The following is a 55,968-nucleotide window of genomic DNA, read 5'->3' on the forward strand; positions in this document are numbered from 1 at the left end:
TGATGACGAGTCGTCGCGGTAGCCATATGCCCAGGCTCTCAGGCGAAACCGCCTCACATATGGGAGACACGCCCTAGTGCGGACCGGGCTCTTCGTACCGCTCGGGTCGAGCCACCTAGAGGCCGAACTCGATTGGCACGACGACGATGCGGTGCCCGCTGTCGGCGGCGCGGGGCGGTTCGATGACGACGCCATGAGGCCTCTACAACTAGGCGAGGGGGACTGTGGGCCTACGACAGCTGGTGGTGGAGCGACCCCCTCAGGAGCTCGGGCGGGGCGCGCTCCTGTTAGGGGGATTGATCAGCCCGATGGTGTTAAAGAGCGAAACGCGGAACCCCCAGGTTCAAGTTGACCAAATTGTCGGTGCGCGAGGGGCGGCAAGTTCGGCAGGCTTAGCTGCAAGAGGTGTCACGACTGATCTCGCGCTCGTGGGACGCGCCAGACGGAGTCGCTCTTCGTGCAGACGTCTCCCTCGAAGGGATCCCCCCGTCGTGAAGCCGCCCTCATGAGTGGCTAGGATGCCGCCTGTCGGACACTTTTCGATGGACCGCTTCACAGAAACGAGAACACTTTGCGGCTTGTTCGAGCAATTCGCTCCGCCCCCGTCTACTGGCTCCTCAAGCTGGCCGTCGTCATCTATTTCTTCATGTGGTTCTCGGAAATGAACGACATCGAGCCTTCACCGCATACAGCTCAGAACGTCGCAGTAGCAGCGGTCGCGGTGATCGCGTGGGGTCGTCTCCGCAACCTCTTGATCCGGATCTACCCGCTCCGCGGTGAATCCATTGCCGAGGATAAGTGGATCCTTCAGCTCTACCCCCGCGCTCTCGCGTGCGGCATCATCTGGATCGCAATGTCGGCGCAGAGCGTCGAGTTGGACAGCTCGTTCCTGATCGCGCTCTTCGCGACGTTCGTCCTGCTCCTGGTGCGGCCGGTCCCGCTGATCAACATGCCTCTGGGGCTGATTGCCGCCGCGCTCGGGCTGATCCTGATGTTCGTCGGGGAGAGCTACATCCACCCGACCGACACCGATCTCGTCATCACGGGCCTGCTCCTGACCCTCCTGGGTCTCGAGGCGGCTTTCGACAGTCTGGTCCACGTCACCGGCAGGGATCGAAGAATCGAGAGCAGGGAGACGAAGGCACTGAAGGGCGAGAAGGTGCGAGAGGCCCGCCGGAAGCGCTGGGAGGGCAAGACCCCGGCGGCGGTCATGGATGAGCAGATCTACATGGATTGGGAGGCCTACCAGATGGATGTGGAGAGGAACGATCCCGATGCCCACTCGAAGAATCTGCTGCGTGAACTGCAAACCCATCTCGGAGCCAGGCGTCTGAGCGAAGCAGCCAAGGCGAGCGGCGTCTATCCCGGAGACGACTTCCCGATCGACGCGATCCCGCTTTCTGATCAGCGCACGCTGCACAAGAGCATGATGGCGCGGCGCAATCACTCCGATCCCGTCGCCCCAAGACTCGTCACGAACGCAGACGGCGGCATCGTTGGGGGGTCCGGCGGTGTCACCTGGATCGGCTACGGCCACTGGTCCCTGGACGAACTCGAGGACTGGAAGCGCAGCTGGCTCGAGCAGGAGGCCGCTCAGGGCTGAACACCCGCACTCGGAGGAAGCCCTCGTCACCTGCTGCGGCAGGTGACGGGGGTTCTTCATGTCCTGGTGGAGGTGGGGATCTCGACGGTGTCGGGATCCGGGAGCGGATCTGGACACGCGACGCCGTGAACAGGTCCGCTGGAAGCCGGGAGTGGCGCTGAGGCCGACATCAGACGAGCTGAACGGGTAGCGGATCTAGTCCTCGGGCTGACCGTACGTGTCAATGCTCGGCGCTGGAGTGGCGGATGGGAACTGTACGCACTCGGCATCGCGGACCTCGTGACGCAGGCCGAGCACCTCGACGACCCACCGGCGATGGTTCGGCACCCGCTGTAGACGGAGTTCCCCGGTTCGGACTTCACCAAGGTCATTTTCGACGTCCGGATCATCGACTGAAATGTCGCGTCCTGGGACGGCCGCGGGTCGCCCACTTTCTCGGGTACAGGAGCGTCCCGAGGAGGCAGGCGATGAGCGGCATCATGCGCAAGAAGGACACCGGCGAGGCAGGCAACGCGGGGGAGTTCGGCTCTGTGCCGCGCCGAGAGGCGAATGTCGAGGTGGCGACCAGCGTCGATGAGAGCGTTCGCGCCGGCGCGGCTCTCATCGAGCGGTTCGGATTCGACGTGCGAAACGCGGACCCGGTCGAGTTCGATGAACGCGCCGCAGAGGCCGGCAAGGCCCTTGCCACCACCCAGTCCCGTCTGCGCAGCCGTTTCGACGAGCTGCACCGTGCCGTCGGGGATCGGCGCAGCCCACGTGATGGCTGGGGTAAGACTGATGAGCAGGTGCTCATGGCGGCCGGCGACTGGGTGATCCTCGCCGATGGCGGTGCCGCATCTGAGGCGACCGGGTCGCAGATCCGGGGGCCGCTGCATGACGTTCAGGTTGCCCAGGCGGAGGTTGATCGGGCCCGGGAGCAGGTTGACGGGCTCGAGGAGGCGTTCCGGATCCGTGGCGGCTGGAACCGCGCATTCCTTGTCGCGAACGGCAACGGCCACGTGCATTCGAGCATGGGCTGTTCGACGTGCCGGCCGACGACGCAGTACGCCTGGCTGACTGACTACTCCGGCGCCGATGAGGACGCGATCGTCACGGCTGCTGGCCACCGCGCGTGCACGAGCTGTTACCCATCGGCGCCCGTGGGTGATGCGACGTCTTTGCCGACGAAAATGCACACGCCGGACGAGCTTGATGCCCAGCGGGAGCGGGAGCGACGGGACGCATGGGCGAAGCTGACGCCGGCCGAGAAGCGGACACAGAAGCGTGCAGAGAAGCTCGCCGCAGCAGTGTCGAAGGACGGCAAGCCGCTGCGCTTCGAGGAAGACCTCGGGGATGCCGGGAAGGTACGGGAAGTGATCTCCACCGAGCGGGACGCAGAGCTGGTCTGGAAGCGCGGGTTGGGCGATGCGATCAACCTCGAACGGACCGCGGGGGAGACGCTGCCGGAGTTTGCCGAGTCCCGCCGGAACCAGGAGCTGCGGACGGCGTGGCGGGCCCGGATGCGCCCGGTGATCGCCAGGGCCCTGGCGGAGAAGCACGGCACCACAGCGCTCGAGGAGAAGAACCGGCTCGATGCCGTGACCAGGGCCTACTACGTCGAGAAGCACCCCAAGCTCGCTGAGCAGTTCGAGTCTGATGCGGATGAGGACTACCTGAACCAGTGAGGTCGCGTCCCGCGAGGCGCAGCTGTCGCCCACTGGGCGGACATGAGCAGTAGGAACCCTCAGTCCCGCTTCTCGCGCGCCCGCACAGTATTGATCGGCCTGCTCGCGATCAGCCTCGTTGCGCTGTACGGGTACCACCACCGCACCGAGCTCGGACAGATTCTCAATGAGCTTCGGGCCGCGATCCCGTTCACCGCCCGTGTCGAGGCCGATCGGCCCGGCACGGGGCTCGAGTCCGACAGTCCCTGAACCCCGGCACGAAGAACTCTGCCCGGGCGACGGGTTGACGGCGAGGAGGAACCCCATGATGGCTACGAAGGCCCAGACGGCTAGCAGCTTCGACTCGAAGGTGCGGAAGCGAGATACCGGTGAGCAGGGAAACCGGGGCGAGTTCGCTGCCGTGTCCCGCGGCGAGGCGGACATCCCGATCCCGGCACCACACGCCAAGGCCCGCCCGATCATCGGGGAAGATGCCCAGATCGCGGCCAGCGCCCAGTTCGGAGAGGGTGTGCGTATCGGTGAAGGCTCTCGTATCGGGGAAGACGTCACGATCGGCACCGGCGTAAGCATCGGAGAGGGAGTCGTGATCCGTGACGGGGCCCAGATCGGCGCCAACACGAGCATCGAAGATGATGCCTCGATCGCAGAGGGCGCCAGCGTGGGGGAGAAGGTCACCATCCGTCAGGGCGTGATCCTGCAGGCCGGGTCCGTGGTCGGCGACGGGGTCGTGCTCGACGAGGAGGTTTCGGTCGGTGCGAGTGCGCGGCTCGGTCGGGATGTGCAGGTTGAGCAGTCCACGTGCATCGGTGCCCAGGTGACGATCGATGAAGGTGTTGTGGTTGGGGAGGACTGCGTGCTCGAGGACCGGGCGCTCATCCGGCATACGTGCCGGGTCGGTGACTCGGTCACGATCGGGAAGAGCACGGAGATCCACGCCAGTTCGAGCGTGGGTAACGGCTCGCGGATCGGCAGCCGCAACCGACTCGAAGGAACGTTCGGCGACGAGCTCGAGGTCGGGACCCGCTCAAGGCTGCTCGGCGGCAGCACCTGGGGAGAAAACGTCCAGGTCGGCGACGGAGTGAAAGTGGATGGCGGGGCCAGCTCCAGGTTCGCGCATGACACGCAACTTGGGGACAAGACCACCCTCACCGATGCCGTGGTCAACGGAGTGCTGTCCACCGGGGAAGGAGTCACGATCAAGGGCCGGGGCGGAGCCAGTGAGCTGCACGGCACGATCACGATCGGTGCCGGCTCGACTCTCGACGGGACGTTCACTCTCCAGGATGGGACGGAGATCGGGGAGTCCGTTCAGATCCACGGTCCCAGCGGCGCCTACCCGGACGAGGTCGTCACCCAGATCGACCGGGACTGCGAGGTGCTGGACCGTGCCACCATCCGCTCGGGCGTGAGGCTCGGGGAGCGCACCCTGGTCGGCTCATCGGCGGAAGTCGGACTCGCTGTGATCACGGGAGCAGACACGGACATCTGCGATCGGGCGAGAGTCGGTGACTTCTCCGTTCTCAACGGTTCGGTGATCGGTGAGGACGCGACGGTCGGGCACGGCGCCCAGACGGGATACGGCGCGGAAGTGGGGGAGCGGTCAGTCATCGAGGACAACACGGTGATCGAGCCGTACGCCCGCGTCGACGACGATGGCTACGTCCCCCGCGGGGCCGTCGTGACAGAGACTCGCCGCTGATCGTCCCGTGACGGCAGGACAGCGCCCACTGGGCGGGCATGACCACCACGACGCACCGTGCACTCAAGGCAACCCCGCTGTCGGTCCCGCCCCGGCGTGCAGACACCCTGTTCGGGCAGACACCGACCGTCGCCTCCGAGTGGACCTCGTGTGACCGCTGCCCAGCCGCGCTGGCCAAGGTGAAGGTGCTCTACGTGACCGGTCCAATCTACCTGTGCGGGCATCACGCCCGTCAGTCGTGGCGCGTCCTGGATCGCACCGCCCTGCGGATCCGCGCAGACGTCCCGAACGGCTCGTACTACCTGCCCATGCCACCCCGCTGATCCACCCCACAACGAAAGAGAAACCGCCATGGTGACGCCGACCCTTGCTCCGTTCGAGCAGCTGCACGAGGACATCGAGCTACTGGACGCCGCAGGCTGGCCGATGGAGCGGGTACGCGCCGAGCTCTCCCACGAGCAGATCGAAGAGATGATCGACGCCTACCTCGCACGCAGCGATGATGCCGTGGCGGGAGCACTGAGCTCGGTCATCGACGACGCCCTCTGAGCAACGGCGCCTCGAAGCTCGGAATCCGTCAGTCGGGCTTGTCGAGTCGGGGCGTCAGCCAGGCCGAAACTGTGGAGCGCCAGCGTCCCGGGTCGGAGTTCCAGGTCATCGTGTGGTCGGCCTCGAACAGCTCGAGCGTGACATGCGGGTTCACCGCTGCGACCTGCTCGGCAAGGCGCCACGGCGTGGAGCGGTCATAGCGCCCCTGCAGGATAAGGGTGGGAATCCGGATACGGTCTCGAGCGCTCCAGTCCAACAGATCCAGATCGATCTCGCTGGCCAGGCCAAGGCGACGTGCGAGCTGGGGAAGGGTCAGCCAAGGGTAGGCGAGGTGCGCAGTCCAGGACGGGAGACCGGCGCCGCTGAGGTTGGCGGACACAGTCGCCCGCCAGTCCAAGACGGGGGATTCGGCGACGACGGCGACGACCCGATCGCTCCATCGGGAATGGTGGGCGAGGCGAAGCGCGATGTTGGCCCCCATCGACCAGCCGAACAGGACGATCTGCTCGGCACCGTGTTCGACCGCGTAGTCCAGGGCTCGCTCGACGTCGTGGAACTCCTCGAGACCGAGTGTTGTTCTCCTCGACCCGACCTGCGGGCCGTCGACCGCATTCCGATACGTGGTCACGAGCGAAGTGAGTCCACGCTCGGACGCGATCTGGACGCCGCGAAGGGTGCCGGCCCGAGAGCTGCCAAGACCGTGAATGTGCACGGCCCACGTCGCACGCGAGCCACTGTCGATCACCCAGGCGGGAAGCGGACCATGTTCTGACTCGATGGTCAGGTCGACGGCATGGAGCTTCGCATCGTTCGGTGTCGGGAACTCGATACCGGTCCATGAGATGCGTTCGACGCCATCCAGTGAGTCGGCGGCATCAGAGGTCACTCCGCGGACGACACCGGTCTCTGAAGTGTCGACGTCGGTGCTGAATCGGATGTGGCGGCCATCTGGGAGGAATGCCCCGTACCTGCCCGGCTGTCGGGTCTGCACGGTGTCGTCCAGTGTGACCGTCGACTGGTGCCCGCGGCTTGAGATGCCGAGAATTCGGGTGGTGTGCCTCCGGCCGCTGTACGGCGCCGTGAGGGTGCGGCCGATGGCGTATCCGACTGCCCCCGCCAGACCAAGGGCGAGGATTGCGCCGCCGCCAACCATCAGCGGCACGGCCCACTTACGCATCGGCACGCACCGAAGAATGCTCACCCATGAGGTGGCGCTCTGCCTCATCGAGAGCGGCGGCCTCATCGGTCGTCAAGATGAAGTCGTGCCCCTTGGTGGCTTGGACGTCACGCACTTCCACGACGAGTCGGTACAGAGCTGAACCGTTGTCATCGGACTTCTCGACCCGTGCGCCGAGCGATTCGAGATCCTGTGCGCGTTCCCAAGCCGGCGTGATCGTCCCGAGCAGGTGGGCGGAGCGCTTGTCATCCTGGCGATTGTCGAGGAGCCGTGCAACGGGGAGCAGCACAAACCCGGCCGTGATGAGCAGGAAGCTGATCGCGTTGACGTAGTCGTAGACGCCCTGGGCCGCAGTGAGGATCCCGTCGCTGCCGGCGACGTGGGAAGCATCCATCACGAGGACGTCGAGGCACGAGATCGTCTGGATTGCGCCGCCGAGCATGAGGATTATTGTTGCGAGGCGTTTCGCGCCGCGGATCCGTCTGGCTTCGCGTGCGCAGATGATGGCGAGGGAGGCAGTGACGGCGCCGAAGTACACGTGCTGCACGCCCGAGTAGAGGGCGGCGGCCGGTTGGTCGCCGTAGTCGATCATGAAGCGGGCGGAGGTTCCTTGCATCTCGATCTGCGAGAACGCGAGTGTCGAGATGGCGGCGACGGTGATCGCGACGGTGAGCCAGGTCCGGCGGGGGCCCAGCACGAGCTTGCTGAGCCACATCTGCTCGTTCGATGCGCGGGATACGCCGCGGGCCAGGGCCGACATTCCGAAGATGATGGCGATGTTGGCGATGAGGTCTGTGAGGTTGTGTCCACCGAGCCAGGCGTCAACCGTCATGTACAGCGGTGAGATGTTGAGGGACAATCCCACTCCGACCGATGCTGTCGCGTTGACGGTGGAGCGGTCCGCGGCTCCGTGGCCTCTGAGGATGACGAGCCCGATGACGGCGAGCCAGAGGGCTGTGGCGATGAGGACCTGGGTCATCCGAACACCTTTGCGAAGGAAGACTGCTGGGCGTTGCGGCGCAGTAGGTACGCGAGCCGGTCGGCTAGGGATTCGGCGTCGCGTTCGAGCTGGCTGTCGTCGTGGCCGCGTGCGAGGGTGCGAATGACCGCGTTCTCCGGGAGGTCGGGGAACAGTTTCGAGGCGCTGCTGTGTCCCACTGCTAGGTCATGGCCGAGGATCATGTGCGCCAGTTCGTGCAGGATGATCTGTTGGCGATGGAGTTCGGAGGGGGCGGGGGCGTGGAGTACGTAGTCCCCGAATTTGGTGTTGAGCCAGATTCCGAAGAGTCCGTCTTCGGGCTTGATCTCGGGAAATTCGATGATCTTGATCGTGGTGTCGCGGCGTTGTTCGATGGCGGAGACGATGTCGTCCAAGGTGAATGACTCGGGGAGCGTGATTCCGAGTGACGGGTTGGCTTCCGTCATTCGGCGACCTTTGTTCGCCATGGATTACCTTCCTTCGGACTGCCCTGCAGCTTCCTCGTCCAGGAACCGGGTGATGGCGTCGAGAGTTCGTGGGGACACGTCCCCCAGGGTGCGAGCGGCGAACGAGCGGACCCGGGAGATACGCATGGCTCGGATGAGCTCGAGCTGTGATTGGACGCGTTCTGGGAGCGGTCCGTCGCTGAGCAGGAATTCCGGTTGCACGCCGAAGAACTCGGCGAGGGACGCGAGGAGGTGGCGGTCGGTCACTTCGCGGTGCCCGTTGAGCATGTAGCTCCAGCGAGATCGGCTCAGGCTGATTCCGTGCGCTTCTAGGTGCGTGGAGATCTCGGAGTAGGTGGGTTCGGCTCCGTGCTCGACGGCGTAGAGGTCCACGAGGAGGCGGAGGCGCTGCGGCGTGTCCAGTGCGTCCTGGTCGCCGGTGCCGTCATCTCGGTTATCCACAATCCTTCCCTCCCCTTAGACATGTCTAACCCTACCTGCTAGACATGTCTTACGTAGGTTGGACATGCCCAACGAGGGGAGTTGGTGATGCCTGGCCCGTCCTGTCGCCGTAGAGGAATTCACGCATGAACAGCACACTTACCCGCTCCGCTGCACCCATGAGGTCTTTCCGGAAGTCGCTGTGCATGAGGCCCCAGCCTGCGAGCTGCACTGGCGATCGATGCAGGCCACCACGCAGGCATCGGTGGTGACGACGTGAGGGACCGTGCCGCCGTTACCGCCATCACTTCCCTGCACCACGCGGGGTGCGAATGCGTACGAGACACCCTCGATGCGCCCTGGAAGGCCGAACTCTGCACTGTCCTCCATGCGTGCGAAGAGGCTGAGCTGCGCTGGCGGCTGGATGCGTTCCTCGAAGGTCACCTGCTCGAAATTCGGCGCGTCCTCGCACGGGTCAAGCGGGTTGCACGACTGCAGTGGGATGACGACGATCTCGCGCTGTCGTACTTCGGAGAGGCCCTGCTGCGGATGCTGAATCAGCGCTGGCGAGCCAAGGACGGGTCCGGCACCAGCCCGGTCTTCAACCACACAGCGAACCTCCCGATGATCCTCGAGGCCGAGACCCGCTCCTGCCTCCGTGATGATCGACGCCAGGGTCTGCTCGATGGCACCGCACATGTCCCCGGCGGCAGCGCGCAGGACCGCAAGTCCACCCATGTGGGCAAATCCCGTCAACTGTTCGAGGTCGAGCACGGCAGCCAGCCGACGGATGACGAGCTCGTAACCTTTCACAACGACCGGATGCGCGCCACCCGCAAGGACGCAGCACGCCAGGCAGTCCTCATCACACGGGACGACCTGCGCGCCGCATGGGCAGTGCCGCTCGAGGACGCGTCGATCGAGATCGACGACCGCCTTCAAGCTAGCTCGCCGGCGGATTCGGGCCCGCTGAACTGGTCAGATCGGATCCGAGCGGTCATCTCCCGATGCGAACGGCTCGATCGGGAGCGCGAGCTGTCGCGCACTCGACGCCTGAAGCGTGAGCCAATTTTGTCGGCTGACGTGGCACGCGTGTACTTCGCCCACCATGCGATTGGAGAGTTCCCCACCCGGCGCGAGATCATCGAAAGGCTTGGGGTGATCGAGCCGGCAGCACGGCGCGAATTGAGCGCGCGTCTCCAGGAAGTATTAGACGTGGCTCGGAACCTCTTTGCCGACTACTGCCGCACCACCTGACGCTCTCGCAAACTCTCTTTACGATGATGGGGATGGGGTGCGACGGCTCAGATCAGCAACGCCTTCGGCCCGAACCGTAAGTTGGGTTGGGCGAGTCCTGATAATTAGGAGCGATTTGCACGCTGGGTCTACTTGGCGCTTTCGTTAATTTCGTAGGTCGAGGCGTCTCTACAGCCCGCGGGCCCTGCCAGTTCGTTCTAGGGTTCGCCAGCTGGCAATGACAGCGTCGGCAAGCTTCATGCCTTCCTCGCGGGTTACCTCGAATGCATGAAAGTCTTCTTCACTGCTACCACGGACTGGTACGACCTGCTTGGACGGATTCACTTCGCTCGGAAAGCTGTTGCCCGTGAGCCACAGGGAGAGCTCGTCGCAGGATTCACGGAAGCGGGCAAAACTGGTATTTACAAGGCTGTCGTCAAATCGAGTTTCTTGCTCGATGTCGGCAAATTCGACGACCTGCCTCGATGTTTCAGAGCTCCAACTCCGCCCGTTAAATGAAGACTTGAGCCAGTACAGGGTCCCCCGATTTGGCGGCCAGCCATTACAAAGTCGACCGAAGAGTTCCTTGTCTCGATCAGTCACGATTGGCCGCTGCAGCGAGCGAATTTGCGCGCGCGCTGAAGCGAGGTCTGCCTCGACAACAGCCTTCTCTGCGCGCTCGGAGGCAAGGGTGTTCTCGTGTGCCGCGATGGTAGATTGGAGTGCCGATATATTGGCGCTATCCTCTCTGAGGGATTCGTCTCGGCTGGCAATATCAGCTTCAGAGTGCTGGAGAGATCGGTCCTGAGTGTGCCAAACTAAAATGCACGCGATCATGAGACATACCGTCGCAGCCCATCCGTATAGCCAACCCGACTCCAGAAGTGCACGAAAATTCGGAAGGACTGCGAACAGGAACCCTAGTATCGTAGCGAGCCCGCCGACGAGGCCCCAAACGAACTTTGCATGTTCGCGTATCACATTCTGCATGCGAGAAGCGTAGCGGATCCGTGCACGTCATAGTCCGAGAAGTTTGGGAGCAAAGCTAAGCCGGAGAGCTCGTTCATAGCAGCAGCGACATGGACTCCAGTGCCCGGTGACGGAACAACGGGTTGGGTCGATCGAGACTGGCAACGGCGCTGGTTCCGATTGCACCGAGAACCTGGGTGAGCGAGCCGAACGAGACCCCGCCCGCCAGCTCGATCTCTGTCTCGGCGGCCGAGAGATTCGTGGGCACGATGTATCCGTGGACGTCGGCGGTCCGGCCGTAGCGCCCGCGGAGTACCTGCACCTCATCGCGGACGACCTTGCGATGCACTTGGCCGTCCGCGATGATCTCGGATCCGGAGATCTCCAGGCCGTCGGCGCCGAGCGGAGGGATCGCGATCAGGTGCACGGACCGGCCGACGACGACGGCGACCTGCGACCGGACTGGGGAGGTGCTGGGTCGCGGGGTCACCCGGTCGGGCAGCAGGATCACGCGCACCCCGTCACGGTGGCCGAATGCTCCCTTGAGGGCGCCGAGCAGCCGCTCGATGTCCGGGTTTCGGGAACCAAGTGAGGTGGCGCCGACCTGCGTGATGAATGAGGAGTCGACGATCCCGTCTTCCCGGGAGCTTCGGGACAGGACGACCCCGAAAGATAGGTAGGTCGTGAGCGTGCTTGCGATCAGGCACAGTGGGCTGCCGAGCATGGGCAGAGGCGTGCCGGCATCGAGGAAGATGCAAGCGGCGCCGGCCGCCGTGACGAGTAGGGCTGCGATGAGGCCCCACCGTCGGAGGATGCTGCGCGTGATCACCAGTGCGGACCAGACCAGATGAGCTCCGACGCCGCACAGCAGCGCGACCGGTGTCGAGACCGCTCCAATGCGAGCCAGCGGCAGTCCGAGCGTCGCAGCGGCGGCCGCCCCGGCACCGGCCCACGCTACGAACGCGACCACGAGCAGGGCGGTGCGAACGTGCTTGCGGCGCGGTGCCTTCACGCCCGCGTGGGCAGTGTTCACGCCGGCGGGGAAGTACCAGTCCCACTGGGAGGGATCAACGTCCAGCATCGCGTCGGCTCGGACCCCGTCCTCGGGATGGAAAATGCGGCGGCGTGCACCTGCCGGTGGAGATGTGGAAGCGGCGCCAGTGGTGCCGGGGGCCAGGGTGCGGTCGTAGGTGGCCCGCCGGGAGGCATTGGACAGGACGTTGTACGCGGAGCTGACGTGCTTGGCGAGCTCGTCGTCCCCGCCGGCATCGCCGTGCAGGGCCCGCATCTGGGTGCGGAAGGCAGCGGTGATCTCAGCTCTCGATGCGTCTCGGGCCACGCCGAGGGTTTCGTAGTGCGTCAGCGACACGTCGCCTCCTCCCTCCGGCCGCTCTGTGCTCCGCGCCAGTGGGCGAAGCCCGCTCTTCGCGGGACGTTCACGCTATCGCGGCCAGTGCACGGCCAGGGCATGCACTCCGCGCTGATCCGCGAGTGGCACGGAGGATCAGCCCAGCACGAGCGGCGCGATGAGGCTCGGGTCCTTCCGGTCGAGTGTGCGGACGTTGTTCACGGCCCGGTCGACCGGGTGGGTCACCAGCGACCCCGCGATCTTCTCGGACAGGTCGCCCAGCATCCCGTGCAGGTTCTCCCGCTCGTCCTTCTCGAGCTTCCCCGGTGCCAGCCACTCACTCATGAGCTCCTCGTCCAGGAACGCTGGCATCCGGTCATGGACATCACCAGCAGCGTCTCGAGCCTCGCGGGTAATGATCGTGAAGCTCACGTCCCAGTCGCCGTCGCCGTTCTGCTCGGCCGTAGTCAGACCCGCAGCGTGGAGGAGACGCTCATCGGTGGCGTGAACGTAGTAGGGCTGCTTGCCGTTGTCCATCTCGACCCACTCGAAGTAGCCCGACATCGGCACCACGGCGCGAGAGCTCGCAAACCCAGCCCGGAACATGCCGTTCGTGTGCACGGTCTCGAAGCGGGCGTTGATGGGCCGTGGCCCTTTCTCCTTGGCCCATGCGGGCTTGTAGCCCCAGCGCGCGAACTCCAGCGTTCGTTGAACCTCCCCGGCATCCTTGTCGTAGTGCTCGCGGACCACCGGGGCCGTCGTCCGGGGTGCGACGCTGAAGACCGGCTCCCAGTCGAAGTCTCGTGCCGGGTGCGCGGCATATGAGTGCAGCAGCCCCTGGGCATCGACCTCGAGCACGTAGCGACCACACACGGCCGGCCTCCTTCGGCGTAGGTGGCCACGATGGTACTGCTCGCTTCGACGGCGAACGGGGCGGCATCGTGATTCCCGAACCGATCCACGCGCTGTGGCGACCGCATCTCATGCCACGGCCGCTCGGCCGATGGGGCTGGTGACAGAGGACCCCGAGGAGTTTGGTCCTCGGGGTCTCGCCTATGCCGTGATGGCCTTGCTCATGGCCGATGATCTCCAGGCGGTCGGCTGATCAGCCCGGAGTGCGGTTACGCGACCGACAGCGGCGTCATGCCGAGTCGCTGAGCGACAGTCTCCGCAGTCGCCTTCGGTGCCGACGGGTGAGCGGCCAGGTAGCGCAGGGTCTCCGGGGCCGCGTTCGGTGCGGAGGAGGCGTGGAAGATCGCGTTGCGGTCGGTCAGCCGACGGGCGATCCGGTCGATGAACTCGGGGGAGAGGTCATGGCGACGCGTGACGGGGTAGGTCAGCCACCGCTGGTCGAGGTCGATCAGGTGTTCCAGAGTGTCCGTTGAGGTTGCGGGGTTGTGTGCGATCTTCCGCAGCACCTCGCCGGGTACGTCGGTGCGGGCCAGGTCATCCAGCACTGCGGGGTCGACGCTGAGCTCGGCGGTCTGAAGCAGAGTCTGTACGGCGTGCGGGTCCTCGAAGGGATGGGGTGCGGCGTGCTGGGCAATGGCGGTCATGGCGGCTCCTGCTCCTCGTGGCCCGGCCCCTCCGGGTACTGGAGAAGTGGGCGCGAGCACCCCGTGACAGGACAGGAGCTTGACGAAGCATCGGGCGCAGGTGAGAGATCTCAGAAATGCGGATCGTGGCGTGCGCCGGCCTCGGCACGGCAGTATGCCCTGGGTGTCAGGACTGTAGGGGAAGCACCGCGCCACCGGTGCCGACACGGGCTCGACGGCCGAGCCACCGGGCATCCTCGATCGGCTTCGAGGGGCGGGAGCTGAGGTTGTTCAAGCGGTGGTCGATGCTGACCGAGATGGTCCGTCCAGTGATCTCGCGACCTCGTCGATCGGTGCGCAGCGGGATCGGATCGCCGAGGCTGTCGAGGTGACCGGTGGCGATCACGAACGACCGCACGCACAGCATCACGGCGCGACTGGCCGAGGATTCGGGGAGTCGATGGGGGCCCTCCACATTGCGGGATAGCTCGTCGTCGCTCATGTCGACGATCCGCTGTACGGCGGGGTCGACATCCATGCGGATCACGAGATGGCCGGGTGCATCCGTGGTCTTTGCGGCCACCTCGCCACTGCCGGCCAACGCCCGAACGGCGTCGAGATCGAGACGAGGTATCAGCCCGTGATCGACCAGATGCGCGAGGGAGGAACGGTCGATGCCGGCGATGCGCGCGGCGAGGGCCACGGGGATCTGCTCGTCGGGATTCGGCTTCGTGCTGCGGACGGTGGGCATCAACAAAGCATTCCATACCCGAATCGCCATTTCGAGTGGCACGCAGATTGTGCACGATGCTCGGGAAGTGAGCGCTACTCGGAATGTGGCCGCTGCATCATTGGTGGTGGATGCAAGGAACTGTGGACTGCACAGATACTGCTACCCCGGAATCGTTCAATGTCCGGTAACAGTCATTATCGGACGTTGAGTTCACGCGTCATACAAAATTCATCAACAGAGGGCCGGACACCTCTTCAGCAATCAGCTGGAGGAGCCTGGCGCATAGAACTTGAGCACTCCGCAGATGGTGCCCGGACGGCCAAATATGCGTTTCGGTGCAGCGGGATGGCTTCCCGCCGCGACGAGGGTCCAGCTCACCCTGACGGGTAGCCGCGGTGCAGGGGCACTTCGAGGCGTACGTGGGAGGTGACCCAGTGGATGCCCCGTGAGGGCGCAGCGCTATCGATGCCCCGGCAGCCAAGAGTGGCCGCGCCGACACTGCCGCAGTTCTTCCCCACGTGGGAGCTCCGACGGGAAGGGCCGCTTTGCGACGGGCGAGACGGCCTGCCTGGTCCTGAATCGCGGCGACGAGAGAACATGGGGGAGACTCTGGCCCTGGCCACCAGCCGGACCCGTTCTATGCTCGCCCCGCGTGCCCCTGGTCCGGGTGCGGCACTCGAAGGTCGATCGCCGTCGTGATGGTGACCCCGAGGCTCGTGCGGTCTCCAGCCGGCGCGACTCTAGCGGTCACTCTAGCGGTCACATCGCCGCTAAAAAAGACAACGCCCTGGTGAGAAACTTGTTCTCACCAGGGCATTTGTCGGGCTGACAGGATTTGAACCTGCGACCCCCTGACCCCCAGTCAGGTGCGCTACCAAGCTGCGCCACAGCCCGCGATATTGCGGAGCCCTCCGCGACCGGAGGACCGAGGAATACAGTACCCCCACTTCCTCCCGAAGAGCGAATCGGGCAGTGCGTGACCTGCGGCACCTATGCCCCACTCGCCTGCCGCCCGGACGCCCGGCAGGCGTGCGGCGACGGCATGCTGGGCCCGGCCCCCGCGGGTCTGCCGGATCCGTGCAGGCCCCGCTCCTACACTGCAGGCATGCGTGACCCCGAGCGCGAGACTCCTCACGGCGAGACCCCGTACTCGCCGACCTCGCTGCTGCGCGCCCTGACCGCGAACCCGTACAGCGTGGCCCCGCTGCGTCCCCAGGAGCACCCGGCCGCCGAGGCCGCGCCGCCGGACAACCGGTACACCCGCACCGTCACCCTGCTGCTGGCCCTGGTGCTCGGCTTCGCGGTCGCCGTCTCCGTGCTGGACCTGCGCCATGAGGCCGCCGCGGAGGACAGCCCGCGCGCCCTGCTCGAGGCGGAGGTGCGCCAGACCCGCTCCGAGGCAGGGGAGCTCGAGGACCGCCGCACGCAGCTCGAGGAGGAGATCGCGGGCGCGCAGGCGGCAGTGCTGGAAGTGGGCGATGCGGGTGCCGCGGAGCGGCTGGGGGCCTTCGAGAGGGCGGGCACCGGAGTGGCCCTGGCCGGGCCCGGCATCGTGCTCGAGATCGAGGATTCCGCCCCGCTGCCCGCGAGCCCGGGCGTCAGCACCGGCACGGTCAACCGGGTCACCGATGGGGACCTGCAGCTCGCTGTCAACGGGCTGTGGGCCGCCGGCGCCGAGGCGATCGCCGTGAACGGGCAGCGGATCGGTCCCACCACGGCGATCCGCACCGCCGGTTCCGCAGTGCTGGTCGACTTCCACCCCCTGTCCCCGCCCTACCGGATCACCGCGCTCGGTGACTCCGGGCAGCTGCGCACGAGGTTCGAGGGCTCGGCGGCGGGGGAGCACCTCCAGGAGATCTCCTCCCGTTACGGCATCCGCAGGTCCTGGGAGGAGACGGAGGAGCTCTCCGTCCCGGCCCGCCCCATCGGCACCCTGCGGGAGGCCGCCGTCATCGACGAGGGCGGGGAAGTCGCCGCCGAGACCGTGCCGACCGCGCCATCGACCGCCGCCGCGCGCGGCACCGAGGAGGATTCCCCGTGATCGCCATCATCGGACTGGTGCTGGGCATCGTGCTGGGCGTGGTCGTCCAGCCGGATGTGCCCGTCCTTCTCCAGCCGTACCTGCCCATCGCCGTGGTCGCGGCGCTGGACACCCTCGCCGGCGGTCTGCGGGCCAGCCTCGACGGCGCCTTCGACGCCCATGTCTTCATCACCTCGTTCCTGTTCAACGTGCTGATCGCGGCATTCCTCGTCTTCCTCGGCGATCAGCTCGGGGTGGGCTCGCAGCTCTCCACCGCGGTCATCGTGGTGCTCGGGATCCGCATCTTCTCCAATGCCGCCGCGATCCGGCGCCTCCTGTTCCGCTCATGAGCGACGGCACCCGCACGCCCTCGTCCCCGCGCCAGCAGAGGCTGGTCTGGCAGCGACTGGGCGACACCCTGCGCCCGCAGGCCACCCTGGCGCAGGTGATCGTGGGCCTGCTGTGCGTGCTGCTGGGCCTGTCCATCGCCGCTCAGGTGCGCGAGAGCGAGGACTCCCTCGAGGGCGCCAGCCAGCAGGAGCTGGTGCGGCTGCTGGACGAGTCCGGTCGGCACACCTCCGATCTCGAGGTCGAGAACGCCGAGCTGGAGCGCACGCTGGAGACGCTGCGCTCCGGCCAGGAGGACGACGTCGCGGCCCAGAACGCCGCCGAGGACCGGCTGGCGGACCTCGAGATCCTCGCCGGGACCGTGCCGGCCCAGGGCCGCGGGATCGTCCTCTCGATCGCCGACCCGGAACAGCGCGTACGCGCCTCGACCCTGCTCGGCGTGGTCCAGGAGCTGCGCAATGCCGGGGCGGAGGTCATCCAGATCGGCGACGTGCGGGTGGTCGCCTCGAGCGCCATCACCACCGGTGCCGACGGGCGGCTGCGGGTGGACGGGACCGTGCTCGACGCCCCCTATGTGGTGCGCGCGATCGGCGACCCCTCGGTGATGGAGCCTGCGCTGCAGATTCCGGGCGGCGCCGCGGACTCGGTCGCCGGGGACGGCGGGAGCCTCGCCGCGAACGCGGATGACGACGTGCGGATCGAGGCCACGGTGGAACTCCGTGAGCCGGAGCATTCACGAGTGGTCAAATGATCGTCAATTCTTGTCCCCACGTGGCCCGGAAGTTCCCGTCGGGCGCCCCCGGCATGCGAAGATGAGGGGGCCGAATCCTCTGCGCTCATCGCACAGGATCCGCAGCAGGCCAGGAAGGGGTGCGCGGTGTCAGGGAACACCGAGTGGAACGACGAGAATCTCGACCACACATCGAAGTTGAGCGCGATCTCGCCCAACGACCCCGTGGACGATGCCGAGCCCGGTCTCTCGTCCCAGGATCGACGGGCGATCGACAAGCTGCCTCCGCGCAGTGCGCTGCTGATCGTGCGGAAGGGCCCGAATCTCGGTGCCCGGTTCCTGCTGGACTCCGAGACCACCGTCGCGGGACGTCACCCCAAGTGCGAGATCTTCCTCGACGACGTGACCGTCTCGCGCAAGCACGCCGCCTTCATGCGGGACGGGGACGGCTTCCTGGTGCGGGACCTGGGATCGCTCAACGGCACCTATGTCGGCAAGGAGCGGGTCGATGAGGCCCGGCTGCAGTCCGGGCAGGATGTGCAGATCGGGAAGTACCGCTTGACCTACTACGGCTTCGACGGGACGGACTGACCCGATGCCGGCCTCAGCCTCGCGCAGGCCGAGCTCGTCCGCGGCCTCCCGGCTCAGCATCGGCCAGGTGCTCGAGATCCTGCGCGACGAGTTCCCGGAGCTCGCGCACTCCAAGCTGCACTACCTCGAGTCCGAGGGCCTCATCACGCCCGAGCGCACCCCGGCCGGCTATCGCAAGTACTGCCGGGAGGACGTGGATCGGCTCCGCTTCGTGCTCCGCGCCCAGCGCGATCGCTTCTGGCCGCTGAAGGTGATCAAGGAGCATCTGCTCGAGCACGGCGTGGACTCCGAGGTCACCTCGATCGCCTCCCGCCCCGGCCCCACCGCGACCCTGCAGGCGGTCCGCTTGGACCGGCGAGGCCTGGCCCGCGAGGCCGGTGTCGAGGAGGAGTTCCTCGTCGAGCTGGAGCAGTTCGGGATGCTGGCCGAGGGGCCGCTCTTCTACGGCGCCACCGAGCTGGAGATCGTCACCTCCGCACGGGATCTCGCCGACGAGGGGCTGCATCCCCGGCACCTGGTGATGCTCCGCACCGCTGCCGAGCGGGAGGCGCACATGATCCGTTCCGTGGCGCGCCCGCGCTCGCGTCCAAGCGATTCCGCGGCGCGCGGCGAGGCCGAGGATTTCGCTCGTGACCTGGGCGAATCGATGATCACTCTGCATGGTGCAGTGCTGAGGACCAAGCTCCGGGAGGGCTGAGGCTGGCCGGGCCGTCATCCGTCCGTGACCTTCGGGCGGCGCGTTGCTGTCGGCCGACGGCGTCTTCGCGCTACCCTGGGCAGGTGCTCTCATCCTTCCCCCTCGGAGAGCCGGAACCCGGAGGTAGCCGTGAACGCCACGCCAGGCGATGATCGCACTGAACAGACCACTGTCCCCGCCGAACCCGCCCAGGGCGTGCTCTTCGACGACGTGGTGGACACCCCGGGGGAGCTCGGCTACCGAGGGCCGGCCGCCTGCAAGGCCGCCGGGATCACGTACCGCCAGCTGGACTACTGGGCCCGCACCGGCCTGGTCGAGCCCGGGGTCCGGGCCGCCCACGGCTCGGGCAGCCAGCGCCTCTACGGCTTCCGCGACATCCTGGTGCTGAAGGTCGTCAAGCGTCTGCTCGACACCGGGGTCTCCCTCCAGCAGATCCGGGTGGCCGTCAGCGCCCTGCGCGAGCGCGGCATCGACGACCTCGCCGGCATCACCCTGATGAGCGATGGCGCCTCGGTGTACGAGTGCACCTCCGCCGAGGACGTCTTCGACCTGGTCCAGGGTGGCCAGGGCGTGTTCGGCATCGCCGTGGGACGGGTCTGGCGCGAGGTCGAGAACGACCTGCTGAGCCTGCCGGGCGTCAATCCGGCAGATGACGCCGCCCTCGCCCTGCAGGACGAGCTGGCTGCCCGCCGTCGCTCCCGCCAGGCCGGCTGAGCGCCACCCACCACCGCGTCACAGAACGGCGAGCCCTGGGAAGGGGCTCGCCGTTCTCTCATGCGGGGCCGGCTCAGGAGTTCTGGCGGGAGTCCATCACGGTGCGCAGCAGGGCATCGAAGTCCTCGGTGAGCCGCTTGCCGGAGGCTCCCTCGTACTTGTGCAGCGGCACGGCGCCGCCCTGCGCCTGCTGCAGTCCCACCCGCTCCTCGATGATGGGCTCGAGCACTGCCTCGCCGAACAGCTCTCGCAGCTCCGCCAGGCGGTACTGGTGCTCGACCGATCGCGGCCGGTAGCGGTTCACCGCCAGTCCCAGGGGCTGCAGGCGCGGTGCGATGCCGTCCGAATGCATCTCGGCGGCGAGCTTGAGCGCACGATCCGCCGCGGTGACGGCGAAGAAGCCCGGCTCGGCGACGACCAGTGCACGGTCCGAGGCGGCGAGTGCCATCTGCGTGAGGCCGTTGAGCGAGGGCGGGCAGTCGATGAGCACCAGGTCGTACTGGTGGGTGCGCTTCTCCAGCGCCTGGTGGAGGCGCCGCACATCTTTCGGACCCTGGGTGGGGGAGTCCATGATCGCGGAGCGGCTGGACCCCGGGATGATGTCCAGGTGCGAGGCGGCCTCGGCGGCCCACGGGGTCGGGATGATGGCCCGGTCGATCGTCTCGGTGCGGGGGGAACTGATCACCTCCGCGATGTCCAGGCTGCTGGCCGGTTCGCCGAGCAGCCCGAGGGTGGAGTCGCCCTGCGGATCGAAATCGATCACGAGCGTGTTCACCCCCTGGTGGAGGGCCGCGGACGCCAGGCCGAGGGTCACGGACGTCTTGCCGACGCCGCCCTTGAGGGAACACACACTCACGATGAACACGTCCGCCAGTCTACCGACCCGAGACTGCACACCGGCACTACGACGGGCGGTAGCCTGCGTGAATCGTTCGGAAACAGGCTGACAGGGGAGAGCGGATGTCGCAGATCACGCACGATCTGGTGCTCGAGGTGCTCGACGGCTGCGGGGCGAGCGCGCTGCAGGAGGCGCGAGAGCTCGGTGCGGTCCGTCAGATCGGTCCCACCGAGCTGGCCCTGCGCACCGCGGACCTCGATGCGGTGCGCTCGCTGCGCCGCGTGGTCGCGGCCTCGACGAGCCTCACCGTTCCCGCCCGGCGGCCCCGGGAGCTGCTCGAGACCTCTGTCCAGCAGCGCCTCGCGGAGCTGCTCGAGCAGATCCGTCGCCAGCGCCCTCGCCAGACGTTCCACGCCCTGCGGCTCGAGGCCGCCGGCGCCGGCACCCCGGACATGCGCCGGCTCGCGAGCTCGCTGGCCGAGCTGGCGGAGCTGCCGGTGGACGGGGAGGGTGACCTGGTGGTGCGGGTGCGCAAGGGCGCGACCCCCGTGACCTGGCAGGTGCTGCTGCGCACCACCCCACGGCCGCTGGCGACCCGTGCCTGGCGCACCGTGAACTACCCCGGAGCGGTCAACGCCACCATCGCCGCCACCGTGCTGGACCTCCTGGATGTCCGCGCGGAGGATTCGCTGCTGGACATGACCTGCGGCTCCGGCACCTTCCTGGTGGAGCAGCTGCACGTGACGGCCCCGGCCCGGGCGGTGGGTGTGGACCTGGACCCGGCCGCGATCGACGCCGCCCGGGCCCATCAGCGGGCGGCACGTCGCAAGGGTCGTATCGACTGGATCCACGGGGACGTGCGCACGGCGCAGCTCGAGCCCGGTTTCAGCCGGTTGGTGACGAACCCGCCCTGGGGCACCCTGCACGGCGAGCACGAGAGCAACGAGGAGCTGCTGGCCGAGCTGCTCGCGCGTGCCGCCGAGCTGGCCGCACCGGTGGCGCGGCTGGGTGTGCTCACCCACGAGATCACCCGCATGCAGCGGGTGCTGGAGACCGCTCCGGCCGGGTGGCGATCGGTCGGCGAGCACCGCTTCTTCCAGAAGGGGCATCATCCGCGGCTGTTCCTGCTCGAACGTGGCTGAGCCTGGCCCAAAGGCTCACCGGTCCGACGGGATCACATCCCGCGTCGACCCTCCTGCAGCGCCTGCAGCGCGGCCCGGTCGCCGTGGATCCGGACCCCGGCGACCTCATCGCGGCCGCTCACCCACAGCAGCAGCTCGAGCGGATCCCCGTGGACCCGCAAGCTCCCTACCGCGTGGCGGGAGCGCAGCCGCCGGCCGCCCAGCGGTGAGACCAGTGTGACCTCCGCCCGCACCCGCATCGCCAGCGGCGCCATCAGGCCGACGGCCCGCCAGGCATCCGCCGCCGCCTCGGCGGGGAGCCGTCGCGGCTCCCAGCCGGGCTGCGCGCGGCGGAGGTCCTCGTGATGGATCAGCAGCTCGCCCTGGCCGCTCAGCGCATCGATCCGGCCGATGGGGGAGAGGCGCCCCGGGCCCTTCTGGAACCGTGCCACCCGGTCCTGCCAGGATTTCGCGCGCAGCGCGTCGAGCGCTCGCTGCGCACGGGCACCGAGCGGGCCCGGCAGGCGCGACCCCGCGCGCAGGTGGGGTGCGCCCTCGCGCAGCAGCAGATGCTCGAGCAGATCTGCCGCGTCCCACCCCGGCAGGATCGTCGGGGCCTCCGGGCCGTGGAGGAGGAACGTCCGGGCGAAGGCCTCGCGCTCGTCGTGATGGATGGCGTCGGTGGGCATCGACTTCTCAGTTCTGGTTGCTGACGGCGGTGACGTCGAGCGGGTCGGCGGTGACGTCTGGGTGATCACCCTATGTCCGCCCTCACCCGGCGGCAATCTCTCCCTCGCTCGCCGGCGGTGGGGGCGATGCGGGACACTGGAGGGATGGAACGACATGCGCACGCGTGGATGAGGGCCGAGGTCGCCGCCGGGACCGACGTCGCCCTGCTGGTGGCGGCCTCCTCGGCGCCGCTCACCGAGGAATCGTTGTCGGTGACGGCGGACGGGGTCGAGCATCCGGTCTCCGAGGCGCGCGACCGCTTCGGCAGCCGACTGCACCTGGTGCAGGGACTGCCCGAGGGCACCGTCGAGATCACCTACGAGGCACGCGGCGCGGCCCCCGCGGCGGTACCGACCGTCCAGGAGGCGGATGGGGTGCTGCACCTGCGCCCCTCGCGCTACTGCGAGGTCGACGAGTTCGAGAAGATCGCCGCCGAGGTGATCGCCGGGCGCGAGGGGACCGACGCGCTCGACGCCGTGGTGGACTGGGTGCACGACCACCTGGACTACGTGCCCGGCTCGAGCACGATCACCGATTCCGCGCGATCCACCTATGTCTCGCGCCAAGGGGTGTGCCGGGACTACGCCCATCTCACCGCGACGCTGCTGCGCGCCGGGGGGCTCCCGGCACGCTGCTCCTCGGTGTACGCCCCGGGGCTCAGCCCGATGGACTTCCACCTGGTGGTCGAAGCGCTGATCGAGGGGGAGTGGCTGGCGGTCGATGCGACCCATCTGGCGCCGCGCGCCTCGATGATGCGGATCGCGACCGGGCAGGACGCGGCCGACACCGCCTTCATGACCACCCTCGCGGGCAACGTCACCCTCACCGGCATCCAGGTCACCGCCGTGGTGGACCCGGCGCTGCCGCCCGAGGTGCACCGCGAACGGATCGCGCTGCGCTGAGGACGCCGCCCCACCGGACCTCAGCCGAGGGTCGGCGCTGGACCGTCGGGGTCCGGGCCTTCGGCGTCACCGTCCGGGGTGCCGGCGTCCTTGTCCCGGTCCTCCTGCTCGAAGCTCGCGAGGTAGTCCTCGACCTCGGCCGCGATCGCCTCGGCGGTGGGGACCTCCGCGCCCGCGCCGGAGGTGATCATCCGGTCGAAGCGGGCCTCGAGGCCGCTGACCATCTCCTGCAGCTGCGGCTGGGCGTCGATCTGGGCGGCCACCGCCTCGCGCACCGGGCCGGCCTGGGACTCCAGCGACTCCATCGGCAGCTGCGGTCCATGCTCCTCGGTGATCGCTCCGAGCAGCGCGAGCGCGGCATCGGGATAGGTCATCTCGTGCAGGTACTGGGGGACGTGCACCGTCAGCCCCACCACCTCGTGACCGCGCTCCGCCAGCCGCATCGTCAGCAATGCGGTGAAGGGGGCGCGCAGCCGGAACGTGCCCGGCATCGTGCGGCGCACGCTGATCGAGTCCGGATCGCCGGCGAAGCGGGTCACCGGCAGCTCCCGGGTGTGGGGGACCGGTGCCGGGAACCCCTGCAGCAGCAGGGTCCGCTCAATGCCGAGCTGTTCGACCACGATCTGCAGCGCGCTGGCCACCCGCTCCCATTGGAACGACGGCTCCGGCCCGGTGAGCAGGAAGAACGTCTCACCGTCGGCCGCCGAGACCTCGTGCAACAGGATCTCCGGCTTCTCGTAGTCGGCGAAATGGTCCAGCTGGAGGGTCACCTCCGGGCGACGCCCGGCATAGTCGTAGACCTGGTCCATGTCCAGGCGGCCGATGACACGGCTGGACAGCGTGTTCAGCAGCTGGTCATCGACCAGCCGCTGGGCATCGCCCGCATCGCTGTACGCCCCGAGCGTGACGAGCAGGGTCCGCCCGTGCAGGGAGCGCGAGTCGACGTGGCGCTCGTAGCTGAACAGGGTCGTCGGATCCATCATGACCTCCAGGGCGACGGGCCGCGGTACGCGGCGAACGGTGGCACCCAGTGCAACGAGGGTGCCGAGGGGCCTATTCCCGGTCGGATGCCGATCTCACGTGAGCAGCGCCACGGAATCGATCGCCAGGCGCAGCGCGAGCGCTCCGGTGACGACCAGGAACACCCCGCGGACGAATCCGGAGCCGAGCCTCAGCGCGAGCCGGGCCCCCAGGTAGCCGCCGAGCACGTTCGCGACCGCCATCACCGCTCCCAGGAGCCACCACACCTCGCCCTGCGTCCCGAAGACCAGCAGCGCACCGATGTTGGTGGTGAGGTTCGCGAGCTTCGCATGCACGCTCGCCTCGAGGAATCCGTACCCCAGCACAGCGACCATCGCGATGAGGAAGAAGCTGCCGGTGCCGGGGCCGAGGAGGCCGTCGTACACCCCGATGACGCCACCGATCCCACCGGAGCGCAGCAGGTGCGCACGGCCGCTGTGGCGGGGTGCGTGCTCCAATCCCATCGCGGGGCGCAGCAGCGTGTACGCGCCGACGGCCAGCAGGGCGAGCAGCACGATCGGGGAGAGCCACGGCTTGGGGATGAGGCCCGCCAGGCCCGCCCCGAGCGCGCTGCCGAGGAGCGCGCACACCACCAGCGGCACCACCGTTGCGGCGACCGGCATGATCCGGCGAACGTATGTCCAGGAGGAGACGGCCGTCCCCGCGGCGGAGGCGAGCTTGTTCGTGCCCAGCACCGCGCCGGTGGAGGTCTCGTCCGGCAGCGCGGTCAGCAGCGCCGGCAGCTGGATCAGGCCCCCGCCGCCCACCACCGCATCCACCCAGCCGGCGAGGAAGGCGGCCCCGATCAGGAGCACGAGCGTCAGTACGGAGAGCTCCAGGAGCTGATCGATCGGGGGCACGGGCCCAGTGAACACCGGCCTCGACGGCTGTGACGAATCCTTGGCCCACCTGTCAGAATGGCGGACATGCAGGCACTGATCTGGGACCTCGGCGGCACCTTGGTGGACACCTATCCGGATGTGGACCGGGCCCTGGCCTCCGCCATCGACCCCCGTCCCGGCAGCGAGCTGCTGCACGAGGTGGCGCTGCTGACGCGCGTCTCCAGCTCCCACGCGATCAGCACGCTGGCCGCGCGGCACGACGTCTCCGAGCACCGTCTGCGCACGGCCTACGAGGCCACGAAACAGCACTGGCAGGAGCATCCTCCGCCGGTGACGGCGGGTGCCCGCGACCTGCTGACCGCGGTGCGGGAGCGGGGCGGGATGAACCTGGTCTGCACCCACCGTGACCGCGCGAGCGCCCTGGCCCTGATCGAGGCGCTCGACCTCCGGATCGATGACCTGGTCTGCGCGCCCGACGGGTACCCCCGCAAGCCCGACCCGGCCATGGTGCTCGCCCTCTTGGAACACCATGATCTGCCGCCCGAGGACTGCCTCGCCGTCGGCGACCGCCCCGCTGACGTCGCTGCCGCCGCGGCGGCCGAGGTGCGCGGCGTGCTGCTGGAGACGCCGGGGGTCCCGCTCGAGGCCGGCGGGGCGGCCCGGGTCGGTGCGCTCCATGAGGTGCTCAGCCTGCTCAGCGACTGAGGCGCGGAGCCGGGAGCGGGCGACTACCGTGGGGGGATGGCGATCATCTACCAGGCTGAGCTCCGTCCGTCCAAGCCCGAGATCCTGCGCGACTTCCTGTCCAGCCGCTCCTGGTGCGAGAGCGGCGAGATCCAGCTGCTCGGCGCCTACCGCTTCGACGATCCCGACGGCGAGGTCGGCGCGGAGTGCCATCTGGTGCGGGTGGGAGAGACGACCTACCATCTGCCGCTGTCATACCGTCCCGCACCGGTCGAGGGCGCCGAGGAGCACCTGCTGGCCACGATGCAGCACTCGGTGCTGGGGGAGCGCTACGTCTACGACGGCCTCGGCGACGAGCTAGTGCTGGACTGCTTCCGCCGGGCGCTCTGCGGGGAGCAGGCGCAGGCCGAGCTCGGGATCTACTCGGACGAGGGCCAGCTGATCGAGATTCAGCCGCAGACCGTCACGCTGAGCCTCGAGGTCGACGAGGGCGAGGAGCTGCCCACCGGGGACGAGCTGTTGGAGGGCGCACCGTTCACCATCGCGCGCACACTCGGCGATCTCGACGGCATCGTCCGGCTGCGCGCCCGCTGGTCCGGCGGCGAGGGAGTGGTCGCCGCGTACTGAGCGCCCCACTGCCTCCACTTTACATAACGTGCATTATCGGCGGTGTCTCGAGGTGCTGAGGATGCACGAGACCTGCCAGCCGTACGCCTGGCGCGTCACCTCTCTTGTGCGCCCTTCAGGGTCCTGCCGGAGACAGTTCTGCTGGAGTCGCCGGAGGCAATGCCATCCGAGGTGAATCCCGTGCACGCCGGTAGTTCCCGCGCACGACGAGCTCACCGCGTGACTCCGCCCACCAGTTGGCCGGAGCGAACCTCGAGGGCCCATGAACAGCCCTCAGGCATAGAGACTCGGATTACGTATCAAGAACGCTGTGCACGTATGGGTGCGGAGGTATTGTCCGACGCCGAGCTCCGATGGCGCACTCGGGCCACCTCTCCCCTGACTCCCCCGAACATCCCTCTGACCTGCGAATCCACCCCGAACGTGCAGGTCATGGTGCCGCAAGAGCAATTCGGTGCGAGTCGTTCGACCTTCGGCCCTATGACACAGAGCCATCAGGGACACAGAGCCATCAGGGCGACGGGGACTCCCCCCGGCTCACACCGAGAAGACCGATCAGCAGATCGCGTCGCGTCGCCTCTGATCCTCGAGCACCAGCTCCCGGATCTCGGCGGGCAGTCGGTCCCGCTGCCAGTCCCGTTCGGCACGCAGGGTGTCATCTCCGCGCGCTTCACGCACCGCCTGCAGCGCATAGGCGGCCGCTCCCAGGTCGTGCTCGGCGCAGTCGGCCGCCCAGAGGGCCAGCAGCTGGTGGTGCTCGTCCCGCAGCGTCCCGCCGCGACGGATCGTCACCATCCGCGGATCGCGCACCTCGGGCAGGATCATGCTGCTCCCGCATGCGGGTTCGGAGTGCCGCTCCCCCGTCCGGCCAGCACGAAGAACGTCGCCGAGATCAGGCAGCCCACGACCATCGCGATCGCCATCGGCAGCGAGGAGTGGGTGCCGGCGATGCCCACCAGCGGCGCGGCGAGCGAGGCCGAGAAGGAGAAGCCCAGCCCCAGCATCGCTGAGCCGGTGCCCGCGAACTCTCTCGCCTGGCTGGAGGCGAGCGCCCCGCCGTTGCCGAAGATCATGCCCTGGGGTGCGACGGTGAAGAAGAACGCCGGCAGCACGATCCACGCCGGGGTGTCCAGGAACAGGCTCCCGATCAGCAGCGCGAAGCTCGCCAGCGACACCACGATCAGCCCCATCCGGATGAGCGTCCGCGGATGGATGGTGCGGGTCAGTCGCGCCGAGAGCAGCGACATCGTCATCATCCCCAACGAGTTGATCGCGAAGCTCACCGAGTACTCGCTCGAGGTGAAGCCGAGCATCTCCTGGACCACGAAGGAGGAGGCCGAGACATAGGCCATCAGCGCGAACGCCGAGAACGCATTGACCAGCATGTATGCTACGAAGATCCGGCGACGCAGCAACGCGCGCACATTCCGCAGGAAGGTGCGGAAGCCGCCGGAGTGGCGACGGGAGACGGGCAGCGACTCCGGGATCAGCAGCAGCACCCCGAGCAGCGAGATCAGCGACATGGCGGCGATCACCAGGAAGATCTCGCGCCACTGGCCGAACACCAGGATGATGCCGCCCAGCAGCGGGGCGACGATCGGGGCGACGCCGCCCACGCCCTGCATGATGTTCATGATCCGGAACAGCTCCGGGCCGTCGGTCATGTCGATCAGCACCGCGCGGCCCAGCACCATCCCGAAGCCGCCGCCGATCCCCTGCAGCACGCGCAGCACCAGCAGGATCTCGACGCTCGGGGCGAGGGCGCAGCCGATCGAGGCCAGCAGGCACAGGACGATACCGATCAGCAGCGGTGCGCGGCGTCCCATCCGGTCCGAGAGTGGGCCGGCGACGACCTGACCGCTCGCGGTGCCGAGGAAGAAGGCGGTGATGGTCAGCTGCATCCGCGAGGCGCTGGTCGACAGCTCGCCCGCGACCTCGGGGAAGGCCGGGATGTACATGTCGGTGGCCAGCGGGCCGATCGCGCTGAGGGTGGTGAGCACGACGATCACCATCGCGGTCACCTTGCCGCGGGTGCGGCTGAGCTCCTCCTCGTCGGGCAGCTGGGCGAGCTCGCGATCCGCCGGGTCCTCGAGCACGGGGAGCGCGCCGGTGATGGTGGGGATCGCGCCGGTGATGGTCGGGACGGAGCCGGTGGAGGTGGTCGGCTCCTCGCGAGAGTCCTCGCGCGGGGTGTCGTCGGCGGCGGAGGCCACGGGGGTCCTTTCGAGACGGGCAGACGTCGAGCCGGGGGATCACTGGGATCCCGCCCGGCTCGATCGCACCATCCTATGCAGGCGTCGGCGCCCGCTGCAGATCGGGTCAGGCGGCGGACCGCCGGTCCGCGGCGAGCCGTTCCTGGTAGCTCCTGTCCGTGCGCTTCAGCCAGCGGATCACCGCGGAGGTCACCGGGATCATCGCGTACTGGACGATGACCTTGTAGAGGAAGCCGAGGAGCGTGTACTCGGCCCACTGCTCGAGGGTGGTGATGCCGATCGCGACCGAGGCGATCGAGCAGAAGATGAGGGTGTCCACCAGCTCGCCGAGCCCCGAGGAGGTGAACAGCCGCGCGATCAGGCCCCGCTCCCCCATCCGGCGCTTCATGCGGGTCACCACGAAGGAGTTCAGGCTCTGGCCGGCGAGGAAGCCGGCGAGCCCGGCGAGGACGATGATCCAGACCGGCCCCAGCGCGAGCTCGAGGGCCTCCTGCTTCGCCTGGCCGTACTCGCCCGGGAACGGGGGCAGGGCGATGATCACCTGGTAGCTGACCGAGGCCAGGATGCTCACGGCGAAGGAGGTGAGGATCGCGCGGCGGGCGCTGCGCGCCCCGTAGAGCTCGGTGATGATGTCGCCCAGCACGTACGCGAGGGGGAAGAGGAAGAAGCCGCCGTCGGTGAGGATGTCGAATCCGGTGCCCGGGATGGTCCCGAAGCTGACGCCCTTGGCGGCGCCGATCCCCGAGAGCACGACCACGGTGACCATGGCGGCCAGGAGGATGTCGAAGTGAGAGCTGCCCCGGTCGGCGTAGACGGCGCCGGCCGGGCGTCCAGAGTGCTGGCGGGTGGGGGGAGTGTTCTGCTCGGTGATCACCGGGGAAGGGTACACAGCACAGCGGGCCGCGACCATGGGGTCGCGACCCGCCCGGAGCTCAGATGCGCGGGTTCAGATTCCGGCGGCGCCGTAGTCGTATTCGCCCACGAAGCGCGCGAACTGCTCCTCGCCTCCGAACCAGAGGTTGGAGTCGCCGGCGAAGGGACCGGTGGTCGAGTACTGCCACATCTCCCAGCCCCACCAGCGCCCCGGCAGGGCGGTGGGGCGGTCCGCGCGGTACGCGGCGAGGAACAGCGGGGAGTTCACCGGGGTCCAGTCCCCCACCACGTCGTTCCACCAGTGCAGGTTCGTGTAGAGCGCGGGTCGGCGCCCGGTCTGCTCCCGGTAGCGGTTCGAGAAGCCCATGATCCAGTCGCGCATCTCCTGCTGGGAGAGCCCGTAGTCGCGCGGGAGCCCGGAGTAGCCCTCGAGGTCGAGCATGCCCGGCAGCGTGATGCCGTCCTCGGACCAGCCGCCGCCGTTGTTGAGGAAGAAGTCCACCTGTTCCTCGGGGCCGCCGGAGTCGGGGCGGGCGAAGTGGTAACCGCCGCGCACGAGCCCCGCATTGCCGGCGCCGAGGTACTGATGGTCGAAGGCAGGGCTGCGGTACGAACGGCCCTCGGTGGCCTTGACGTAGGCGAAGCGGGAGCCGAGGTCGGCCTGGGCGGCCCAGTCGACCTCTCCCTGCCAGCCGGAGACGTCCTGCCCGAAGATGCCGGCGGCCTGGGCGGCTGGTGCGGTCAGCGCCGCGGTGCCGGCACCGAGGGCGGCCGCACCGAGTGCGCCGCCGCGCAGCAGCGAGCGACGGGAGGGGCCGACCTGCTCGGGTGCGGCGGGAGGAGGGGTGAGATGGCGGGGCCGGTAGGACGACATGGCGTCTCCTGGGGGAAGCAGGGGAACGGGGCGGGAAGACAGGAAAGCGCGGCGCGACGGTCGTCACACCGGGTGCACCGTACGTGCTCCGGTATCTCAGGGCATCCGCGCGGCCCCAACTCGGCGTGTCCCGGCGAATCGGGCGGAACGGGTGGAGCTGGAGCGCTACGGGGTGACGATCAGTCCGTGGGCGGCGAGGAGGCCGCGATGAAGGCGTGGAAGGTCCCCAGGATCGTGGTCGCGGCGAGTTCGGTGACATCCCGGTCCTCCATCTGCTCCCGCAGCATGAGGTCGATGAAGATGCCGATCAGCAGCTGCGCGAGATCCTCCGGGGCCAGCAGCGCCCGGGCTCCGGAGGCCTCCAGCCGCACCGTGAGCATCGCGCCGATCCGGTCCCTGAGCCGTTCGCGCTGGACGGCGAGCTCGGCCCGCATCTGCTCGTCGCGCAGGGAGCGCGCGATCGCGTCGGAGTAGAGCAGATACCACTGACGCCCGAAGGGCCGGATCCCCTCGAAGACGGCGAGCATGACGCCGGCGTCGTCGAAATCGGGCGACTGCTGCGCGTCCGACGAGGACGCCTCGGAGATCGCGGACTCGACCGAGGCGTTCGCGATCGCGATGAATTCGGCGGTGACCTCGTCGAACAGGGCGGTGAAGACCTCCTCCTTGGTGGAGAAGTTCGAATAGAAGGCACCGCGGGTGAACCCGGCGGCCGTGACCAGGTCATCGACCGTCACCCCGTCGATCCCCTTCTCGACGAAGACCTCGAGCGAGGCCCGGACGAGCTTGGTGCGGGTGTTCTCCCGGCGCCGGGTGCCCGCGGACTGCGGCAGCGGCTCGAACAGTTCGCTCATGGCTCCTCATGAATGTGTCGACGTTCACTCCCGGGCCCTCCGTGCGCGCCGGGGTGTTGTGCCGATAGTATCCCACCGATACATTCATGTATCGAATGCGTGGGCGTCTCGAGCAGGCGATCCGGCGTCTCTCCTGCTCGTACCTGCCCTGGAGGTCTCGTGTCCTCGTCCCTGTACCGCCTCGGTCTGTTGATGGCCTCGCTGCGCTGGAAGATCGTCGGCGCGTGGATCGTCCTGCTGGTGATCGTCGGCGGCCTCGCCGTGGGTCTCGGCGGCACCTTCGCCTCCGACATCGAGATCCCCGGCACCGAGGGCCAGCGCGGCATCGACGCCCTGGCCAACCGCTTCCCGGAGATGGGCGGCACCGCCGGGCAGGTGGTCTTCGTCACCGAGGACGGCTCGACGGTTCAGGAGCACCAGGACGAGATCGATGCGGTGATGAGTGAGATCGGAGAGGTGGAGCACGTCTCGGTGGCCCCCTCCCCCTTCGACGAGCTCTCCCCCGGCACTCTGAACGAGGACGGCACCGCCGTCATCGGCCAGTTCCAGATGGACTTCCCCACGGGCGTGTACCCCGCAGCATCGGTCGAGGAGATCAGCCGGCTGGTCGCGGAGGCCGACACCGCGACGCTGGACGCGAACCTCGGCGGTCAGGTGCTGCAGAGCGCGGAGATCCCCTTCGGCGCCGGCGAGATCGTGGGCGTGATCGTCGCCCTGCTCATCCTCGCGATCGTGTTCCGCTCCCTGGTGCCCGCAGTGATCCCGATCATCACCGCGATCGTCGGCGTCGGGGTCTCGATGCTCGCCCTGGTCGCGCTCTCCGCCGGGATCGACATCCCCTCCGTCACCACGGCGCTCGGCGCGATGCTGGGCCTCGCCGTCGGCATCGACTACGCCCTGTTCATCCTCTCCCGCCACCGCGACCAGCTCAGCCAGGGCGATGACGTCCGCGACTCGATCGGCAAGGCCCTGGCCACCTCCGGCAGCGCCGTGATCTTCGCCGGCATGACCGTGATCATCGCCCTGGTGGGCCTGTTCATCACCGGCATCCCCTTCCTCACCGTGATGGGTGTGGCCGCGGCCGCGACCGTCGCGCTGTCCGTGGTGGTCGCGCTGACCATGCTCCCGGCGATGATGGGGATCTTCGGCGAGCGGCTGCGACCGCGTCGCATTCGCCGCCGGATGGCCGAGCACGGCGGCACCCTGCCGGCGCCCGACCCGCAGGCATCGCCCCGCCGCAGCCTCGGCCGCAGCTGGGTGCGCCTGGTGACGAAGGTGCCTGCGCTGACGATCCTGGTGGTGATCGTCGGCGTCGGCGCCCTCGCGGTGCCGATCAAGGACCTCGAGCTCGCCCTGCCGGATCTGGGCACCGAGCCCACCGGCACCGCCGCGCGCGACACCTACGACCTGGTCGCCGAGGAGTTCGGTCCGGGCTACAACGGTCCGCTGCTGGTGACCGCCGACATCATCAACACCACCGATCCGCTCGGCGTCGTCGACGAGCTGGAGAGCGACGTGGCCGCCCTCGAGAACGTCAAGGAGATCCAGCTGGCGACCCCGAACCGGGGTGCGGACATGGCCGTGGTGGTGGCGATCCCCGAGGGCGGTCCCACCGATCAGTCCACCAAGGACCTGGTCGCCGAGCTGCGGGACCGGGCCGACGGCTGGGAGCGGGAGCTGTCGATCTCCGACGTCACCGTCACCGGCGCCACCGCCGTCGGCATCGACGTCACCGACAAGCTCTCCTCCGCGCTGCTGCCCTTCGCATTGTTCGTCGTCGGTCTCTCCCTGATCCTGCTCGCCCTGGTGTTCCGCTCGATCTGGGTGCCGCTCAAGGCCTCCGTCGGCTACCTGTTCTCGGTGGTGGCGGCCTTCGGCGTGACCGCGATGGTGTTCGAGTACGGCTGGTTCAACGGGCCGCTGTTCGTGGACGTCAACGGCCCGGTGGTCTCCTTCATGCCGATCATGGTGATGGGGGTGCTGTTCGGCCTGGCGATGGACTACGAGGTGTTCCTGGTCTCGAGGATGCGCGAGGAGTTCGTGCACACCGGTGATGCCCGCGGCGCGATCGAGCGGGGATTCACCGCGAACGCCCCCGTGGTCACCGCCGCCGCGCTGATCATGGTCTCGGTCTTCGCCGGCTTCGTCACCTCCGGCTGGTTCATGCTGCAGCCGATCGCCGTCGCCCTCGCCGTGGGCGTGCTGGTCGACGCCTTCGTGGTGCGGATGACCTTCGTGCCCGCCGTGCTCGCCCTGCTGGGCCGGCACGCCTGGTGGCTGCCGGGATGGCTGTCCCGCGCGCTGCCCACGGTCGACGTCGAGGGCGAGGGCCTGGCCGCCGTGCTCGAGCACCGTCGCTGGACCGAGGCGCACGGGAAGCTGGCGCTCCGCCTCCAGGACACGGTCGCCCCGCTGCTGGGCGCGCCCGGCACCCTGGGTCCGCTCACCGGTGCCATCGCCCCCGGCACCCTGCTGGTGGTGCGCGACCCGGACGACGCCGCCCGCGCGACCTTCCTCGCGCTCGCCGCGGGACGTCACCGCCCCACCTCCGGCGTGCTCGCCGTCCACGACCGCCTCGCCCCCGACGACGTCGCCGCGATCCAGGCCCGCACCCACTGGATCGGGGCCGGCGAGCAGGTCTCCGAGCGTCTGGCCGGGCTCAGCGAGCACGGCCTGGACCGTGCCGTCGTCGTCATCGAGCAGATCGGGGACCTCGCGCATGCCGCCGCCACCGACGACACGCTCGTCGAGCGCCTCGACGCACTGCTGGAGGCCGGGGCCACGGTGATCGTCGGCTCCCGCAAGGATCACCCCATCGACGCCGAGCGCCACCTGCACGGCGCGCTGCGCGTCCCTGACCGTCTGCTCGCCCTGTCCGTCCAGCGCTCCACCGCCTCGACCCTCGAAGGAGCCCACGCATGAACCGCCTGTCGCATCCCCGCACCCTCCTCGTCGTCCTGGTGCTGCCGCTGCTGGTGGTGGGGCTCGGCATGTGGGCCCTCAGCGGCCGCGTGGACCGCCTGGACACCGTGCCCGCGGCCGTGGTGAACCTCGATGAGGGCGCCGAGATCGAGGACGCCGACGGCGAGGTCCAGACCGTGCCCTTCGGCCGGCTGCTGGCCGGTGCGCTCACCCAGCCCGGAACCGTCGAGGGCCAGGACACCCCGGATACCACCGGCTTCGACTGGCGGCTGACCAGCCTGGAGGATGCCGAGCAGGGCCTGCAGGACGGCAGCTACTCCGCCCTCGTGGTGATCCCGGAGGACTTCTCGGAGCACCTGGCCACCATCGGCACCCCGGAGGCCTCCCCGGCGATCCTCGAGGTCACCACCAACGACGCCAGCGGCCAGATCAACACCCTGGTGGCCACCGCGGTCGCCGAGGCGTCCGCCTCCACCGTCGGCGGGCAGATGGCCGAGCAGTACCTCAACGGCCTCTACCTCGGCTTCAACGACATCCAGGATGGTCTCTCGGACTCCGCGGACGGCGCGCGCGAGCTCGCCGACGGCACCTCGGAGCTCGACGACGGCACCCAGGAGCTCGCCGACGGCACCCTCACCCTCGCCGAGGGCACGAGCGAGGCGGCCGACGGAGCGCGGACGTTCTCCGACGGGGTGTGGACCTTCGCCGACGGCAGCTGGCAGCTGGCCGACGGCTCCCGCACGCTCGCCGACGGCCTGGACGACCTGGCCACCGGCACCGAGGAGCTCGCACGCGGCGTCCACGGACTCCAGGACGGCATGCACGGCACCGATGGTCAGCCGGGTCTGCTCGACGGTGCCCAGCAGCTGGCCGCGGGTGTCGAGGGCGACGGCACCGCCGAGAACCCGGGCCTGGTCGCGGGCGCCGATCAGCTCGCCACCGGCCTCGAGCAGTTCGCGGGCGGCGTCGCCCAGACCGACGCCGCCGTCACCGGGGACGGCAGCGCCGAGAACCCCGGTCTGGTCCCCACCGCGCAGAGCGTCGCAGGCGGCACCGCCGAGCTCGGCCAGGGGGCGCAGCAGGCCGCCGACGGACTGGCCGGCACCCCCGAGCAGCCCGGCCTCGCCCAGGGCGCCGAGGGCGTGGTCGCCTACAGCGCCGCCACCGAGGAGCTCGCCGGCGGCCTGGACACGATCGTCGACGGCGATGGCACCGAGCAGAATCCGGGCATGACGGCGCTGGCCGGGAGCATGCAGGAATCCGCCTGCGCGCTCGCCGGCAGCTTCCCCGAGGAGGATCAGAGCGAGCAGGCCCTCCAGGCCCGGGCACTGTGCGGTCAGGCCGGGGGCATGACCGACTACGTCTCCGGGGTGGACGACGCCGCCGCGGGCCTCGACACGATCGTCAACGGAAACGGCACCGCCCAGAACCCCGGCCTCACCGCCACCGCACAGGGTGTGAGCCAGGGCGCGACCACCGCCGCGGATGGTGTCCAGCAGCTCGCCGACGGCATCAACGGCACCGATCAGCAGCCGGGCCTGGTCCAGGGCACCCAGGGCCTGGTCACCTACGCCGAGGGCATCGAGACCGCCTTCACCGGGGACGGGACCGCGGCGAACCCCGGCCTCACCGCCTCTGCCGAGCAGCTCGCCACGGGTGCCCGCTCCAGCGCCGACGGTGCCGGAGAGCTGGTGACCGGGGTGACCGGACTGCGTGACGGCCTGGTGCAGTACGCCGACGGCGTGGACCAGCTCGCCGAGGGCGCCGACCAGCTGGCCGAGGGTGCCCGCGCCAGTGCCGGGGGTGCCGGAGACCTCGCCGAGGGCACCGGTGAGCTGGCCGAGGGGGCGGACGATCTCGGCACCGGCGCGGACCAGCTGGCCGACGGCACCGAGGAGCTCGCCGAGGGCACCGGAGACCTGGCCGAGGGCACCGATGAGCTCGCCGAGGGCACCGGAGAGCTGGCCGAGGGCAGCGACGAGCTGGCCGAGGGGCTGCGTGAGGGCGCCGACTCCGTCCCGACGTACACCGAGTCGGAGCGCTCCCGGATGGGCGAGATGGCCGCCGCGCCCGTCGGCACCGAGGCGGAACAGTGGAACCAGGCCAATGGTGCGGACACCGCCACCTTCCCCTTCGTCACCGGGCTCGCGCTGTGGCTGGGCGCCTTCGGCACCTTCCTGCTGCTGCCGGCACTGCGCCGCCGGCTGCTGGACCGGGCGCTGCCGATGTGGCAGGTGGTGCTGCGCTCGCTGGCCCCCGCGCTGCTGATCGCCGTGGTGCAGTCCGTCGCGGTGCTGGCGGTGCTCACCGCCATCGGCATCGCGCCGGTCTCCCCGCTCGCCGTGGGTGTGCTGACCCTGGCCGGGGCGGTGATGTTCGCGGCGCTGCACCAGGGCCTGCTGACGGTGCTCGGCGCACGCATCGGCCGGATCTCCTCGATCGTGCTGATGGTGCTGCAGGTGGTGACGCTGGTGGGGATCCTGCCGGTGGAGACCGCGCCGGAGCTGCTGCAGTCGCTCAGCTCCCTGATGCCGCTGTCGATCGTGACCCAGGGCCTGGTCCATGCCGCGCTCGGCGGGACGCTGGTGAGCACCACCAGCACCCTGCTGGCGATCCTCGCCTGGACGGCGGTCTCGCTGCTGCTGACCCTGGTGGCCTCGCGCCGGGCGCGGCTGGCCGATCGCTCCGAGCACGTGGGTGCCCGACCGGTCCCGGCGCTGGCCTGAGCACCTCGACCCGGAGGCTCACTGGAAGTCCCTGGACCGGCCCGCTGCGGCCAGGTCCAGGGGCGCCACCTCGTCGGCGACCAGGTTCACCGCCCCGCTGCGGTTCTCCACGATGCCGCGCAGCACGATCGCCCGAGCGGTGCGCAGCACGGCCCGGTGCCGCACCCAGAACCCCTGGGAGCAGACGACGTTGAGGATCCCGGTCTCGTCCTCGAGGCTGAGGAAGGTGACGTTCCCGGCGGTGGCCGGGCGCTGGCGGTGGGTGATCACCCCGGCCACCCGGATCCGGGTGGAGTCGGCCACCTCCCGGGTGCCGGCGATCGAGAGCACCCCGTCGGCCGCGAGCTGCTCACGCAGCAGCGCCATCGGGTGCTCGTCCAGGGTGATGCCGGTGGCCCAGGCATCGGCGGTGGCGAGCTCCGCCTCGCTCATCCCCGGCAGCATCGGCGCCTGTGCGCCGACGGCGAGATGGGGCAGGGTGCCCGGGGACTCCTGGGCGGCGGCGCCCGCGGCCCACAGCGCCTGCCGGCGCGTGCTCGCCAGCGCGTCCAGCGCCCCGGCGGTGGCCAGCGCCTCGAGCTGACGGGCGGTCAGCCGCACCCGTCGGGCGAGATCCGGGACGGAGCCGAACGGCCCGCCGCGCTGCCGCTCCCCCACGATCTCCTCGGCGGTCCCGGTGCTGATCGACCGCACCTGGTCCAGACCCAGCCGGATCGCCGGGCCGCGCGCCGCAGTCTCCCCCTGCACCTGTTCCCGCGGCGGATCCACCCGGTATCCGATGTGCTCGGCGTCGGTCTCCAGATCCGTGCGGGCCCGGCTCCGGAGCACGTCCGGGCCGCGGGTGAGCACGCCGTGGCGGCGGGCATCGGCCACCAGCGACTGCGGGGAGTAGAAGCCCATCGGCTGGGAGCGCAGCAGGGCCGCGGTGAACGCTGCCGGGTAGTGGCACTTCAGGTACGAGCTCGCGTAGACCAGGTACGCGAAGGAGTAGGCGTGGGACTCGGGGAAGCCGTAGTTGGCGAAGGCGAGCAGCTTGCGGTGGACCGCTTCGGCGTCCTCTCCCACGATGCCGTGCCTGGCCATCCCCGCGAACAGGGCGTCGGAGAGCTCGAGCATCTTCTGGGTGGAGCGCTTGGAGCCCATCGCCCGGCGCAGCTGGTCGGCCTGGGCCGGGGTGAAGTCCGCGACGTCGACCACCATCTGCATCAGCTGCTCCTGGAACAGCGGGATCCCGAGCGTGCGGCCCAGGGACTTCTCCAGCCGCGGGTGGAGGAAGGTGATCGGCTCCTCCTGGTTGCGGCGCCGGATGTAGGGGTGCACGCTTCCGCCCTGGATGGGGCCGGGACGGATCAGCGCCACCTCCACCACCAGGTCGTAGAACACCCGCGGCCGCAGCCGCGGCAGGGTGGAGATCTGCGCGCGGGACTCCACCTGGAACACGCCCACGCTGTCGCCCGCGCACAGCATGTCGTAGACCGCCTCGTCCTCCTGCGGCAGGGTGCGCAGCTCGAAGTGCTGGCCGTGATGCTCGGCGATGATCGCCAGCGCATGGTCCAGCGCCGTGAGCATCCCCAGTCCCAGCAGATCGAACTTCACCAGGCCCGCGTCGGCGCAGTCGTCCTTGTCCCACTGCAGCACGGAGCGGTCCTCCATCGCGGCCCACTGCACCGGGCACACCTCGATCACCGGGCGGTCCGCAAGCACCATCCCGCCGGAGTGGATGCCCAGGTGGCGCGGGGCATCCCGCAGCTGATGGGCGAGGGCCACGACGTCGCCCGGGACGTCGGCGTCGGCGAGCGAGGAGAAGGAGCGCTCGATCCGCTTGGCGAAGGCGTCCTGCGCACCGGGGTCGTAGCCGAGCGCCCGGGCGGCGTCGCGCACCGCGAGCTTCGCGCGGTAGGTGATGACGTTGGCGACCTGGGCGGCGTTCTCCCGTCCGTAGCGGTCGTAGACGTGCTGGATCACCTCCTCGCGGCGGTCGGAGGCGATGTCGATGTCGATGTCCGGCGGTCCGTCCCGCTCCGGGGCGAGGAAGCGCTCGAACAGCAGGTGGTGGCCGACGGGTTCGACCGCGGTGATCCCCAGCGCATAGCAGACGGCGCTGTTCGCGGCCGAGCCCCGCCCCTGGGCGAGGATCCCCTCCCCGGCGCAGAAGTCGACGATCTCGTGGACGATGAGGAAGTAGCCGGGGAAGCGCAGATCGATGATGACCTGCAGCTCGTGGTCGATCTGCGCCCAGGCTCCGGGGACCTGCTCGGGACGCTCCGCCGTCGGCCGCGGCCCGTAGCGCTCGCGGCCCTCGATCTCCACCAGCTCCACCAGCCAGCTGGCCTCGTCGTGCCCGGAGGGCACCGGGAAGGGCGGCAGGTCCGGGGCCAGCAGGCGCAGGTCCAGGGCGCAGTCCCGGCCCAGCCGCGCGGCGTGGGCGATGGCCCCCGGGTAGCGGGGCAGCAGCTGGGCCATCTCCTCCCCGCTGCGCAGGTGAGCGGGGCGGGAGGAGAGGTGGGGATCGGCCTGGGCCAGCGGCACCCCGGCCCGCAGGGCGGCGTGGGTGTCGGCCAGGCGCTTATCTGCCGGGCGGGCGTAGTGGGCGTTGGTGGTGGCCACCAGCGGCAGCGAGATCTCATCGAGGCCGTGCTCCTCCCGCACCAGGCGCGCGCCCTGGGCGAGGGCGTCGTGCAGCTCGTCCGCCTCTCCCCCGCCGCCCGCGATAAGCTCCACGGCGACGTTCCCGGTGCCGAACAGCTCCACCAGGCGGGTGATCGCGCCCGCCGCGGCGCGGGCCGCCGCCTCCAGGTCCCCGCTCTCCAGGTGCGGGGCCGCGGCCCGGGCCACTGCTCCCTTCCGGCAGCCGGTGAGGATCAGCCAGTGCCCCTCCCGGGCCAGGCGGGACAGCTCCGCCAGCCGGTAGCGCGGGGCGGCCTTCTGCCCGCTGTCGAGGTGGGCACGGGCGATCGCGGCCGAGAGCTGCCGATACCCGGCCGTGTCGCGCACCAGCACCAGCAGGTGCTCGCCGTCCGGGTCCGGGATCCCGGTGCGGGGCGCGGAGATGATCGGGGTGGAGCTCGCGGCCTCCGCCCCGGGCTCGAGGCCCAGCGTCAGCTCCGCGCCGAACACGGTGGCGATCCCCGCCTCCCCCGCGGCCTTCGCGAAGCGGACCGCGCCGGGCAGTCCGTCGTGGTCGACCAGGGTGAGCGCCACCAGCCCCAGCCGGGCGGCCTGGGTGACCATGTCCTCGGGGCTCGAGGCGCCGTCGAGGAAGCTGAAGTGGGAGTGGGCGTGCAGCTCCGCGTAGTCGACAGTGCGCGCGGGCCGGTAGGCATCATCAGTGGCCTGACCGGTGTGCTCGATGACGACCGGCGGGGAGACCACCTCGGCGGGGCGGTCCGAGAGGATCGCCTCGAGGTCCTTCCAGGCGGGCGGGCCCAGGAACCAGCGGGCCATCAGCGCACCACCTCAGTCATAGAGCCCCTCCAACGACCACTCCCCCGTGCGTGACAGCGCCAGCACCGCGGTCTCCTCGGCGTTCACGCCGCGCACCACCAGCTGCAGGCGGGCGGCGCGGTGGCCGTCCCGCGCCCACCAGCGCTCGTCGATCACGACGGGGGCGCCGTGGCCGAGCACCGGGCAGCCGGAGCCGGCGCGCAGTCCCACGCGCTGCAGGGCGGGCAGGCCCGGTGCGGCGATGAGCAGCCGGGCCGGCGCAGCGCTCAGCAGCCCACGCGCGGTGACCACGACGGGCCTACCCGCGGCGTCCTCGAGCCGTACCGGCGGTGGCTGCCGGAACACGGTGGCGGGCACCGGGCGCGGCAGGGAGCCCGGCCAGGGCCCCTCCCGCCGGGCGGGCTTCTCACTGCGCCAGGGCACCAGCGTCACCTCCTCGGCGAGCAGCCGCCCGCCGGTGGGGACGGGGACCTGGACCGCGTCCTCCCCCGCCAGCCCCTGGGCCCGGGCCAGGGCACGGGAGGCGCGCTGGGCCGCCTCCCCGGCGCTGCCCCACAGGGCGGGAGCGTTCTCCCCTGCCGGGGCCAGCTGCAGCGGGTGCAGGCCGAGCCGGGTGATCGCCCCGGTCGCGGGGCCGCCCAGGCGGGCGCGGGTGATCCAGCCGTCGCACTGCCAGCGGAGGCGGTCCACGATGTCGGCGACGGTGAGCGCTCCGTCATGCCGCCAGGTGCGCTCCATCTCCTCGCCGCCCTCGGTGCGGGCCACGATCCGCAGCCGGGTGCACACCAGCCCCCGCTCGACCAGCATGGTGTGCAGCTGCTCGGCCAGCGGACGGGCGATGAAGGCCGCCTGGTCGGTGCGCACCAGCGGGGTCTCCAGCGTGGTCTCGACGAGGAGCGGCTGGGTGGGATGGTGCGCGGCGGGCGGAGCGGGTTCCTGGCCGCGGGTCAGCAGGTGCAGGGTCGAGACGTCGGGTCCGAAGCGGTCGGCGACCGCGGCCGAGGGGAGCGCGGCGAGGTCGCCGAGCGTGGTGATGCCGAGCCGCTGCAGCAGGTCGACGGTCTCGGCGAGGTCCAGCCGTCGTTCCGGGCGGGTGGCCGAGGGCTGGCCGCGATGACCCCAGCCCGGGCCGACGGGGGCACTGCGCAGGGTGGTGATCGGATGCGGGGCGAGGTACTCGGCGCTGCGTCCCTCGCGCACGATCCGGCCCGGTGGGGAGGCCAGCAGCGCGGCGAAGGGGCCGTCGGCGATCCCGACGGCGCAGTCCCAGCCGGTGAGCTCGGCGACCGCGTCGAGGATCCGCTCAGCCAGGGCTCCCTCGCCGCCCTGATGGCGGGCGGGGCCGCGGGCCGACATCAGCAGCACCCCGGGCCGCAGCACGTCCACCCCGGCGGCGACCGTGTCCACCGCGGCGGCGACCAGCTCGAACAGGGAGGATTCGTGCTCCCGGTCCGCCTCCAGCACGAGTGCCTCGGGGCAGGCGGCGCGAGCGGCACGGCGCTTCATCCCCGGCAGCACCCCGGCCTGCCGGGCCGCGGCCCCGGCATGGGTGACCCGGTGCTGATCCAGCAGGACCACGGGGGTGGCGGCGAGGTCGAGGGCGGGGGCGTCCTCGTCGCGGCGTTGATGACGGTCCAGCGCCGCGAGCAGCGGCCAGTCCGGGACGGTGACGGCGACGGTGCGGGTCGCGGCAGCGGGTGGCGCGGGGGGAGCGACAGCCGTGCTCATCAGCCCGCCCTCCGCACCGGCGGCAGCAGGCGCATCGGGCCCTCACCGGCACGATCCTCCGCAGCGCTGCGGGGCGCCTGCGCGATCATGCCGTCCACCTGCGGCAGCACGACCCGGGCCGTGCGGTGCCCGGCGATCCCCCGCCCCTCGGCGGTGATCTCGAGGCGGCGCCGGCGCAGCCGTCCCGAGCCCTGCCCGAGACCGGTCCACCCCTGGGTGGTGGTGCGCAGCGTGAGATCGGCGCGGCCGGGCGGGATAGCGGCGAGGACCAGGGTGTCGGCGGTGCGGGCCCGACCCAGCAGGCTGCGCCAGAGCGCGGGGGCGAGGTCCAGCTCGGGGCCGAGCACCAGCACTCCCACCCCGTCGGCCAGGGCGGAGAGCACCTGCGGGCGCTGCTCACCGCCCGCCGGGGCGAGGGCGAGCCGGCAGGGATCCAGCCCGGCGTCCAGGGCGGAGCGCAGCCCCAGGTCGGGCATCCCGGCGATCGCGCACCAGGAGTCCTCCCCCGCCGCGGCGACCGCGAGGGAGAGCAGCAGGGAGGTGCTCGCCGCGCCCTCGAGCGCCACCGAGCTGCCGGCCCGCAGGCTGCCGCGCGGGAACAGCGTCGCCAGCGGTCCCGGCACCGGCAGGCGGGTGCCGAGCCCGTCATCGGCGGCATCGTCGACGGACTGCGGCGAGGACCGCAGGGCGGTGCGGTCGATCCGGCCGCCCCAGCGTGCGGCGGAGCGCTCGGCCGCGCCCAGGGCGGCCCGGGCCCGGGACAGGCGCTGCTCGCGCTCCTCCGTCGCCTGCACGGCTGTGCTCATCACGCGTCCTCCTCCCGCTCCTCGCCGTTCCCCTTCGCACAGGTGTTCGAACAGGGGTTCGAACTGTACGCCTCTGCGGCGCACCCCTCAAGGGGTTCGGGTCGTGGCTTCGAACATGCATACGAAGCTTGCGGGAGGGGTGTGACAGGCGACGGTCACGAGGGGGGCGCAGGAGCGGGGCGGCGCCGACGGGTCAGCCGTCGGTCATCGGCGGGTCTTCCGGGGCCTTCCCGCCAGTCGGTCCACCTTGTGCGATCGGGCCAGCCAGAGCTCTCGGATGATCCGGATGCTGGGCTTCGCGGCGAAGAAGAGCGAGCCGATCAGGAAGCAGACCGTTCCCGCGAACTGCGTCTGCTCGGAGAAGAACAGGATGCTCCCGACGACGAACAGGAGCGCGGCGAGGACGTCGGCGATCGTGTGCAGGATCTCGAACATCGCGTAGCGACGAGCCTGCTGCGTGGTGACCTGACGGGCTCTGGAGTCGAAGAGTCGCACTGTGCCTCCTGGCGGGTCGGGCGTGCCAGGTTGCGTCGCATCCCCTCACGGAGATCCGTCGTGGTCTCAGTACGGCGGTGGCGGCGGGTTCTTCCGCCGTTCGAGGGCGCGCCGTCGCGCTTCGAGCCGTGCCTGGTAGCGGGTCCAGGAGTCCATGAGCGCCTCGGTCATGTGCGGGGTGGCGAGATCCTCGTTGTCGCGGACGATCACGCTCACCCGGTCCCGGATCGACCAGGCGGTCCGTCCCGGCAGGCCGGGAGTGCGCGGCAGGCGGGTCGGGTCGAGCAGGCCGGCGGTCTTCGCCCGGTGGTGCTGCCAGCACAGCAGGTGCAGGTTCTCGATCTCGGTGAGACCGCCGTGCTCCGGATCCCCGTGGTCGTACTCCTCGATGTGGTCGGCCTCGGAGGCCCAGGAGGTGGGGCGGGTGCAGCCGGGGACCGCGCAGGTGGTGTTGCGCAGGCGCAGGTGCTCGAGCATGGCGCGGGTCGGGGTGTAGCGCGTCGCGGGCAGCGGCAGGAAGGCGCCGCTGCACGGATCGGTGAGCACGCGGTGCCAGGTCTCGCTCGCTCCGGCGAGCTCACGCGCCATCGACGCGGGGATCGGGATCGCGCCCTCCAGCATGCCGGGTTCCTGGGAACCGCCGAGCAGCGTCAGGACGGGCACGGTGACGTTGAGCCGGAAACGGGGCTGCGGCACCTGGACCCCGTCGGTGTCGAAGGCCGCACCGCCCAGCAGGTCATACTGGAGGAGAGCGAGGGGGGCGGGGGTCGCCGTCCCGGCTACGGTGCCCCGCGGATCCAGCGGTGGCGTCTCTCCTGCCTCGAAGGCGTGGCGCTGGGCGGCCTGGATCGCGCGAGCGGCGGAGTCCAGCCGCTGGGCGAGGGCGAGGATCTCCGGGGCCGGGCCGATCACCCGCAGGCAGCCGATCCCGTCGTCGCGGGTGGGCAGCAGCTCCACCCGGCGCCGACCCTCGGGGGTCAGGTGGGCGGGGGTCTCCTGTTGGGACTCCACGCGGCCGAGCAGTCGGGAGAGCCGGTGATGGAACTGCTCTGTGGTCGACGTGGCCGGCCAGCACGAGGCGGCGACGTCCACGAAGGCCATCTGGTGCGGGGTGAGATGCCGGGTGCGGCGCAGGATCCGATCGAACCAGGCGGCGGGGAACTCTCCGCACTCCAGCCGGACCAGGGTGCGGGGCAGCTGGGTGACCGCGATGTGGGCATTGCGGAGGATGCGGTCCGCGACGGTGCGGGTGCAGCGCAGGGCGAGCGCCGCCGAGAGAATCTCCGCCTCGGCGGCGTCCGCGTCGTAGTCCTCGCTCTCCGGGTCGTGGAACGACGGGGCGAGAGCTGTGAAGCGCGCCGCGAGGCGCCGGCTCTCCTGGATCGAGGCGGCATGGACGGGCCGCAGATGCGGCGGGAGGACGGGGGTAGCGGGGGTCGGCTCCGAGAGTGCGTCGACCGAGAGTTCCGTCCGGGAGGAGGCCTCACCGGTCGCGTCCTCATCGAACGGTGCGTTCGCGCCATCGCGAAGATCACCCATTGTGCACACCTCCTCCCGGACCTGGTCGGCGAATCCTTGTGAGAACGACAGTGAAGTCCTGCGAGCTGAATATGACGAATTGTCTTGCCGCAACTCTATCGAGACGACGCGCCGGCGCAAGACCCCACGGAGAATCTGTGGATAACGTGGATAAGTGGGTGGTGTGGAGGGGAAGATTCTCCAGGGGATTGTGCATAAGTGACTTCGGTGGAGGAACGGTCGGCCTGCTCACGGTGGACGGGCACCCACTGTGGAGGAGGGGTCGACCCGGGGTGTCGCAGGCAGGTGGGCAATGCGGGCAAGCGATGCAGCGCCGCGAGAACGCGCCTTGTGCGCACCGATCGCCGGGACGCCGAAGAATGATGCTGGCGGGCGCTGAGAAACTCACTTCCGAAGAATTTCTGAGAGGCGTCGACGAATGCGGAGCACGCCCATGTCGTCGCCGGTGACGCGGGAACGGTAACACAGCCCGAGGCCGCCCGATAATCAATGCTGAGAATGGGATCGCAGCGCAGAAAGCGCTATTGTCGGGCCATGCCGAAGAATGCGCGCAGCCGACGCCGGCCCTCGCTCGGGGAGCTGTTCGCCGCCCCCTACGTCACCGCTGCGGCGACGCTGTCCGCATCCCCCGCGATGCGCCTGCTCGCGCTGCTCACCACCGTCAATGCGCTCGGCAACGGGCTCTTCGCCACGATCAGCGTGCTGTTCTTCACCCAGCACCTCGGCTTCTCCGTCGGCTTCGTCTCCGGGGTGCTCGTCGCCGCGACCGTGCTCGCGATCGGCGGCGATCTGCTCAGCGGCAGGTTCTCCGATGCCTCGGGCCCGAAACCCGTGCTCCTGGCCGGGCTCGTCCTGTCCGCCATCGCCACCGCCCTGCTGCTGGTGGTCCGGGACCAGGTGAGCTTCGTCTTCGTGCTGTGCCTGATCAGCCTCGGGCAGGGGATGTGCATGTCCTCGAACACCACCCTGATCCGGCGCGTGGCGCGAGAGGATCCGGCGCTCGCCCGCGCCTCGCTGAGGTCCCTGCTCACCCTCGGCATCTCCGCCGGTGCTCTGCTGGCCGGGCTGGTGCTGGCCAGCGGCAGCGCGACGGCGTTCCGGATCGCGATCCTCGGCGATGCGGTCACCTTCGTGATCGCGGCCGGGCTGCTGCTGCCCATCGCGGTGCCGGCGGCGCCGGAGGGGTGGAACCGGGCGCCCGCACCTGTTACTGCCCGATCGACGGTTCGCCGTGTTCTCGCTCGCCAACGGCGCGATCGGCCTCTACCTGCACGTGCTGTCCTTCGCACTCCCCCTGTGGACGGTGATCCATCATCCGGAGCTGACCTGGGTCGTCGGCCTCCTGGTCGCGCTCAACGCCCTGCTCACCGCCACCTTCCAGGTGCCGGCCAGCGCCGGGATCACCAGCATCCGCGCAGCGAGCCGGCGCCTGGTCGCCGGCGCCGTCTGCCTCGCGATGTCCTACCTCTTCTTCCTCTCCGGCTGGTCGGCCTCGCCGGCCGTCCTGGTGCTCGCGCTGGGCGTCTTCCTGGTCGCTCACACCGCCGGGGAGGTGCTGTACAGCGCCGGGACGATGGAGCTGCTGTTCCGCCTGGCGCCGGCGCGGCAGCAGGGCCAGTACGGGGCGTTCTACGGGGTCAGCAACGGAGTGATGTCCTCCGCCGCGCCGGCCGTCCTCGGCGCGGCGATCGCCCTCGGCGCCGGGTGGGGATGGTGGGGGCTGGCGGCGGCGACGGTGCTGCTGGCGCTGCTGATCCGCGCAGTGAGCCAGAGACCGGAGGCCGACAGTGTGGGAGAGTCTCCAGCACGACCCTGAACCATCCGCCCAGCTTGCCGAGGAGCCCCGCATGCGCGCGCTGATGCTGCATGAGAAGAACCGGATGTCGATCGAGGAGGTCGAGCCCGTCGGCTCCCCCGGCCCCGAAGAGGTGCGGATCGCGATGCACACCGTCGGCATCTGCGCCTCGGACGTGCACTACTGGACCGATGGCAGGATCGGCCCGTTCGTGGTCGAGGCCCCGATGATCCTGGGGCACGAGGGCGCCGGCACCGTCGCAGAGGTCGGCGAGGGCGTGACCCACCTGGCCGTCGGCGATCGCGTCGCGATGGAGCCCGGTGTCCCCGATCCCAGCTCCCGTGCCGTGCGCGAGGGCAACTACAACGTGGATCCCGGCGTGCAGTTCTGGGCCACCCCGCCCGTGCACGGCTGCCTCGTGGACGAGGTCCTCCACCCCGCCGCCTTCACCTATCTGCTCCCCGAGAGCCTCAGCTTCGCCGAGGGGGCGCTGATCGAGCCGTTCTCCGTGGGCATGTACGCGGCGACGAAGGCCGGGATAACGCCCGGCGACGTCGCGGCCGTCGTCGGCGCCGGCACGATCGGGATCATGACCGCGCTCGCCGCGCGTGCGGGCGGCGCCAGCACCGTCTTCATCTCCGACGTGCTGCCGCAGAAGCTGGCCCTGCTCGACGGGCTCGAGGGCATCGTCACGGTGGACGCCACCCAGGAGGACCTGGGCGAGCGGGTGCGCGCGGAGACCGGCGGCTGGGGCCCGCAGGTGGTGTTCGAGGCCACCGGCGCCGCTCCCGCCTACGCGAAGCTGTGGGAGCTGCCCGCTCCGGGCGGCCGCATCGTGCTGGTGGGCATGCCGGTGGATCCGGTGCCCTTCGACATCGCCACCGCCCAGAGCCGCGGCATCTCGCTGGAGACGGTGTTCCGCTACGCGAACGTCTACCAGAAGGCGATCGACCTCGCCGCGGCCGATGCGATCGACCTCAGCCGCTTCGTCTCAAAGACCTTCTCCTTCGACGACTCCGTCGGCGCCTTCGAGCGCTTCCTCGAGGGCAGGCCGACGGATGTGAAGATCCAGATCGCGTTGTGAGGCGATGCCGGGGATCCAGGGGCGATGAGTGATGGACATCGAGCAGGTCGACCCGGCTCTTCGCGAGGCGATGCAGAGGCTTCCCGTGCCTGATCCGTCCCGGGCGCGGAGGCGCACGGTGCTGCGCCTGGCCACCCGGGTGATGCGGGTCCCGCAGGTCGCGAAGGTCTCTGCCAGGACCCAGCGCTCCGGAGCGCTCCGGATGCGGGTGTACCAGCCGCGGCACCGCACCGGCGACGCGGCGCTGCTGTGGATCCATGGCGGGGGTCTGCTCTTCGGCGATGCCCGGCAGGACGAGGCGCTGTGCGCGGAGACCTCACTGGACCTGGGCATCCCGGTGGTCTCGGCCAACTACCGCTTCGCTCCCGGCCACCCCTTCCCCGCCGCCCTGGAGGACGTCCATGCGGTGTGGGAGTGGATGCACGATCACGCGGAGGAGCTCGGCCTCGACGCTGCGCGGATCGTCATCGGCGGACAGAGCGCCGGCGGAGGTCTCCCCGCCGCGCTCGTGCAGCGCCTCCACGACGACGGGGGCCTCCAGCCCCTCGGCCAATGGCTGTTCGCCCCGATGATCGACGATCGCACGGCCGCGGACGAGTCGCTGGACCGGATCGACCACTGGGTATGGAACAACCGCGCCAACCGGGTGGCATGGTCCGCCTACCTCGGGACAGAGCCTGGCGCGGACACCGCGCCTCCCTATGCCGCCGCCGCACGGCGGGAGGATCTCTCCGGCCTGCCCCCGGCCTTCCTCGCCGTCGGCGACATCGAGCTGTTCCGCACCGAGGACGAGATCTACGCGATGCGGCTCGAACGCGCCGGTGTACCCGTCGTGCTGGACCTCGTGCGCGGTGCCCCGCACGGCTTCGAGAGCTGGGCCCGGGACTCCGGGCCCGCGCAGGCGCTCATGGCTCGAGCGCGGGAGTGGCTGCGCCGCACGCTGCTGGAGGCGCCCCCTGCAGGGTGAGGGGGCGAGCGCTCACTGCGATTCGAGCGCCGCCCGCCGCTGCCAGAACACCACGGCGCTCGCCGCGGCGACGTTCAGGGAGTCCACTCCCCCGGCCATCGGGATCACGACGTGCTCGTCGACTGCGCGCAGCGTCGCGGGCTTCAGCCCGTGCCCTTCGGCGCCGAGCACGAGGGCGACCTTGCGGTCGGCTCCGAGGTCCACCTGATCCAGCGGCGAGGCACCCTCGCTCAGCGCCAGGGCGAGCACATCGAAGCCGGCCTCGTGCAGCAGGTCCACGCCTTCGCGGGGCCAGGCCTCCAGCCGCGTCCACGGCACCTGGAAGACGGTGCCCATCGAGACCCGGATGGAGCGCCGGTACAGCGGGTCCGCGCACTGCGGGGTCACCAGCACCGCATCGACGCCGAGGGCGGCGGCGGAGCGGAACATGGCACCGACGTTGGTGTGGTCCACGATGTCCTCGATCACCGCGACGGTGCGGGCTGTGCGCAGCACCTCGGGCACCGTCGGCAGCTGCGGCCGCTGCATCGCCGCGAGCGCGCCGCGGTGCAGGTGGAAGCCGGTGAGCTGCTGAAGCAGCGGCTCCGCGCCGACGAAGACCGGCACCTCGGGGAACCGCTCGTACAGCGGCGCGAACTTGGTCAGCCACTTCTCGCTCATCAGGAAGGAGCGCGGCGCCATGCCGGCGTCCATCGCGCGGGAGATCACCTCGAAGCTCTCGGCCATGAACAACCCGCGCTCCACCTCCACGCGGGAGCGCAGCCGCACATCGGTCATGCGCAGGTAGTCGTCCAGCGCCGGGTCCGAGAGGTCGGTGAGCTCGGTGATCTGCCGCCGCTGCGGAGTCTCCACCGCGGGGTCAGTTCAGCGAGAGCGAGCGGGCGGTGAAGCGCTCCCCGCGCTGCTCGACCACCAGCGGCAGCCCGAAGGTGCGGGTAAGGTTCTGGGAGGTGAGGGTCTCGCCGATCGGGCCGGCGGCGACCACACCGCCCTCGCGCAGCAGCGCGACATGGGTGTAGCCGGGCGGGATCTCCTCGACGTGGTGGGTCACCAGCACGGTCACCGGGGTCGCGGGGTCCTTCGCGAGCCGGCCCAGGGTGCGCACCAGCGATTCGCGCCCGCCCAGGTCCAGGCCGGCGGCGGGCTCGTCCAGCAGCAGCAGCTCGGGGTCGGTCATCAGGGCGCGGGCGGCGAGCACGCGCTTGCGCTCGCCGGTGGACAGGGTGGCGAACCTGCGCTCTGCGAGATCGCCGACCCCGAAGGCGGCCAGCAGGGTGCGGGCACGGTCCAGGTCCAGCTCGTCGTACTCCTCCCGCCAGCGCCCCACCACGCCATAGCCGGCGGTGACCACGACGTTCTCCGCGGTCTCCTCGGCCGGGACGGTGTCGGCGAGCTCCTGGCTGGCCAGGCCGATCAGCGGGCGCAGCTCGAAGATGTCGACCTTGCCCAGCTGCTCGCCGAGGATGTGCACCGTACCGGTGGTGGGATGCATGCGGGCGGAGAGCAGGCGCACCAGGGTGGACTTCCCGGCGCCGTTGGGGCCCAGGACCGCCCAGCGCTCCCCCTCTCCCACCTCGAGGGAGACCGCGTCGAGGATCGCGGTCCCGCTGCGGCGGACGGTGACATCGTTCAGGGCTGCTGCGACGGACATGGCTGTGAGCCTATCGGTTCCGCGGCCGCGATCCGGCCCACTCGAACGTGGTGCCACCCATAGACTGACCGGGCCCGAAGCACCGCGCTCAGGAGGTTCCCGTGCTGCGTCGTCCCGTCTCCCTGCACGCCCCGCGCGGCTCGGTCGCGGCCGACGAGCTCCGGGCCGGCATCGACGCCCTGCTCGCGGACCATGACGGAGGCGCGCCGCTGGAGTTCCCGCCGGAGGTGCTCGCCGCCGCGGAGAGCGCGGCCGCCCGGGCGACGTCCGTCCAGGAACGCACCGACCGCACCGAGATCCCCTTCGTGACCCTGGACCCCGAGACCTCGACCGACCTCGACCAGGCGATGCACCTCGAGCGCACCGACGGCGGGTACCGGGTGCTGTACGCGATCGCGGACGTGCCGTGGTTCGTCGACCTCGACGGACCGATCGACCACGAGGCGCGCCGTCGCGGCGAGACCCTCTACCTCCCCGACCGTCGTATCCCGCTGCACCCCGAGGTGCTCTCCGAAGGGGTCGCCTCGCTGCTGCCGGACCAGCCCACCCCCGCCTTCGTGTGGGTGCTCGACCTCGACGGGGCCGGTGAGGTGGTCGGCATCGACCTGGAGCGGGCCCAGGTGCGCTCGGTCGAGAAGCTCGCCTACGACCGGGTGCAGACGGAGCTCGACCGGGACCGGGGTCATCCGATGATGCTCCTGCTGCAGGAGATCGGGGCGCTGCGCACCGAGCTCGAGGCACGGCGCGGCGGGGCGAGCCTGAACGTGCCCGAGCAGGAGGTGGTCGCCGACAACGGGCAGGTGCACCTGCAGTGGCGCCGGCCCAACCCGATCGAGGACGCCAACGCTCAGATCTCCCTGCTGACCGGGATGGCCGCGGCGCAGCTGATGCTCGAGCACGGCGCCGGGATCCTGCGCACCATGCCTCCCGCGGAGCAGACGGCGGTGGACCGCTTCCGCCGCCAGGCCGAGGCGCTCGACAATCCCTGGCCCCTCGAGCAGAGCTACGGCGCCTTCCTGCGCTCGCTGGACTGGCGCGATCCGGTGCACCTGGCCCTGCTGAATCAGGCCACCTCGCTGTTCCGAGGTGCCTCGTACGCGGCGTTCACGACAGCGGACGAGGTGCCCGAGGATCCGGAGCAGTCCGCGATCGCCGCGCCCTACGCCCACACCACCGCGCCGCTGCGCCGCCTGGTGGACCGCTTCGTGCTGCTCATCTGTCACGCGCACGTCAGCGGGGTCGGGCCCACCCCGGAGCTGCTGGATGCCCTCGCGGAGATCCCGGAGGCGATGCAGGCCACCGGTGCACGAGCCGGGAACCTCGAGCGTGCGGCGCTCGAACTGGTCGAGACGATGGCGCTCGGAGCCTGGGTGGGCGAGGTCTTCGAGGCCTCGGTGATCGAGCGGCGCGAGGCGACCGGGTCGGACAACGGGGACGGCGCCCCGACCCGCGTCGAGGTGCAGCTGAGCGATCCGCCGGTCACCGCGTGGGTGCCGATGGATGCGGCGGTCGGCGAGATCGTGCGGGTGCGGCTGGAGTCCGTCGACCGGGCGGCCCGGCGGGCGCAGTTCGTCGCGGCCGACGGGGAGACGCCCGCCGACGGGGGCGCGGCGTGAGCGAGGCGGCTGCCGGCCGCGACCTCGTCGCGCTCCCCCGCGCGGCGGTGCTGATGCTGTGGAGCGCCGCCTATCTGCGCGGCGACCTCGGACCCGATGACGCCGCCCAGATGAGCTACGGGGTCGGTCGCTCCGGTCCCAGCGGGCGGGGTGAGGACCTGTTCGAGTGGATGACCTCGCTGCGACAGCTGCCGCTCGCGCAGCTGCGCCTGGTGCTGCCCGTCCCCGGGCGGCTCGCTGGGCTGGTGGGCCCGCCCGCCGCGATCGGTCCTGCGCTGGAGGCGGAGCAGGCGATCGTGGTGACCGCCGCCGGGATCGCCGACCACACCCTGATCCCCGTGATCACCCCGGTCCCGCACGAGCAGCGGCCGCTCAGCGCCGTCACCTGGCAGAAGGTTCCCGCGCCGATCGGGGCGCAGGTACCGCCGACGGCGAGCTCCGGCAGCGCCCGGGAGGAGCTGCTGCACGCGCTGCGACGCACCGCCGGAGGGAGCGTGGATCTCGATCTGGTGCCCGAGGAGCCCGTCGAACCGGCGCGCATCCCGGACACCTGGATCTCGACCGCGCTGCCCCGACACCTCGAGTCGTCCGCATCGCACCTGCTGGTGCTCGCCTCACGGACCCTGCTGCTGACCCGGGCGGAGATCGCAGAGGGCCACGGCCACACCGTGCACCTGGCCGAGGCCCTCACCCGTCGCGGACTGCTGGACGAGCTGCACGAGGCGGCCCGCGGCGCCCTGGTCGAGACGCTCGAGCGCATCGTCGCGACGGAGACCGGCTGAGAACGGCCCCGCCCCGCCGATCCCGCAGGACTCAGGAATGCTGCGCGATCACCGTGCGGTAGACCTCCAGGGTGCGCTCGGCGATCGAGGTCCAGGAGAAGTGCTCGGCCGCGCGGCGCCGGGACGCCTCGCCCATCTGCTGCGCCCGTGCCGGGTCGGAGACCATCCGCACCAGCGCATCCCGGGTGTCCGCGATGAACGTCTCGGGGTCCACCGGGGTGCCGGTGCCGTCGGTGAGCTGCTCGAGCGGGACCAGGTAGCCGGTCTCCCCGTCGACGACGACCTCGGGGATGCCGCCGGTGGCGGAGGCGACCACGGGGGTGCCGCAGGCCATGGCCTCGAGGTTCACGATCCCCAGCGGCTCGTAGATGCTCGGGCACGCGAAGGCGGTGGCATGGGTGAGGATCTGGGTGAGCTCGTGCCGCGGCAGCATCTCGGTGATCAGATGCACGTTCCCCCGGTTCTTCGACAGCTCGTCCACCAGCGAGTTGACCTCCTGCGCGATCTCCGGGGTGTCCGGGGCCCCGGCGCACAGGACCACCTGGTACTCGGCAGGCAGCTCGCGCACCGCCCGCAGGAAGTACGGCAGCCCCTTCTGTCGGGTGATGCGGCCGACGAACACGATCGTGGGCGCCTCGGGGTCGATGCCCCGGGAGGTCAGTGCCGAGGTCTCCGGGTTCGGGGACCACTGCTCGATGTCGATGCCGTTGTGGACCACGTGGACCTTCGCCGGGTCGACCGTCGGGTAGGACCGCAGGATGTCCTCGCGCATCCCGGCGGAGACCGCGATGACCCCCGCAGCGCCTTCGTACGCGGTGCGCTCGGCGAAGGAGCTCACGGCGTAGCCGCCGCCGAGCTGCTCGGCCTTCCACGGTCGCAGCGGCTCGAGGGAGTGGGCGGAGAGCACGTGCGGGACGCCGTGCAGCAGGGACCCCATGTGGCCGGCGAAGTTCGCGTACCAGGTGTGGGAGTGGAGCAGGTCGGCGCCGGCGCAGTCCGCGGCGATCAGCAGGTCGGTGCCGAGGGTGGACAGGGCGGCGTTGGCGCCCTCGAGCTCCGCGGGCGTGGAGTACGAGAAGGTGCTCTCCTCCTCGCGCGGGGCGCCGAAAGCCCGCACCCGCACGTCGATGTGCGGCCGCAGCACCTTCGTCAGCTCGGCGACGTGGACTCCGGCGCCGCCGTAGACCTCGGGCGGGTACTCCTTGGTGAGCAGATCGACACGCATATCCGACTCCTCCTCCTTCTGCGGCAGCTGTTCCAGCGGCGTCTCAGATCCTCCTGCCGTCCGATTGGACGGACGGCGCGTGACGAGTGCCACGTCTGGACTATCCTCGCACCATGTCGTCCAAAAAGGTTCTCGCCATCGTTCTCGCCGGCGGTGAGGGGAAGCGGCTGATGCCGCTGACCCTCGATCGGGCCAAGCCCGCAGTGCCGTTCGGCGGCATCTACCGTCTCATCGATTTCGCCCTGTCGAATCTCGCCAACTCCGGCTATCTCCGCATCGTCGTCCTCACCCAGTACAAGTCGCACTCGCTGGACAAGCACGTCGCCCAGACCTGGCGCATGAGCTCGCTGCTGGGCAACTACGTCGCCCCGGTCCCGGCGCAGCAGCGCATGGGCAAGCACTGGTTCCGCGGCAGCGCCGACGCGATCGCCCAGTCGCTGAACCTGATCTACGACGAGAAGCCCGAGTACGTCATGGTGGTCGGCGCCGACAACATCTACCGGATGGACTTCTCGCAGATGCTGGAGGCCCATATCGAGTCGGGGAAGTCCTGCACCGTCGCCGCGATCCGGCAGCCGATCGAGATGTCCGACCAGTTCGGCGTGATCGAGACCGATCCATCGGACCCCACCACGATCAAGGCCTTCGTCGAGAAGCCGCGCGAGACCGCGGGGCTGGCCGACGATCCCGGCTCCATCCTCGCCTCCATGGGCAACTACATCTTCACCGCCGATGCCCTGGTCGAGGCCGTCACCCGGGATGCGCAGGACGACTCCTCCCAGCACGACATGGGCGGGGACATCGTCCCCTCCTTCGTCGCGGCGGAGGATGCCGCGGTGTACGACTTCATCCACAACGTGGTGCCCGGCTCCACCGACCGGGACCAGGACTACTGGCGGGACGTCGGCACGCTCGACGCGTTCTACGAGGCGCACATGGATCTGATCTCGATCCATCCCGTGTTCAACCTCTACAACCACGAGTGGCCCACCTTCACCGGGCACCGCAACGCCCCGCCGGCGAAGTTCGTGCACGCGGGTCCGGGCCGGGTCGGCTCCGCGGTCGACTCCATCATCTCCCCGGGCGTGGTGGTCTCCGGTGCCCAGGTCTCGAGCTCCGTGCTCTCCCCGGGGGTGCGCATCAACTCGTGGTCGAACGTCTCCGATTCGGTGCTGATGGACGATGTGACCGTGGGCCGCCACTGCCAGATCCATCGGGCGATCATCGACAAGTCCGTGGTGGTGCCGCCGCGCACCCAGATCGGACTGGACGCGGAGAAGGATCGCGCCCGCGGCTGGGTGGTCACCGAGTCCGGCATCACGGTTCTCGGCAAGGGCACGGTCATCACGCCGTGACGGTTCAGCGGCCGGTCCCGGCGACCGGGCTGCTGGTCTCCGACGTCGACTCGACCTTCCTCACCCAGGAGGTGATCGAGCTGGTCGCCGAGCATGCCGGGGTGCGCGACCAGGTCGAGGAGATTACCACCGCCGCCATGCGCGGCGAGCTCGACTTCGCCCAGTCGCTGCGCGCCCGGGTGGCGCTGCTGGAGGGCTTGGAGGAGTCCGTGCTGGCCGAGGTGCGGGCCGTGCTGGTGCCGACGCCGGGTGCCCTGGAGCTGGTGCGTCGCGCGCAGGATGCCGGCTGGGTGACCGCACTGGTCTCCGGGGGGTTCCACGAGGTGATCGATGAGCTCGCCGCCCGGGTGGGGATCGACCACGTGCGCGCCAACCGCTTCGAGATCGTCCAGGGCCGCTTCACCGGGAAGGTGACAGGCCCGATCATCGACGGGGTCGCGAAGCGTCACACCCTCGAGGAGCTCGCTCGACGCTATTCCGTCCCGGCCGCGCAGATCGTCGCCCTGGGCGATGGGGCCAATGATCGCGAGATGCTCGCCGCCGCCGGGACCGGGATCGCGTTCCGAGCCAAGCCGGCGCTGCGGGAAGTCGCCGACGTGGTCATCGAGGGGCCGTCGCTGCTGGAGGCCTGGCCACGTCTCGAGGCGGTCGCGGCGCACCGCTGAGCCCGCGGACGCCGGGCGTCCGTTCAGGGGCGGACGATGGTGTGCAGCGTCAGCGAGGCCTCCTCGAGGCTCCTCCAGTCGTCCAGCGACCCCGAGAGCACCGCCGTCGCCC

General features: G+C 70.0%; 53 protein-coding genes, 1 tRNA gene and 1 pseudogene (1 of these 55 only partly in view). 27 read left to right on the top strand and 28 right to left on the bottom strand.

What is annotated here, in order from left to right:
- Positions 1-571 precede the first annotated feature (571 nt).
- From ACHUEU_RS11545 to ACHUEU_RS11570, 6 genes are all read left to right on the top strand, one after another.
- Positions 572-1,603, top strand: coding sequence for a hypothetical protein (locus tag ACHUEU_RS11545; protein WP_394216275.1), 1,032 nt, complete (start codon positions 572-574; stop codon positions 1,601-1,603).
- A gap of 467 nt (positions 1,604-2,070) precedes the next feature.
- Positions 2,071-3,267 carry a hypothetical protein gene (locus ACHUEU_RS11550; RefSeq protein ID WP_394216276.1) on the top strand — a complete coding sequence of 399 codons (1,197 nt, stop codon included), beginning with the start codon at positions 2,071-2,073 and terminating at the stop codon, positions 3,265-3,267.
- Between the two features lie 42 nt (positions 3,268-3,309).
- Entirely contained in the window at positions 3,310-3,516 is a 207-nt protein-coding gene (locus tag ACHUEU_RS11555) for a hypothetical protein (RefSeq protein WP_394216277.1), read from the top strand.
- Positions 3,517-3,571: 55 nt separating this feature from the next.
- Positions 3,572-4,966 carry a DapH/DapD/GlmU-related protein gene (locus tag ACHUEU_RS11560; protein WP_394216278.1) on the top strand — a complete coding sequence of 465 codons (1,395 nt, stop codon included), beginning with the start codon at positions 3,572-3,574 and terminating at the stop codon, positions 4,964-4,966.
- 38 nt (positions 4,967-5,004) lie between these two features.
- On the top strand, positions 5,005-5,289 hold the full coding sequence (locus ACHUEU_RS11565) for a DUF7455 domain-containing protein (RefSeq protein WP_330882192.1): 285 nt from the start codon (positions 5,005-5,007) through the stop codon (positions 5,287-5,289).
- Between the two features lie 28 nt (positions 5,290-5,317).
- Positions 5,318-5,515, top strand: a complete 198-nt coding sequence (locus ACHUEU_RS11570; RefSeq protein WP_330882194.1) for a hypothetical protein — start codon at positions 5,318-5,320, stop codon at positions 5,513-5,515.
- Positions 5,516-5,543: 28 nt separating this feature from the next.
- Here ACHUEU_RS11570 and ACHUEU_RS11575 read toward each other — a convergent pair whose 3' ends face one another.
- From ACHUEU_RS11575 to ACHUEU_RS11590, 4 genes are read right to left on the bottom strand one after another with little or no spacing between them, the layout of a single operon-like run.
- Entirely contained in the window at positions 5,544-6,692 is a 1,149-nt protein-coding gene (locus tag ACHUEU_RS11575; protein WP_394216370.1) for an alpha/beta hydrolase family protein, read from the bottom strand.
- On the bottom strand, positions 6,685-7,671 hold the full coding sequence (locus ACHUEU_RS11580; protein ID WP_394216279.1) for a hypothetical protein: 987 nt from the start codon (positions 7,669-7,671) through the stop codon (positions 6,685-6,687). Before ACHUEU_RS11580 ends, ACHUEU_RS11575 begins: the two co-directional genes overlap by 8 nt.
- Positions 7,668-8,117 carry a hypothetical protein gene (locus ACHUEU_RS11585; RefSeq protein WP_394216280.1) on the bottom strand — a complete coding sequence of 150 codons (450 nt, stop codon included), beginning with the start codon at positions 8,115-8,117 and terminating at the stop codon, positions 7,668-7,670. Before ACHUEU_RS11585 ends, ACHUEU_RS11580 begins: the two co-directional genes overlap by 4 nt.
- 24 nt (positions 8,118-8,141) lie before the next feature.
- Complete coding sequence (locus ACHUEU_RS11590) at positions 8,142-8,579, bottom strand: hypothetical protein (RefSeq protein ID WP_394216281.1); 438 nt, start codon at positions 8,577-8,579, stop codon at positions 8,142-8,144.
- Positions 8,580-8,834: 255 nt separating this feature from the next.
- Between ACHUEU_RS11590 and ACHUEU_RS11595 the strand changes: the two genes are divergently transcribed.
- Entirely contained in the window at positions 8,835-9,815 is a 981-nt protein-coding gene (locus ACHUEU_RS11595) for a hypothetical protein (RefSeq protein WP_394216282.1), read from the top strand.
- A 168-nt stretch (positions 9,816-9,983) separates the two neighbouring features.
- Here ACHUEU_RS11595 and ACHUEU_RS11600 read toward each other — a convergent pair whose 3' ends face one another.
- The 6 genes from ACHUEU_RS11600 to ACHUEU_RS11625 form a co-directional block, all read right to left on the bottom strand.
- Positions 9,984-10,784 (bottom strand): hypothetical protein, encoded by an 801-nt coding sequence (locus tag ACHUEU_RS11600; protein WP_394216283.1) that lies wholly within the window; start codon positions 10,782-10,784, stop codon positions 9,984-9,986.
- A 73-nt stretch (positions 10,785-10,857) separates the two neighbouring features.
- A complete protein-coding gene (locus ACHUEU_RS11605) occupies positions 10,858-12,132 on the bottom strand; it encodes a J domain-containing protein (RefSeq protein WP_394216284.1) in 1,275 nt (424 codons plus the stop codon).
- 135 nt (positions 12,133-12,267) lie between these two features.
- On the bottom strand, positions 12,268-12,984 hold the full coding sequence (locus ACHUEU_RS11610) for an SOS response-associated peptidase (protein ID WP_366938819.1): 717 nt from the start codon (positions 12,982-12,984) through the stop codon (positions 12,268-12,270).
- Positions 12,985-13,232: 248 nt separating this feature from the next.
- The gene (locus tag ACHUEU_RS11615; RefSeq protein WP_394216285.1) at positions 13,233-13,667 is read right to left on the bottom strand and encodes a hypothetical protein; all 435 of its coding nucleotides are present in this window, start codon (positions 13,665-13,667) and stop codon (positions 13,233-13,235) included.
- Between the two features lie 166 nt (positions 13,668-13,833).
- The gene (locus ACHUEU_RS11620; protein WP_394216286.1) at positions 13,834-14,397 is read right to left on the bottom strand and encodes a hypothetical protein; all 564 of its coding nucleotides are present in this window, start codon (positions 14,395-14,397) and stop codon (positions 13,834-13,836) included.
- An 802-nt stretch (positions 14,398-15,199) separates the two neighbouring features.
- Positions 15,200-15,273, bottom strand: a tRNA-Pro gene (locus tag ACHUEU_RS11625).
- 211 nt (positions 15,274-15,484) lie between these two features.
- Here ACHUEU_RS11625 and ACHUEU_RS11630 point away from each other — a divergent pair.
- From ACHUEU_RS11630 to ACHUEU_RS11655, 6 genes are all read left to right on the top strand, one after another.
- Positions 15,485-16,420, top strand: coding sequence for a DUF881 domain-containing protein (locus ACHUEU_RS11630; protein ID WP_394216287.1), 936 nt, complete (start codon positions 15,485-15,487; stop codon positions 16,418-16,420).
- Positions 16,417-16,749, top strand: coding sequence for a small basic family protein (locus ACHUEU_RS11635; protein WP_394216288.1), 333 nt, complete (start codon positions 16,417-16,419; stop codon positions 16,747-16,749). Before ACHUEU_RS11630 ends, ACHUEU_RS11635 begins: the two co-directional genes overlap by 4 nt.
- Entirely contained in the window at positions 16,746-17,498 is a 753-nt protein-coding gene (locus tag ACHUEU_RS11640) for a DUF881 domain-containing protein (RefSeq protein ID WP_394216289.1), read from the top strand. The genes ACHUEU_RS11635 and ACHUEU_RS11640 overlap by 4 nt, the downstream gene beginning before the upstream one ends.
- Before the next feature lie 126 nt (positions 17,499-17,624).
- A complete protein-coding gene (locus ACHUEU_RS11645) occupies positions 17,625-18,068 on the top strand; it encodes an FHA domain-containing protein (RefSeq protein ID WP_394216290.1) in 444 nt (147 codons plus the stop codon).
- Between the two features lie 4 nt (positions 18,069-18,072).
- Entirely contained in the window at positions 18,073-18,765 is a 693-nt protein-coding gene (gene ftsR, locus ACHUEU_RS11650) for a transcriptional regulator FtsR (protein WP_394216291.1), read from the top strand.
- A 129-nt stretch (positions 18,766-18,894) separates the two neighbouring features.
- Positions 18,895-19,479, top strand: a complete 585-nt coding sequence (locus ACHUEU_RS11655; RefSeq protein ID WP_096803137.1) for a MerR family transcriptional regulator — start codon at positions 18,895-18,897, stop codon at positions 19,477-19,479.
- Positions 19,480-19,552: 73 nt separating this feature from the next.
- Here ACHUEU_RS11655 and ACHUEU_RS11660 read toward each other — a convergent pair whose 3' ends face one another.
- A complete protein-coding gene (locus ACHUEU_RS11660; protein WP_394216292.1) occupies positions 19,553-20,344 on the bottom strand; it encodes a ParA family protein in 792 nt (263 codons plus the stop codon).
- Positions 20,345-20,439: 95 nt separating this feature from the next.
- On the opposite strand from ACHUEU_RS11660, the gene ACHUEU_RS11665 reads away from it, so the two are divergent.
- A complete protein-coding gene (locus ACHUEU_RS11665; RefSeq protein WP_394216293.1) occupies positions 20,440-21,459 on the top strand; it encodes a methyltransferase in 1,020 nt (339 codons plus the stop codon).
- 32 nt (positions 21,460-21,491) lie between these two features.
- Here the strand turns inward: ACHUEU_RS11665 and ACHUEU_RS11670 are convergent, their stop codons facing one another.
- Positions 21,492-22,127: a TIGR03085 family metal-binding protein gene (locus tag ACHUEU_RS11670; protein ID WP_394216294.1), complete on the bottom strand. Its 636-nt coding sequence runs from the start codon at positions 22,125-22,127 to the stop codon at positions 21,492-21,494.
- Positions 22,128-22,271: 144 nt separating this feature from the next.
- Here ACHUEU_RS11670 and ACHUEU_RS11675 point away from each other — a divergent pair, with 144 nt between their 5' ends.
- Positions 22,272-23,069, top strand: a complete 798-nt coding sequence (locus tag ACHUEU_RS11675) for a transglutaminase-like domain-containing protein (RefSeq protein WP_394216295.1) — start codon at positions 22,272-22,274, stop codon at positions 23,067-23,069.
- 20 nt (positions 23,070-23,089) lie between these two features.
- On the opposite strand, the gene ACHUEU_RS11680 is transcribed toward ACHUEU_RS11675, so the two are convergent.
- Together ACHUEU_RS11680 and ACHUEU_RS11685 are read right to left on the bottom strand one after the other, a co-directional pair.
- Positions 23,090-24,052, bottom strand: a complete 963-nt coding sequence (locus ACHUEU_RS11680) for a PAC2 family protein (protein WP_394216296.1) — start codon at positions 24,050-24,052, stop codon at positions 23,090-23,092.
- Between the two features lie 93 nt (positions 24,053-24,145).
- Entirely contained in the window at positions 24,146-24,949 is an 804-nt protein-coding gene (locus ACHUEU_RS11685) for a TSUP family transporter (RefSeq protein WP_394216297.1), read from the bottom strand.
- Positions 24,950-25,015: 66 nt separating this feature from the next.
- Here ACHUEU_RS11685 and ACHUEU_RS11690 point away from each other — a divergent pair, with 66 nt between their 5' ends.
- Entirely contained in the window at positions 25,016-25,636 is a 621-nt protein-coding gene (locus ACHUEU_RS11690; RefSeq protein WP_394216298.1) for an HAD-IA family hydrolase, read from the top strand.
- A gap of 36 nt (positions 25,637-25,672) precedes the next feature.
- Positions 25,673-26,242 carry a maltokinase N-terminal cap-like domain-containing protein gene (locus tag ACHUEU_RS11695; protein WP_394216299.1) on the top strand — a complete coding sequence of 190 codons (570 nt, stop codon included), beginning with the start codon at positions 25,673-25,675 and terminating at the stop codon, positions 26,240-26,242.
- A gap of 555 nt (positions 26,243-26,797) precedes the next feature.
- Here ACHUEU_RS11695 and ACHUEU_RS11700 read toward each other — a convergent pair.
- The 5 genes from ACHUEU_RS11700 to ACHUEU_RS11720 form a co-directional block, all read right to left on the bottom strand.
- A complete protein-coding gene (locus tag ACHUEU_RS11700) occupies positions 26,798-27,067 on the bottom strand; it encodes a putative immunity protein (RefSeq protein ID WP_394216300.1) in 270 nt (89 codons plus the stop codon).
- Positions 27,064-28,455, bottom strand: a complete 1,392-nt coding sequence (locus ACHUEU_RS11705; protein ID WP_394216301.1) for a multidrug effflux MFS transporter — start codon at positions 28,453-28,455, stop codon at positions 27,064-27,066. Before ACHUEU_RS11705 ends, ACHUEU_RS11700 begins: the two co-directional genes overlap by 4 nt.
- Before the next feature lie 106 nt (positions 28,456-28,561).
- Complete coding sequence (locus ACHUEU_RS11710; protein ID WP_394216302.1) at positions 28,562-29,329, bottom strand: queuosine precursor transporter; 768 nt, start codon at positions 29,327-29,329, stop codon at positions 28,562-28,564.
- 72 nt (positions 29,330-29,401) lie between these two features.
- Positions 29,402-30,202 carry a GH25 family lysozyme gene (locus ACHUEU_RS11715; protein ID WP_394216303.1) on the bottom strand — a complete coding sequence of 267 codons (801 nt, stop codon included), beginning with the start codon at positions 30,200-30,202 and terminating at the stop codon, positions 29,402-29,404.
- A gap of 179 nt (positions 30,203-30,381) precedes the next feature.
- A complete protein-coding gene (locus tag ACHUEU_RS11720) occupies positions 30,382-31,056 on the bottom strand; it encodes a TetR/AcrR family transcriptional regulator (RefSeq protein WP_394216304.1) in 675 nt (224 codons plus the stop codon).
- 159 nt (positions 31,057-31,215) lie between these two features.
- Here ACHUEU_RS11720 and ACHUEU_RS11725 point away from each other — a divergent pair, with 159 nt between their 5' ends.
- Together ACHUEU_RS11725 and ACHUEU_RS11730 are read left to right on the top strand one after the other, a co-directional pair.
- Positions 31,216-33,978: an MMPL family transporter gene (locus ACHUEU_RS11725; protein WP_394216305.1), complete on the top strand. Its 2,763-nt coding sequence runs from the start codon at positions 31,216-31,218 to the stop codon at positions 33,976-33,978.
- The gene (locus ACHUEU_RS11730) at positions 33,975-36,704 is read left to right on the top strand and encodes a YhgE/Pip family protein (RefSeq protein WP_394216306.1); all 2,730 of its coding nucleotides are present in this window, start codon (positions 33,975-33,977) and stop codon (positions 36,702-36,704) included. Before ACHUEU_RS11725 ends, ACHUEU_RS11730 begins: the two co-directional genes overlap by 4 nt.
- 18 nt (positions 36,705-36,722) lie before the next feature.
- On the opposite strand, the gene ACHUEU_RS11735 is transcribed toward ACHUEU_RS11730, so the two are convergent.
- From ACHUEU_RS11735 to ACHUEU_RS11755, 5 genes are all read right to left on the bottom strand, one after another.
- On the bottom strand, positions 36,723-40,148 hold the full coding sequence (locus tag ACHUEU_RS11735; RefSeq protein ID WP_394216307.1) for an error-prone DNA polymerase: 3,426 nt from the start codon (positions 40,146-40,148) through the stop codon (positions 36,723-36,725).
- A gap of 12 nt (positions 40,149-40,160) precedes the next feature.
- Positions 40,161-41,876: a DNA polymerase Y family protein gene (locus ACHUEU_RS11740; RefSeq protein WP_394216308.1), complete on the bottom strand. Its 1,716-nt coding sequence runs from the start codon at positions 41,874-41,876 to the stop codon at positions 40,161-40,163.
- A complete protein-coding gene (locus tag ACHUEU_RS11745) occupies positions 41,876-42,682 on the bottom strand; it encodes a hypothetical protein (RefSeq protein ID WP_394216309.1) in 807 nt (268 codons plus the stop codon). Before ACHUEU_RS11745 ends, ACHUEU_RS11740 begins: the two co-directional genes overlap by 1 nt.
- 204 nt (positions 42,683-42,886) lie before the next feature.
- On the bottom strand, positions 42,887-43,177 hold the full coding sequence (locus ACHUEU_RS11750; RefSeq protein WP_394216310.1) for a YrhK family protein: 291 nt from the start codon (positions 43,175-43,177) through the stop codon (positions 42,887-42,889).
- A gap of 66 nt (positions 43,178-43,243) precedes the next feature.
- On the bottom strand, positions 43,244-44,716 hold the full coding sequence (locus tag ACHUEU_RS11755; RefSeq protein WP_394216311.1) for an HNH endonuclease signature motif containing protein: 1,473 nt from the start codon (positions 44,714-44,716) through the stop codon (positions 43,244-43,246).
- A 633-nt stretch (positions 44,717-45,349) separates the two neighbouring features.
- On the opposite strand from ACHUEU_RS11755, the pseudogene ACHUEU_RS11760 reads away from it, so the two are divergent.
- From ACHUEU_RS11760 to ACHUEU_RS11775, 4 genes and pseudogenes are all read left to right on the top strand, one after another.
- Positions 45,350-45,877 (top strand): annotated as a pseudogene (locus ACHUEU_RS11760) (MFS transporter); the annotation flags it as partial.
- Between the two features lie 70 nt (positions 45,878-45,947).
- Positions 45,948-46,532 carry an MFS transporter gene (locus ACHUEU_RS11765; RefSeq protein WP_394216372.1) on the top strand — a complete coding sequence of 195 codons (585 nt, stop codon included), beginning with the start codon at positions 45,948-45,950 and terminating at the stop codon, positions 46,530-46,532.
- A 31-nt stretch (positions 46,533-46,563) separates the two neighbouring features.
- Positions 46,564-47,595, top strand: coding sequence for an NAD(P)-dependent alcohol dehydrogenase (locus ACHUEU_RS11770; RefSeq protein WP_394216312.1), 1,032 nt, complete (start codon positions 46,564-46,566; stop codon positions 47,593-47,595).
- A 31-nt stretch (positions 47,596-47,626) separates the two neighbouring features.
- Positions 47,627-48,562 carry an alpha/beta hydrolase gene (locus ACHUEU_RS11775; protein WP_394216313.1) on the top strand — a complete coding sequence of 312 codons (936 nt, stop codon included), beginning with the start codon at positions 47,627-47,629 and terminating at the stop codon, positions 48,560-48,562.
- 12 nt (positions 48,563-48,574) lie between these two features.
- Here ACHUEU_RS11775 and ACHUEU_RS11780 read toward each other — a convergent pair whose 3' ends face one another.
- Both ACHUEU_RS11780 and ACHUEU_RS11785 read right to left on the bottom strand, forming a co-directional pair.
- A complete protein-coding gene (locus ACHUEU_RS11780) occupies positions 48,575-49,339 on the bottom strand; it encodes a TrmH family RNA methyltransferase (protein WP_394216371.1) in 765 nt (254 codons plus the stop codon).
- A gap of 82 nt (positions 49,340-49,421) precedes the next feature.
- The gene (locus ACHUEU_RS11785; RefSeq protein WP_394216314.1) at positions 49,422-50,213 is read right to left on the bottom strand and encodes an ABC transporter ATP-binding protein; all 792 of its coding nucleotides are present in this window, start codon (positions 50,211-50,213) and stop codon (positions 49,422-49,424) included.
- Positions 50,214-50,314: 101 nt separating this feature from the next.
- Here ACHUEU_RS11785 and ACHUEU_RS11790 point away from each other — a divergent pair, with 101 nt between their 5' ends.
- A complete protein-coding gene (locus tag ACHUEU_RS11790) occupies positions 50,315-51,829 on the top strand; it encodes an RNB domain-containing ribonuclease (protein ID WP_394216315.1) in 1,515 nt (504 codons plus the stop codon).
- Complete coding sequence (locus ACHUEU_RS11795) at positions 51,826-52,611, top strand: hypothetical protein (RefSeq protein ID WP_394216316.1); 786 nt, start codon at positions 51,826-51,828, stop codon at positions 52,609-52,611. Before ACHUEU_RS11790 ends, ACHUEU_RS11795 begins: the two co-directional genes overlap by 4 nt.
- Positions 52,612-52,642: 31 nt before the next feature.
- Here ACHUEU_RS11795 and glgA read toward each other — a convergent pair whose 3' ends face one another.
- Positions 52,643-53,836 carry a glycogen synthase gene (gene glgA, locus ACHUEU_RS11800; RefSeq protein ID WP_394216317.1) on the bottom strand — a complete coding sequence of 398 codons (1,194 nt, stop codon included), beginning with the start codon at positions 53,834-53,836 and terminating at the stop codon, positions 52,643-52,645.
- A 113-nt stretch (positions 53,837-53,949) separates the two neighbouring features.
- Here glgA and glgC point away from each other — a divergent pair, with 113 nt between their 5' ends.
- Positions 53,950-55,191 carry a glucose-1-phosphate adenylyltransferase gene (glgC, locus tag ACHUEU_RS11805; RefSeq protein ID WP_394216318.1) on the top strand — a complete coding sequence of 414 codons (1,242 nt, stop codon included), beginning with the start codon at positions 53,950-53,952 and terminating at the stop codon, positions 55,189-55,191.
- Positions 55,188-55,856 (top strand): phosphoserine phosphatase SerB, encoded by a 669-nt coding sequence (gene serB / locus ACHUEU_RS11810; RefSeq protein WP_394216319.1) that lies wholly within the window; start codon positions 55,188-55,190, stop codon positions 55,854-55,856. The genes glgC and serB overlap by 4 nt, the downstream gene beginning before the upstream one ends.
- 23 nt (positions 55,857-55,879) lie before the next feature.
- Here serB and ACHUEU_RS11815 read toward each other — a convergent pair whose 3' ends face one another.
- On the bottom strand, positions 55,880-55,968 hold the end of the coding sequence (locus tag ACHUEU_RS11815) for a SixA phosphatase family protein (protein ID WP_394216320.1). It continues 439 nt past the right edge of the window; 89 of the gene's 528 nt are visible here — the last part of the coding sequence; its start codon lies off the right edge, out of view; its stop codon occupies positions 55,880-55,882.

The organism is Brachybacterium vulturis, assembly GCF_043641765.1.
Taxonomy (GTDB): Bacteria; Actinomycetota; Actinomycetes; order Actinomycetales; family Dermabacteraceae; genus Brachybacterium; species Brachybacterium vulturis_A.

What these genes read in the sequence shown, in the direction of transcription:
- ACHUEU_RS11720 (WP_394216304.1), bottom strand. Translation starts at nt 31,056, where the DNA reads ATGAGCGAACTGTTCGAGCCGCTGCCGCAGTCCGCGGGCACCCGGCGC.
- ACHUEU_RS11735 (WP_394216307.1), bottom strand. Translation starts at nt 40,148, where the DNA reads ATGGCCCGCTGGTTCCTGGGCCCGCCCGCCTGGAAGGACCTCGAGGCG.
- ACHUEU_RS11745 (WP_394216309.1), bottom strand. Translation starts at nt 42,682, where the DNA reads ATGAGCACAGCCGTGCAGGCGACGGAGGAGCGCGAGCAGCGCCTGTCC.
- ACHUEU_RS11690 (WP_394216298.1), top strand. Translation starts at nt 25,016, where the DNA reads ATGCAGGCACTGATCTGGGACCTCGGCGGCACCTTGGTGGACACCTAT.
- ACHUEU_RS11680 (WP_394216296.1), bottom strand. Translation starts at nt 24,052, where the DNA reads ATGATGGATCCGACGACCCTGTTCAGCTACGAGCGCCACGTCGACTCG.
- ACHUEU_RS11575 (WP_394216370.1), bottom strand. Translation starts at nt 6,692, where the DNA reads ATGCGTAAGTGGGCCGTGCCGCTGATGGTTGGCGGCGGCGCAATCCTC.
- ACHUEU_RS11785 (WP_394216314.1), bottom strand. Translation starts at nt 50,213, where the DNA reads ATGTCCGTCGCAGCAGCCCTGAACGATGTCACCGTCCGCCGCAGCGGG.
- ACHUEU_RS11585 (WP_394216280.1), bottom strand. Translation starts at nt 8,117, where the DNA reads ATGACGGAAGCCAACCCGTCACTCGGAATCACGCTCCCCGAGTCATTC.
- ACHUEU_RS11570 (WP_330882194.1), top strand. Translation starts at nt 5,318, where the DNA reads ATGGTGACGCCGACCCTTGCTCCGTTCGAGCAGCTGCACGAGGACATC.
- ACHUEU_RS11780 (WP_394216371.1), bottom strand. Translation starts at nt 49,339, where the DNA reads ATGACCGATGTGCGGCTGCGCTCCCGCGTGGAGGTGGAGCGCGGGTTG.
- glgC (WP_394216318.1), top strand. Translation starts at nt 53,950, where the DNA reads ATGTCGTCCAAAAAGGTTCTCGCCATCGTTCTCGCCGGCGGTGAGGGG.
- ACHUEU_RS11770 (WP_394216312.1), top strand. Translation starts at nt 46,564, where the DNA reads ATGCGCGCGCTGATGCTGCATGAGAAGAACCGGATGTCGATCGAGGAG.
- ACHUEU_RS11615 (WP_394216285.1), bottom strand. Translation starts at nt 13,667, where the DNA reads ATGACCGCCATTGCCCAGCACGCCGCACCCCATCCCTTCGAGGACCCG.
- ACHUEU_RS11640 (WP_394216289.1), top strand. Translation starts at nt 16,746, where the DNA reads ATGAGCGACGGCACCCGCACGCCCTCGTCCCCGCGCCAGCAGAGGCTG.
- ACHUEU_RS11675 (WP_394216295.1), top strand. Translation starts at nt 22,272, where the DNA reads ATGGAACGACATGCGCACGCGTGGATGAGGGCCGAGGTCGCCGCCGGG.
- ACHUEU_RS11580 (WP_394216279.1), bottom strand. Translation starts at nt 7,671, where the DNA reads ATGACCCAGGTCCTCATCGCCACAGCCCTCTGGCTCGCCGTCATCGGG.
- ACHUEU_RS11565 (WP_330882192.1), top strand. Translation starts at nt 5,005, where the DNA reads ATGACCACCACGACGCACCGTGCACTCAAGGCAACCCCGCTGTCGGTC.
- ACHUEU_RS11730 (WP_394216306.1), top strand. Translation starts at nt 33,975, where the DNA reads ATGAACCGCCTGTCGCATCCCCGCACCCTCCTCGTCGTCCTGGTGCTG.
- ACHUEU_RS11550 (WP_394216276.1), top strand. Translation starts at nt 2,071, where the DNA reads ATGAGCGGCATCATGCGCAAGAAGGACACCGGCGAGGCAGGCAACGCG.
- ACHUEU_RS11700 (WP_394216300.1), bottom strand. Translation starts at nt 27,067, where the DNA reads ATGATCCTGCCCGAGGTGCGCGATCCGCGGATGGTGACGATCCGTCGC.
- ACHUEU_RS11740 (WP_394216308.1), bottom strand. Translation starts at nt 41,876, where the DNA reads ATGAGCACGGCTGTCGCTCCCCCCGCGCCACCCGCTGCCGCGACCCGC.
- ACHUEU_RS11755 (WP_394216311.1), bottom strand. Translation starts at nt 44,716, where the DNA reads ATGGGTGATCTTCGCGATGGCGCGAACGCACCGTTCGATGAGGACGCG.
- ACHUEU_RS11665 (WP_394216293.1), top strand. Translation starts at nt 20,440, where the DNA reads ATGTCGCAGATCACGCACGATCTGGTGCTCGAGGTGCTCGACGGCTGC.
- ftsR (WP_394216291.1), top strand. Translation starts at nt 18,073, where the DNA reads ATGCCGGCCTCAGCCTCGCGCAGGCCGAGCTCGTCCGCGGCCTCCCGG.
- ACHUEU_RS11620 (WP_394216286.1), bottom strand. Translation starts at nt 14,397, where the DNA reads ATGCCCACCGTCCGCAGCACGAAGCCGAATCCCGACGAGCAGATCCCC.
- ACHUEU_RS11775 (WP_394216313.1), top strand. Translation starts at nt 47,627, where the DNA reads ATGGACATCGAGCAGGTCGACCCGGCTCTTCGCGAGGCGATGCAGAGG.
- ACHUEU_RS11555 (WP_394216277.1), top strand. Translation starts at nt 3,310, where the DNA reads ATGAGCAGTAGGAACCCTCAGTCCCGCTTCTCGCGCGCCCGCACAGTA.
- ACHUEU_RS11670 (WP_394216294.1), bottom strand. Translation starts at nt 22,127, where the DNA reads ATGCCCACCGACGCCATCCATCACGACGAGCGCGAGGCCTTCGCCCGG.
- ACHUEU_RS11695 (WP_394216299.1), top strand. Translation starts at nt 25,673, where the DNA reads ATGGCGATCATCTACCAGGCTGAGCTCCGTCCGTCCAAGCCCGAGATC.
- ACHUEU_RS11560 (WP_394216278.1), top strand. Translation starts at nt 3,572, where the DNA reads ATGATGGCTACGAAGGCCCAGACGGCTAGCAGCTTCGACTCGAAGGTG.
- ACHUEU_RS11630 (WP_394216287.1), top strand. Translation starts at nt 15,485, where the DNA reads ATGCGTGACCCCGAGCGCGAGACTCCTCACGGCGAGACCCCGTACTCG.
- ACHUEU_RS11600 (WP_394216283.1), bottom strand. Translation starts at nt 10,784, where the DNA reads ATGCAGAATGTGATACGCGAACATGCAAAGTTCGTTTGGGGCCTCGTC.
- ACHUEU_RS11715 (WP_394216303.1), bottom strand. Translation starts at nt 30,202, where the DNA reads ATGTCGTCCTACCGGCCCCGCCATCTCACCCCTCCTCCCGCCGCACCC.
- glgA (WP_394216317.1), bottom strand. Translation starts at nt 53,836, where the DNA reads ATGCGTGTCGATCTGCTCACCAAGGAGTACCCGCCCGAGGTCTACGGC.